The following is a 41,142-nucleotide window of genomic DNA, read 5'->3' on the forward strand; positions in this document are numbered from 1 at the left end:
ATGACGCTATCGTTGCCCGCGATGCGGCCTTGGCTCGCGCAACGATGGAACTGCACATCATCAACGCCGCCCAGCGCGTCGGCGTCTCGCTTCAAACAGGCTTGTAAACTTGCCCAAGCCATCGGGTGTCTTTGGACAGGCCAGTTTTGCCAGGGCCCTATCGCTGAAGCCACGCCGCAGTCTACGCGATGGTCGATGGTTTTTTATTTTAAAGACCTGTGCATCGACCGGACGAAAGCTGCCAAGCCAGCCCGGCGTGTGCGCGATGTTGAGGAGCGGCTGCTCAAGCGCCGAGTCCGTCCAGAGCCGCCGTTCCGGGTCTAGCCAAGCTCACCAGTCGGTGACCGACCGCCTGTTCTCTTAATGACCACTTTCAGCCGCGGCACACCATCGAGGTGACGCTCGGTATTCGCCGCGGCGGGAAAAGACGCCGCCCTTGGAACGCCGGCCGGATGCTTGGTGCCAAACGGGCGCTCTTGCCGCAGCCGGTCTGGGCCGTTCCCCTCCGCCTTAATCACGAAGGCAGGCTGCGCAGCCGGGCCATGTTCGATCAGGCGATCGCCAGCAAGCTGCGACCTCGCGGTCAGTGCTCGCCTTCGATGACTGAGTTGCTCGGCCGTCGCCGCGCTATCGCCTCGCCGACCGGCAGCGTGAAATTCAGCCTGTCGAGTACGATACGGCGTATCGGCCCGCGCGTCATGCCGAGGGCCTGGCCGGCCATGACTTGGCTGGGGTTGCTGCCGAGCATGCCAGCCCTGCCAATGTCGCCAAGGAACGGCGCTATCCTTGCATGTTGAGAATGCCTTGGTCTCAACGACGGGCTTTTCTGCTGAAAAGATTCGAACCTTCCGCCTGCACTACGCAGGATCGAGGGCGCGGTGCAGCGCATGGGCGACGGCTAGGCCGGTGTTCGTGACGTGTGTCTGCCAGATCGATGCGGCGGCTTCGGCATCGCGACACCTCATCGCTTCCATGAGCAACGCGTGTTCGTGCATGGCTTGATCCCAACGCGCGTCGTCGACAATGGCATTGTAGCGGCCGCGGCGGCCGCGGAGTTCGAGGCGGGCATGGGTGGCCACGAGGTCGGGGTTCCCGGACAGGGTCAGCACAGCAGCGTGGATTTCGTTGTTGACCGCGAAATACGCTTGCCTTTCACGGCGGCGGTGATGCGCCACCATCGCGGCATGCCGGCGTTCGAGTTCGTCGCAATCTTCTGCGTGCATCCTCATCGTCGCGAGCCGCGCCGCCAGGGCTTCCAAAGCCGCCATGACTTCGAAAAGGGCGAGTGCCTCGTCGGCCGTGTAGGGGAGGACGCGCGCTCCGCGGTTGGGCAGGAGTTCCACCAAGCGGTCCTCGGCCAGAATGATCAGTGCCTCGCGGACCGGCGTGGCCGATACCGCGAGCGAAGCCGCAAGGGCCGCCACCTGGACGCGCGTTCCAGGCGGCAGTGTGCCCTGCACGATCATCGCGCGCAGATGGTCGGCGACCGATGCCGCAAGCGACGAGCGGGCGATGGGGAAGGTGTCCTCGGCGGGCACGGGCGCCGATCGTTCTGCCGTCATGGTGCGGGGTCGGCTGCGGCGGCTTGGGCGAGGACGGCCTCTCCGGTTCGCCGGGCGTGCGCCAGGATGAGGGCGCCCGCTTGTGCGCCGTCACCGCGAAGGAGTGCCTCGATCCAACCTTCGTGCTCGCGCATCGAGTCCGCCCAGCGCGCCGTCGAGGTCAGCGTCGAGGATCTGTTGTGCCGCGCCTTGTTGGACAACTCCCGGTGCAACGCCTCGAGAACCGGGCTCTCGGCCAAGCGGACGATGAGCGCATGCATCTTCTGGTTGGCCTGGAAATAGGCTTGCTGGCGTCCTTCGCGGAAGCTCGCCTTCATGGTTTCCTGCAGCGCCCGCACGTCTGCGGCCGTGTGAGGCGTGATGCGTTCCGCCGCACGCTCCGCCGCATGGCGCTCCAGGGCTCCGATGACCTCGAAATGGTCGAGGATCTCGATATCCGAGAAGCGCCGGACCCGGGCCCCCCGTCCGGGCAGAAGCTCGAGCAAACCTTCGGAAGCCAGAAGCTTGACCGCTTCCCGGAGGGGCGTTCGCGACACCCCAAGCGCCCGGGCGATCGCGACCTCGTTGACCTTCTCGCCCGCTGCGATCTCGCCGCGCATCACCAAACGCCGCAAACGGTCGGCCGCCAGAGCGTGAAGCGGTTCGCGGCGCAGCGTCGGGGGCCCGCTTCGTTCCGCAAGCTCGGCGTGAGCGGATGATGCCTGATCGGTCACGATTTGCGGTTTCAAGGAACGCGGCACCCTGGCTGAGACCGTATCGCGACACGGGGCAGTGTGCACGATCTTTGGCCGCATCGCTTCCGGGAGACAAGCCTGTTCGTGAGGCAGCTCCCTTGGCGTGATCGCTTATAGAATAATCAATTTTGTATGCACTATTTGAAAATTGCGCCGAAAACAATGGTTTATAAATTGGCACAGTATGTGCACATCGGCTTCTGTGATCGCTTGTGGCCCCCGGAGGTGTTTGATGCCCAATCCGTCGTCCCGTTTCTCGCCCGCCACCGCCTGCCTTGCAGCTGCGGCCGCGCTCCTGGCCGGGACGGCCGCCCCCGTTGCCGCGGCCACCCCGCGTGACGTCCTGATCGAGGTGGCCGAGCATGGTCCCAATTCGCTCGATCCGATGACCCCGGCCGCCAACGAAACCAGTCAGCTCGTCGCTTGGCAGATCTACGACCGGCTGGTCACGCACGCCTTGAAGGCCACGCCGGATGGCAAGACCGTCTACGACGCCAGCAAGCTCGAGCCCGAGCTGGCAGAAAGCTGGACCGTCGATCCCGACGGCAAGACCATGGTGTTCCATCTGCGCAAGGATGCGGTGTTTCACGACGGCAGCCCGGTCACGGCGGCCGATGTGAAATGGTCGTTCGACCGCGCCATCGCGGCCGGTGGCTTTCCCGCCATTCAGATGGCGGCGGGCTCTTTGACCGATCCCAAGCAATTCACGGCCGTGGACGACCATACCTTCAAGATCACGCTCGACGCCGCCAACAAGCTGACGATGCCCGACCTCACGGTGCCGGTCCCCGACATCATGAATGCGAAGCTGGCCTTGTCGCACGCGACCGCCGAAGACCCTTGGGCGCTGAACTGGACGCGCGAGCATGATGCCGGGGGCGGCCCCTACAAGATCGCCAGCTGGAAGCCGGGCGATCAGATCGTGTTCGAGCGCTTCGACGCCTGGAAGTCCGGCCCGGCGCCGGCCATGAAGCGGGTCGTTTACCGCGAGATCGCATCGCCGGGAACGCGCCGCGCCCTGCTCGAAAAGGGTGACGTCGATGTTTCGATCGGCCTGCCGCCGAAGGATTACGCCGAACTGGCCTCGGCCGGAAAGGTCAACGTCATCGGTACGCTGATGCAGAACGAGATGTTCTACGTCGATTTGAGCACCACCACGAAGCCCTTCGACAACAAGCTGGTGCGCCAGGCGGTAGCCTATGCGGTGCCCTACGCCGCCATCATGAGCCAGGCGCTTTACGGGCGCGGCGAGCCGATGTTCGGCGCCGATCCGAAGGCGCCCTATGCGCCGAAGTGGCCCGTGGCGTCGCCCTACCAGACCGATCTCGCCAAGGCCAAGGATCTGCTGAAGCAGGCCGGCTACCCCGACGGCTTCAAAACCGAGATGTTCATCGACATGAGCCAGTCGACCGTCCAGGAGCCGATGGCGCTGCTGATCCAGGAACAGCTGAAGAAGATCGGCATCGACATGGCGATCACCAAGGTGCCGGGCTCGGAGTGGTTCGCCCGCATGGGGTCCAAGAAGCTGCCGATGGACATCAACTATTTCTACGGTTGGCTCGACTACCCGGAATACTTCTACTTTTGGACCTATGACGGCAAGAACAACAGCGTGTTCAATACGCCGAACTACGTCAATCCGGCGCTCGACGAGCTCACCAATGCGGCCCGGTTCGAAAAGGAGCCGGCCAAATACGACGCGCTCATCTCCAAGATGAACACCATCGCCATGGACGACGTGCCACGCATCCCGATCGCGCATCTGTTCTCGGATATCGCGCTGCAAAAGGATGTGAAGGGGTACGTCTACTGGTTCCACACCAACCTCGACTACCGCTTCATCACCAAGAACTGAGGCGCCTATCCCGTGACGCCGCCGTCTCCAACCCGGGGAAGGTGGTGTCGCGCCCTGGAAAGCAATCGCCATCCATGTCGTCCCTCATCACGGTCGCCAAACGCGTTTCCTCCGCGGTGCCGAGCCTTATCGGAGTCGTAATCGTCACCTTTCTGCTGGCGCGCGCGCTGCCGGGTGACCCGGCGGCCTATTATGCCGGCGCCTCGGCGACGCCTGAAAGCATCGCGCAGATCCGCGCCAAGCTCGGCCTCGACCGCTCGTGGCTGGTTCAGTTCGGCGACTACGTGAACCACCTCGTCCATGGCGATCTCGGACAATCGGTGTCGAGCGGCGCGCCCGTGCTGACCGATCTTGCGACGCGGCTGCCCGCTTCGATCGAACTCACCGGCGCGGCGCTGTTGTTCGCCCTGCTGCTGGGCCTGCCACTCGGCATCCTGGCCGCAACCCGCCCCGGGTCGCCGGTCGACCACCTGTGCCGGGTACTGGTCACCGTGGGGGCGGCGTTCCCGACCTTTTTCGTCGCGCTGCTGCTCGTCTTCGTCTTCTACTTCAAGCTCGGCATCGCGCCGGAGCCGCTCGGCCGGCTCAACGAGATCTACCAGACCGCGCCCCCGACCGTGACGGGCTTGCTGCTGGTCGACACGCTGTTGGCAGGCGACGGCGAAGCGTTCCGGGCGGCCTTCGGGCAGCTGGTTCTGCCCGCCGTCTCGCTTGGCCTGTTCGCGCTCGCCCCCATCGCGCGCATCACCCGGGCCGCCATGCTGGAAGCACTCGCGAGCGACTATGCCCGCACGGCGCGGGCCATGGGGCTTGCCCGGGGCCGCATTGTCTTCGTTTACGCTCTGCGCAATGCCGCGCTGCCCATCGTCAACATCCTCGGCATGGTGTTCTCGTTCCTGCTCGGCGCCAACGTGCTGGTCGAACAGGTCTTCGCCTGGCCCGGCATCGGCGCTTATGCGGTCAAGGCCGTGATCGCGTCCGACTATGCTGCCGTCCAGGGCTTCGTGCTGATGATGGCCGTGGTGTTCATCCTTCTCAACCTCGGCGTCGACCTGCTGGCGGCCGCCATGGACCCGCGGGTGCGCTACGATGGCTGACGCGACCGCGACGGCGGCATTCTGGAGCGAGGCGCGCCACCTCGCTGTCGAGAACAAGCTGACCCTGGTGGCGGGCTTGATCCTCGTCGGCCTCTGCGTTCTGGCGATCGGCGGCGCCGCGATGGCGCCCTACGACCCGCTGACCACCGACGTGTCCGCCACCCTCAAGGGCCCCTCGCTGGCGCATTGGTTCGGCACCGACGCGCTTGGCCGCGACCTGCTCAGCCGCGTCATCGTGGCGACGCGGCTCGATCTCGGCATGGCGGTCGGGGCCGTGGCGCTGTCCTTCCTGTGCGGCACCACGCTTGGCGCCGTCGGAGGTTACCTCGGCGGCTGGGCCGACGGGCTGATCGGGCGGGTGATGGACACCATCATGGCCTTTCCGCTCTTCGTGCTGGCCATGGGCATCGTGGCGGCGCTCGGCAACAGCGTCGCCAACATCGTGCTGGCCACCGCCATCATCAACCTGCCGTTCTATGCCCGCTTCGCCCGGGCCGAGGTGAACGTGCGGCGTGAACTCACCTATGTGGATGCGGCCCGCATGGGCGGCAACGCGCCGGCCCGCGTGCTGGCGCGCCACATCGTGCCCAACATCCTGCCCACCATGGCGGTGCAGGCTTCGCTCAACCTCGGCTGGGCGATCCTCAATGCGGCGGGCCTGTCCTTCATCGGGCTCGGGGTTCGGCCGCCGATGCCGGAATGGGGCATCATGGTGTCGGAGGGGGCCTCCTACATCATCTCGGGCGAGTGGTGGACCTTCGCGTTCCCCGGCTTCGCGCTCGTGCTGGCGGTGTTCTGCTTCAACCTGATCGGCGACGGCTTGCGCGACCTGATCGATCCGAGGCGACGCACATGAGCGAACCCCTTCTTTCGGTGCAAGGGCTGACACTCGACTTTGAAACCCGCAAGGGCCGCGTCAAGGCGCTCGAAGACATCAGCTTCAGCCTCGCGCGTGGCGAGATCCTCGGCATCGTGGGCGAAAGCGGCTCGGGCAAGTCCGTGCTGTCCTTTGCCATCATGGGCCTGCTCGACGCCGCCGCCCGGATGCGAAGCGGCGCCATCCGATTCGAGGGCATGGACCTGGCGCAAAAGGGCGCGGTCGCGGCGCTGCGCGGGCGCGAACTGTCGATGATCTTCCAGAGCCCGCGCACGGCCCTCAACCCGATCCGCCGCGTCGGCCAGCAGATCGAGGACGTGCTGGTGCGCCATGGGCCGATGCCGCGCGCAAAGGCCCGCGAGGCCGCGGTCGCGGCCATCGCCCGCGTGCGCATCCCCGATGCCGAGCGCCGCGCCCGCGCCTTCCCGTTCGAACTGTCGGGCGGCATGTGCCAGCGCATCATGATCGCCATGGCGCTCGCCTGCTCACCCTCGTTGTTGATCGCCGACGAGCCCACCACCGGCCTCGATGTCACCACCCAGGCCGTGGTGATGGACCTCATCCGCGATCTCGTGAAGGAAACCCGCATGGGCGCGATCCTGATCACCCACGACCTCGCGCTGGCGGGCGAATATTGCGACCGGCTGATGGTCATGCATGCCGGCCACGTGGTCGAGACGGCCCCGACCGAGAGCCTGTTCGGCGCCCTGCGCCACCCTTATACGCGGCGCCTGTTCGCCGCGACGCCGACCGCTGCCGCCACACTCGACGACCTGGCCGTCATCCCCGGGGCGCTGCCGGACCTGCGTGGCACGCTGCCGTTCTGCCGCTACCGCGACCGCTGCGAGCGCTGCGAGCCCGATTGCGACTCGGGACCCGTGCCGTTCGACGTCATCGCCCCCGATCACGCGGTCCGCTGCAGGCATCCCGCATGAGCGTGCTGCTCGACGCCCGAAACCTTTCGAAACGCTATCCCGTGCGCCACGGCGGACGCACCGGGCAACTCCATGCCGTCGATGACGTCGACCTGGCGATCGCCGAAGGCGAATGCGTCGGCCTCGTGGGCGAGTCCGGCTGCGGCAAGTCCACCATCGCCCGCCTCGCGGCACGGCTGCTCGAACCGAGTGCCGGTCGGCTCCTGTTTGCCGGCACCGACATCGGCGCGGTGCCGTTGCGCCGCTTCACCACGAGGCCGGAGCGCGCCGCCATCCAGGTGGTGTTCCAGGACCCGACCGAAAGCCTCAACCCCGGCTTCACGGTCTTCGCCGCTGTGGCGGACCCGGTGCGACACCTGCTCGGCACGGGGAATGCTGCAGCCGTCGAGGCGCGGGTCTGGCGGGCGATCGACGACGTCGGCCTGCCGCGCGCGCTGGCGCAGCGCTATCCGCACCAGCTTTCGGGCGGCCAGAAGGCGCGGGTCGGCATCGCCCGCGCCATCGCGGTCGAGCCGCGCCTGCTGATCCTCGACGAGCCGACCTCGGCGCTCGATGTGTCGGTGCAATCCGTGGTGCTCAAGCTCCTCGGTGAGCTCCGGACCCGGCGGCGCATGAGCTACCTGTTCGTTTCGCACGACCTCGACGTGGTGCGTCTCATCTGCGACCGCATCGCGGTGATGTATCTCGGCAAGATCATCGAGATCGGCACCACCGAGTCGCTGCTGCGAGTACCGGCCCATCCCTACACGCGGGCGCTGCTCGCCGCGACCCCCGACCCCAAGCGGCGCGGCTTGCAGATCGCGCGTCTCGCCGGCACGGCGACAAGCCCCATCGATCCCGATCCGAACAGCTGCCGCTTCGCCGGTCGATGCCCGCTCGAATTCTCCCGCTGTTCGGTCGAGATGCCTGCGCTGCGCCCACTCGCGACGGATCAGGCCGCCGCGTGCCATCTGGCCGGAGTTCTGCCGTGACCCGCATCCTGGTGCTCAACCCCAACACCTCGACGGCTGTGACGGAGCGGCTCGCCGCCGCGGCCCGCACGGTCGCGGCGCCGGACACCACCATCGTGGCCGTCACGGCGACGCGCGGCGTGCCTTATATCGCCACCCGGGCCGAGGCCGCGATCGGCGGCGCGGTCGTGCTCGAGATGCTGGCGGAGCACATCGGACGTTTCGATGCCGCAATCGTGGCGGCCTTCGGCGACCCCGGCCTCGGCGGCGCGCGGGAACTGATGGATGTGCCGGTGATCGGCCTCGCCGAAGCGGCCATGCTGAGCGCCTGCATGCTCGGGCGGCGCTTCTCGGTCGTGTCCTTCGCCCGGGCGCTCGGGCCCTGGTACCGTGAATGCGTGGAGGCGCACGGCCTGACGGGTCGTCTCGCCAGCATCCGCCTGCTCGACGGCCCCTTCGCGTCCCTGGCGGACGTCGGCACAGAGAAGGCCGACCTGCTGGTGGCCCTGGCCAACCAAGCCGTCACGGAGGACGAGGCGGATGTCATCGTCCTGGCCGGCGCGCCGCTGGCCGGACTCGCGCCGATCGTCAAGCACCGCATCGCCGTGCCGGTGATCGAGGGCATCGCGGCAGCCGTCAAACAGGCCGAGTTGCTGGTCGCGCTCGATGTCCGCAAGGCCGTCGCCGGCACTTACCGCCGACCCGACCCCAAGCCCTCCGATGGCCTCGCGCCCGCCCTCGCGGCGCTGCTGGCCGGCACTCCTGTCCCCAACGGTTTCCGCCCATGACGCCCGATCACTACAGCACCCTTTCGGCCGGCGAGATCGCGGCCCTCGTCAAGGCCGGTCGATGCTCCGCCGTCGCGGTGGCCGAGGCGGCCTTCGCGGTGATCGTCCGCGTCGAGCCGCACATCCACGCCTTTGCGACCCTGGCCAAGGAGCAAGCGTTGGCGGCCGCGGCGGCCGTCGATGCCCGCATCGCGCGTGGTGAGCCCGGTGGCGCGCTCGCCGGCGTGCCGGTCGCCATCAAGGACCTGGTGCTCACCAAGGGCATCCGCACCACCTTCGGCTCGGCGCTTTATGCCGATTACGTGCCCGACCACGACGACATCGTGGTGCAGCGCCTCAAGGCGGCCGGCGCGATCGTGCTCGGCAAGACCAACGCATCGGAATTCGGCTTCGGGGCGCATGGCTGCAACCTCGTCTTCCCCGTGACCCGCAATCCGTGGGACCTCAGCCGGTCGCCGGGCGGATCGAGCGCCGGTTCGGCGGCGGCGGTCGCGGCCGGCGTGTGCCCGATCGCCATCGGCAGCGACGGCGGCGGGTCGATCCGCATTCCGGCAGCCTTCAGCGGCCTTTACGGCCTCAAGGCCTCGATGGGGCGCGTGCCCCTGTGGCCCGGCTGCCGCGACGAAACGCTGCCCGGGGCTTCGGGCTGGGAGTCCATCGAGCATGTCGGCCCGATCACCCGCACGGTCGCCGATGCGGCGCTGATGTTGTCGGTGATCGCCGGGCCGGACGGGCGCGACCGCCTGTCGCTGCCGGCCGGCGACATCGATTGGACCGCCACGCCGGCGCCGCTCCCCCGGCGCCTGCGCGTCGCTTATTGGCCGCAATGGCACAACCAGCCCATCGACCCGCGCGTCAAGGCGCTGGTCGACGAGGCCGTGGCGGCCTTTGCAACAGCCTGCGACTTCGACCTCGTGGTGCAGCAGCCGCCGATGGACGACCTGTTCGCCATGTTCGGCGCCCTGGTGGCGCTCGAGACCGACCTCACCGGCATGCGGCGGCTGATCGCTGGAAAAAACGTGCCCGTCACGGCGGCCGTGTCGGGCCTGCTGGCGCAGCGGCTGCCGATCGAGGCCGCCACCGATGCGATCACCACCCGCAAGGCCTGGACCGGTGCGATGGCCCGGTTGATGGCCGACACCGACCTTGTGCTCACCCCCACGGCGCCCATCGTGGCCTTTGCGGCCGAGGCCGCCGACGGCCCCGGCGAGATCGCCGGCACCCCGGTCGGCCCGGAAGGTTGGGCGCCCTTCACCTTTCCGTTCAACCTTACGGGCCAGCCAGCCGCCAGCATTCCTTGCGGGCTCGTCGAAGGGCGCTGGCCGGTCGGCCTGCAGATCGTCGGCCGCCACTTGGCCGATGCGGACGTGCTGGCCGCGTCAGTAACGTTCGAGCGCCTGCGGCCGCCACCCCGCTGCCCGAGGCTCGGCGCATGAACGCGCCGTCGGAGGGTCGGTCCCGGCTGCGCATCGGCATGCTCACGCCGTCGTCGAACACGGTGCTCGAGCCGGTGACCACCGCTATGCTCGAGCAGGTCCCGGAGGTCAGCGTGCATTTTTCACGCTTCCGCGTCACCGCCATCGGGCTCGACGCCGCCGCGGTCGACCAGTTTGATGCAGCGCCCATGCTGGCCGCGGCGACGCTTCTGGCCGACGCCCGCGTCGATGTGATCGCCTGGAACGGCACCAGCGCCGGATGGCTCGGCCTGCAATCCGATCGCGACCTTTGCACCCGGATCGAGCAAACAACCGGCATCCGGGCCTCGACCTCGGTGCTTGCGCTGTTCGATCTTCTGCGTCTGCGCGGCGAGCGGCGCATCGGGCTCGTCACGCCCTACACGACCGACGTCCAGACCGCGATCGTGTCTGGCTTCGCGCGCGAGGGCATTACCGTGACGAGCGAACGGCACCTTGGCCTCCGCGACAACTTCAGTTTCGGCCGGGTCGACGGCAAGACCCTGGACCACGCCATCCGTGACGTCGCGAGGCAGCGACCCGAAGCCATCGTCGTGCTCTGCACCAATCTCGCCGCCGCGCCGCTCGTCGCACGCCTCGAGGAAGAGCTCGGCCTGCCGATCCACGACAGCATCGCCACAACGGTGTTCGGGGCCCTACACCGCATCGGCGGAGAGCCGACCCGAATCAAGAACTATGGCGCGCTGTTCCAAACCCCTCTCCCGGTCTGATCCATGGTGCCGATCAAGCTTCGCAGTTCTTGCGGTCAATAATGATGTTCGTTGATAGCGGTGTGGTCGCGCCGAGGCGTAGGCATGCGCCGCATGGGATCTCGCCCGTTGGGCTGGTCCGAAGCGGTCAGGTCAGGTCAGCATCTCGCATTTAACAGCACCGCATCGGGCCAGCCGAGCTTGGCCAGATGATAAGCAACCAAAGCTCCGACCACGCCGTCGCCGATGATCGTGAAGCGATAGTGACTTGCCATCGAGGGTGTCCTTCCTACCCGACTGGCAAACGCGCAAGGTTGTTTGCAGGCACTAACTTCTAGTGCGAGGGGTGGCTTCGGAGGTAAGGGGGACTGCCGGGAAGGCGGCGGGGATCGGAAAGGGCCGCATCGGCTCTGTTCGTGGCTGATTTTGCTTGTGTTTTCGCTGGCGTTCGGGTATTCTGATACTGGTGTGGCTTGGCAATTTGGCGGTCGATTGCTCGCCAATAACGCGGGCGGTCAACCCATTGTGTTGGCGGCCGGACGACACCAGTTCTCACTAGAGATCGAGGTTTCCTCGCGAGCAGCCATAGCGGGCGCCGCATCTGTCGATCGTCGGCAGAAGGCGTCTGAGCGGTGCGGGCAATCCGCAGCCGCCCCGCCAATTCCGCTTTGATGGTCGCCGTCATTTAAATCAGGCGAGTTCTTGAGGTGTAACAGGCGAGCGCTACGAAGGCTGACCCGCGATACGCGCCTCGACAGCTAGACCCATTTGTACTCACTCGCCCTGCCTAAACTCCTTGGCTATGACTGTTCGGGCTCGCCTGTTCCGAAATGCAGTGGGAGACCCTGCGACCGTCCCATGCTCTCGACCCGATCGGTGTTGCCCAGGACAACGTCGCGCCGCCAGTTGCGATCTACCCTCCCGTTCGCGCGTTTGCACACCTGCAACCTGCAAAGGCAGCGGACGAGTCGAGCTGGCACCAGCATCGTTGACCTTACGTTCAAAGATCCTCCGCCTCAGCCTATACCCCCGACATTTGCCGCCCTTTTCGTTGATGTACGGATTTCGAGGCGTCGCGGGCGGGGCAGGGTGGCGCCTGAGGCAAGCGCCGCCGCACGGTGGCATGCGCTTCCCGGCGGGGCTGGCCTTTGGTCGGATGAGCGGAGGGAGCGATCGGGACCGGCATGATCGGAGTAGGGTGGAACGATCCGCTCAGGTTCGGGCCGCCGGTGGCGACTTCAGTGCGAGCGGTCGGGTGCCTGGAAGCCGCTGGCGACGAAGGACACCCTGCCCACCGTATTGCGATGTTCGTCTTTCACCTCCATGAGCCACCATTCGGGAGGGGACAGCTCGACAGCGGCCAAAAGGGTTTCAGCCGCCCGCCTGACCGTGAATTCCTCGAGATCACTGGCGGAGGCGAGGTCCGTTCCGGCGAGATCCTCGTGAACGGTTCCGTCCTGTACGATCTCGAAAAAGTAGCGCGGCATCCCGACTCCACGGCGGCTTCACGAGAGTCGGGTTGTAAGCGGAGGCCTTGCCCAAGCGCAAGCGTTGCTGATCGTAAGCCGTCAGGGGAGGGTTTCGCTGCGAGATTGTAGATGGTCGAGCGCGGTCCTGCCCGCTGCTTCGGCTTGTTCGATCGTCGAGAACGACACGTCGCTTTCGGCCACGTGCTGGGCGTGGCGACCATAGCGGATCTGCCAAACGAAGCCGTCTGCGTTTCGGCGTACAAGCACGTGGTATGTGCGGAGCGCGTTAGCCTTGTTGGCCGGCACGATGGCGCCAGCCTCCTCGCGATTGGCTGTGCTTCAATGCAGGCGACGTCCAGACATCGAGGACACGCCTGCGGCGGCAAAGCTTCCGCTGGCCGCCTCTTGCATCGTTCCTTCGAACAGGAGGTGCCCCATCTCGTCGCGAAGGCGGATCATCGTTTGACGAACATCCCGGCCTTTCGCGTCCCCGCTGGCGATGGCGCGTTCGGCTCTGGCGCGGAGCTCCGCAAGCGCTTCACGAGATCCCGGCAGCCACAGGCCGCGATCGTGTGGTTCGGTTTTCATGACCACCCTGCGATTCCTCAGGCGGCTCGCCGGACGGGGGTCGTTTCCGCAGTGCGCGGCAGGCTTGGGACGCCGTAGCGGTCCATGGTCGGGAAGACGTGGCTCTCGACATCCATCACGGCCGCGATGACCGTCTTGTTATCGACAGGATGGGGGAAGCCCAAAGGACGGGGATCGAAACCCAGCTGGCTTGCCCGACTGACCCAGCTCGGATGCGCCTGCCACACGAGCGACGCTATGCCGAGGTCCATCGCGACATGCGACACGCACCGGAAAAGCAGACCGATCGGTCCGGACCAGCCTCTGCCATCCGTGCGGGCATGCTTTGCCGTGCCCATCCGGCTCCATTCCCAGACCAGATCCTCGCAAGGGATCGGCTGCGCGGCCAGATGCGGATAAATGCTCGACAGCACATAGGGTCGGGTGGTCGGATTGAGCCTGCTGTAAACGCGGACCGCCCCCTGATCGATGGCGACGATGTGGATCGTGTCATCCGTATCGAACTGATCGATCTCCCGCGCATCGGCGCGCCGCAGGCTGTTCCAGCCAGCTTCCTCGACAAAGGCATCGTGGCGGAAACGGAATGCGAGATCGAGCTCGGCTGCGAAACGAGGATCGAAGCCACGAATGGCATAAAGCGTCAGCATCATAAGGCTCCGTCGGAAAACGGAGCCTTTGGAGCCGAGTTGGAAGCCTGCTGGTAATCCCCCGATCGGGGGGATTGTCAGTGAATGAGGCCGAGGCGGTGGGCCCTTGCCACCAGGTGGGCCTGGGACCGGGTGTCGAGCTTGCGGGCTGCGGCTTTCAGGTAAGTGCGAACCGTCGCTTCCGAGACGCCGAGAATAGCGCCGATCTCCCAAGCTGTCTTGCCTTCGGCGAGCCAGCGGATGCAGTCAGCTTCACGCGGCGACAGCCTCACAATGGCGGCCGGCGATTGCGGACGCTTGATCCGCCTTACGGCCTCATAGGCATACAGCCCGACCAGATGCATTGCCGCCTGTTCTTGTTCGGACAGCGACCATGCCGCGTCTTCCGTTGCAAGGGACACCAGCCCTGCAACGCCCTCCAGGCCATGGACCGGAATGCAGAACCCGTCGTGCATCCTGAACTCGGCGCGTGCTTCCTGCATCACGTTGGCAGCAGGCGCATTCCGGGTGGTCGGCACGATCAGATCGCGCCAGAAATACGGCTCGTTGTGGCTGTTGACGCTGTTCGGCACCGGATCGACTTCGGCGTATCGCCGTTCCAGGTACTTGCGCTCCCAGTCCGGATGCCACCCCGAGCTATGGATCTCTCGAGCCCCAGGCGCACAGCCCGGGGGGATGTCGCAGATGATGAAGGCGCAGGCTCCGCTGTCGGCCGCGATGCCGGCGAAGGTCGTTTCGACTTCGGCGACGGTCGAGGACTGCCGTAGCTTCTCGACGAGATCGAAGGCCTGGGTCACCAGCTTCAGCATGGGATCCGCGCGTTGGGAGCCGTTCCCGGGCGCTCGGTCGGTTACGCTCGGGTGTTAAGCAAGATTTGTAACACCTGCCGGAGGATCATACACGTCCATCGGGTGCGATATTTCGTGCGGGGTCGTTCAAGCTCAGCCCTGAAACGGCTTCGCAAGGCTGCGATCGGGGCTGGCGGGGCCAATCGGCTTCACGAACGCGATCACCGCCAGGACGCCGAGCGCCGCGATGCCACCGGCCAGGACGAAGGCGGACGTGTAGGTGCCGGTTTTCTGCACCAGCAATCCCGTTACGGCCGGGCCGATGATGCCGGCGCAATTGGCCAGCGCGTGCACAAAGCCGCTGACGCTGCCGATGCGGCCGCCCGCCACGGTGTCCTGGATGATGGCCCAATAGGTGCCGCCGGTGAGATACAGGAAGAACACCGCGCACGACATCAGCGCGAGCGCGCCCGCGGTGGTTTCGACAAGGCCCGCCAGGGCCACCGAAAGGCCGGCGACGCCGAGACAGACCGTGAGCACGAGCTTGCGGGCCTGCAGCGCCTGGCCGGTGCGTCGGAAAATCGCGTCCGACAGGATGCCGCTCGACGCAAGGCCCACGAAACCAAGCATCCAGGGCAGCACGGTCGCAAGGCTCATGTCCTTGATGCTGAGGTGGCGAGCCTGCGTCAGATAGGTCGGGAACCAGGTCAGGAAGAAGAACAGGATGTAGTTGTAGCCGAAGAAGGCGAGCGCCGTGGCGAGGACGGTCGGCTGCCGCAGGTAGAAGCCGAGCGGGGCATCGCGCCCCGCGGCTTCGGCATCATCGCGTCCCTCGGCGATGGCGCCGAGCTCTGCCGGACTGATGCCGGCGTGTTGCGCTGGCGTCTCGGTCACGACGAATTGCCACACGGCCAGCCAGGCGACGCCGAGGAGGCCTGCCGCCACGAAGGCCACCTGCCAGCCATAGGCGAGCGCGACGAAACCCACGATCGGCCCCGCGATGGCGCCCCCGAGCGGAGTGCCGCAATTGGCGATGCCGACCGCGCTCGCGGCCTCGCGGCGCGGAAACCACGTGTGGACGACCTTGTTGTTGGTGGCCGACAGAGGGCCCTCGCCCATGCCGAACAGAACCCGGATCACCAGGAGCGACACAAATCCCGTGGCGGTCGCCGTGAGTGCGCAGAACAGCGACCAGGCCGTCATCGACAGGGCGTAGACGCGCTTGCCGCCGATGCGGTCCGCGGCCCAGCCGCCCACGAAGTTGAACAGCGCATAGCCGACGAAGAACGACGAAAACACAAAGCCGAGATCGGCCGGCCCAAGGCCGAGGTCCTTTGAAATCAACGGGGCCGCGACCGACAGGGCCGAACGGTCGAGGTAGTTGATGATGCCGGCCAGGAACAGCAGAAGCAGGACGTGGTGGCGTTTCTTCACGAGCTTGGTTCCTCCCATGCGTGAACGGAGCGGCGGCCCGGGGTCCTCTTTGCGGGACCGTTCAGACGGGACGCGGCACGAAGGCGATGGCGCGCAAGGGCGAACCCGAGCCGTCGATGATGGGGAGCGGCAGCGCCGCGAGCGAACAAACGGGCGGCAGATCGCCGAGGCGGGCGAAATTCTCGCCGATCAGGATGCCGGCGCCCAGCAGGGCGCGGTGGGCCGCGAAATCGGTGCTGTCGAAAGGGTCGAGCGACAGGCAGTCGCTGCCGACCACCCGGACCCCGCGTGCAACCAGCAGGGCGGCGGCGGCCCCCGACAGGCCGGGCCAGTCCCGAAGGAAAGCGGCGGGGTCGGCGTCCCAAAAACGATCCCAGCCGAAATGCAGGAACACGGCGTCGTTCTGGCGGAGGGGGCCGTGCCGCTCCTCCCAGGCCAGGATCGTGTCGGCCCCGACAGCGGTCGAGGCGGCGAGCCCCGTCGCGCCAATCGTCGCCATGCGGCCGAAGAAGCGCTCCGGCGGCACCTGGGCGATGGTGGCACCGCCGAGGATGAAGTGGGACGGGGCGTCGAAATGGGTGCCGGTGTGCTCGCCGAGCGCAAGGGCGTGCGTGCAGCTCGCGTCGCCGCCCTCCAGGGATTCGAGCGCCGTCTGGCAAAACTCCGGGTGGCCGGGCCAGACCGGCATCCCGGGCTTTAGCGGGTGGGTGAGGTCGACGAGCTCGGACCGCGACACGGCATCGAACAGGATGTCGACGGCGTTGGGCGTTGCGCTCATCGCCGCCTCATGCCGTGCGGGGCCGCGGCACGACCGCGACGATCAGGATGATGAGCGTGCCGGTGAGCAGGAAGCGGACGCCGGCCTGGAAGTGGAACGTGTTCAGCATCGTGGCCATCAGGTTGAAGAACAGGGCCGCGCCCCAGATGCCCAACGCATTGGCTTGGCCCCCCGCGACGCTGGTGCCGCCGAGCACCACCACGGCGATGCTTTCCATCAGATAGGCGTCGCCCATGTTCAGGGCCGCGCCGCCCGAAAAGCCGGACAGCAGGAAGCCCGTGAGGCCCGCGGCCGTGCCGCAGGCCATATAGGCGCCGAGGCGTACGCGCCGGACCGGCACGCCCGCGAGATCGGCGGCGCGCTCGCTTTGGCCGGTGGCGAGCAGGCGGCGGCCGAACAAAGTCCGCCGCAGCATGATGGCGGCCAGCACGGTCAACGCCATGACGACGACCGGCATCACGGGCAGGCCGCCGAGCCGGAGGGAGGCGAAGGCCGACAGCGCCGCCGGGGGCTTCAAGGTCGCGTCGCCCCCATAGGTGAAGGCCACCGACTGGAACACGAAGCTCCAGGCCAGGGTGGCGATGATCGGCGGCAAGCGCAGGGCCAGGATGGCCGCATAATTGAGGGCCCCCGCGAGCGCACCGATGGCCAGCGCGATGCCGAGACCCGGCAGGATCATCGAGGCCTGTCCATGCATGGTGGCCATGGAGGCATAGGCCGCAAGCGTCAGTACGGCCGGCACCGACAGGTCGATGTTGCCGGGACCGGACGCGATCACCAGCATCTGGCCGGTGCCGACCACGACGCTGAAGGCCCCGAACGCCAGGGCCGCGCCCGCGGTCGCGCCGGCGCTGCCGAGCCCGCCGTAGAGCGTCGTGGTGATCCACATGACGAGCGCCACGATGAAGCCGTAGGTCCAGGGCGCGGGAAGGAGGCGGAGGCTGCGCATCAGGATTTCTCCGTCACGAGGATGCGGCCGGCCAGCACGCCGAACAGGATCACGCCCTGGGCGCCGATCTGCCAGGTGGGCGGCACCTGCAGGAAGCTCAGGAGCGACCCCGCGAGCGACAGCGTGAGGGCGCCCACCACGGTGCCGACCGGGGACACGACGCCGCCCGTGAAGGCACCGCCGCCGAGGATCACGGCGCCGACGCCGAGAAGCGTATAGGCGGGCGCCACATTGGCGTCGCCCGATGTGGTCAGGCCCGTCAGGGTCAGGCCGCTGAGCAGCGCCAACACCCCGGCGGCCGCGTAAACGGCGGCCCGGATGCCGACCAGCGACCAGCCGGCACGCTCGATCGCGCGTGGGTTGGCGCCGGCGCCCCGCAGCACCGCCCCGAAGGACGAGCGCGTGATCGCCATGTGGCCGAGAACGGCCGCCGCGATCGCGATCCAGATCGGCAGCGGCAGGATCGGCGGACGCCAGCCCATGAAGCCCGACAGCCAGGCCGGCGCCGTGCCGCCCGGGGCCGGCAGCAGGATCACGGCCGTGCCGAGCCAGATGAACGACATGCCGAGCGTCACGATGATCGAGGGGAGCTGCCGGAGATAGATGAGCAGACCGAAGCCCGCATAGGCCGCGATCATCAGCGCGAAGATCACCATGGCCACGACGGGCGACGGCTGGAGGAACAGCGCCGTCACGCAGGTGACAAGCCCGACGAAGCTGCCGTTCGACAGGTCGATGTCGCCCAGCATGACCACGAGCATCTGCGACAAGGCCGCGAAGACGAGCGGCGTCGCGAGCTTGAACAACAGCGTGAAGCCGAAATAGCTCATGGCGCTCGGCCGGATGTGGAGGATGACGGCCAGCATGGCCGCGAGCGCCAGTGTCGGCAGCCCCACCGCGACGGCGTCGCGCAGCCAGGCCGGGCGGCCCGCACGGGGGCGGGCCGGAAGCGTCGCGTCAGTCATGGCCGCCCCCGAACGAGGCTTCGAGCACGCGCGCGGGCTCGATGGCGGCGCCGGACAGCATCGTCGCGGCGCGACCTTCGCGAAACACGTACAAGCGTTCGCAATTGGTGAGTTCCTCGAGTTCGGTCGTGTACCAGACGAAGCAGCGGCCCCGGTCGGCTTCGCTGCGGATCAGGCGGTAGACGTCCTGCTTGGTGTTGACGTCGACGCCCCGCATGGGGTCGTCGAGGAAGATCACCTCCGCGTCGGAGGCAAGCGCGCGGGCGAACAGCACCTTCTGCTGGTTGCCGCCGCTGAGGCTGAGGATCGGGGCATCGACGCTCGGCGCCTTGACCTTGAGGCGTTCGGCCCAGCTTCGGGCCAGGGCGCGTTCGGCCGCGACCGAAATGAGGCCGCGCCGGCGCAGCGCGTCGAGGCTGCGGATCGTCAGGTTGTCGGCGATGGACCAGAGCGCGAAGACACCCTCGGTGCCGCGATCGCCCGCCACATAGGCCACCGGATGGGCGCCGCGTCGTCCGGCCGCGTAGAGCGCCCGCAGGCGCTCGCGTTGCCCGTGGCCGTCGAGCCCCGCGAAGCCGATGATGTCGCCCGCCGCGGCGCGGATCGGCAGATCGCCCGCAACCCGGCCCGGATGGTCGACCACGAGGGCGGCCTCCGCGGTCGGTGCGGGCCGGGCCTTGCGCTCACGCTCGCGCGGGGCCTCGACCGTGCCCATGAGGCCCACGAGCTCGGCCCGGGACAGGCCCGCGATCGGTCGCTCGGCCACGACGGCGCCATCCACCATGACGACCGCGCGGTCGCACACGGCCATGATCTCGTCGAGCCGGTGGGTGATCAGGATGGCCGAGATGCCGCGAACCGCCGCGGCACGCACATAGGCCAGCAACTGGTTCGCGGCTTCGTGTCCCAGCGCCGACGTCGGCTCGTCGAGGATGACGCAGCGGACCGGCACGTCGGTTTCGCTGAACGCGCGGGCGATCTCGGCCATCTGACGGGCTCCGATCGGCAGGTCCGACACCCGCGCGCCGGGCGCGATGCCGTGGCCGGGGAAGATGGCGTCGAGCGTGCGCCCGATGGCGGCGGCGGCGCGGCGGCGCCAGCCGAAGCCTTTCAGGGCCCGGTGCATCACGCGGGTGTTCTCGGCGAGCGTGAGGTTGGCGCAAAGCGACAGTTCCTGGAACACGCAGCGCAGGCCGTGGGCCTGAGCCCGGTGCGGGCTCCAGCTGTCCACCTCCGTGTCGCCGATGCGGAACGTGCCGCTGCTGCGCTGCACGGTGCCGGCCAGCACGTTCATCAGCGTCGACTTGCCGGCGCCGTTGTGGCCGACGAGCCCCACCACCTCGCCGGGCCGGATCGCGAAATCGACGCCGTTCAGCGCCTTGACGGCCCCATAATGCTTGCGCGCGTCCCGCACGGCCAGGAACGGCTGCCCGGCCATGGCCGGCCGGGCTTCCGCGGGCGCCATCGTGCTGGCGATGACGCTCATTTCGGGGCCGGCACGCCGGGCAACGGCTTGTGGTCGATATTGGCGTCGATGATGTCGGCCACGAGTTGCTGACCATAGGTGGCGTTGACGACGCCGCCGTCGGGCACATGGGCCAGCCAGGCGTCGAGATCCGCCTGATCGATGCGCAGGAGCGGCACCTCGACGAATTTCGGCACCTTCTTGCCGGCCAGGATCTGCTGGGCCACCCAGAAGGCCACCTGGGACACGCTCGGGGTCGCGCCGAGCGAGAAGGTCTCGTAGCCGTTGGCGGCGTGCTCCTGCTTCCACAGCGCGAGCTCGTCCTGCCGGTTGCCCATGACGATGACGGGCAGCGGCCGGTTGGCGCTCTTGAACGCCATGGCGGCCCCGTAGCCGTCGCCGCCCTGGGTCAGCACACCGTCGATCTTGGGCAGCGAGGGGAGGACGCCCGACACCTCCTTCTGGGCCACCGTCGCGGTCCAGTTGCCGTAGACCTCGTTGGCGATCTTGTAGGCGGGGTGGTCCTTGAGGGCCTTCAACACGCCTTCGTGGAGCCGCTTGTCGAAGCCGTCGCCCGCCTGGCCGCGGATCTCGAGCAGGGTCGCGTCCTTGGTGCCGAGGCGACCCGCCAGATAGTCGAGTTCGGCCTTGCCGTAGCTGTCGAGATCATAATCGACCCGGTAGGCGCAGGGCTCGGTGACGCCGCTGGCGAAGGCCACCACCACGATGCCGGCGTCGCAGGCATCCTTGACGACGCCGTTGAGCGCGGTGTCGGAGCCGGCCAATACCGCGATGGCGCTATAACCTTGCAGGATAAGATTCTGGATCTGCGAGGCCTGTTCGGTGACCGAGTTGTTGGCGCTCACCACCGTGGTGCCCTTGACGATCTTGTCCTTGACGGCCTGGGCCGCGGTTTCCTCGAAACTCTTGATCATCACCTGGCGGAAGGAATTGCCTGCGTAGGAATTCGAAAACGCAATGGTCTTGTCGCTCGTGTCCCCCTTGGCGAGTTCGCCGGCCCGCACGGGCGTCGCGGCGGCGCCGCAAAGCAGAAGGGCCGCGAGGGCGGTTCGTTTGGTTCGGGCATGCGTGGTCACGGTTGCTTCCTCCTGGTGATGGTTGTGTTCCACCGCTCTTTCGGCGGCTTGGCGTGCGCCCTTGCGCCCGCTCAGAGCGGCAGGTCGCGCAGTCGCGAGATGGCCCGCATGACGCCGCGCAATTCGGCCAGACCCTTGAGGCGGCCCGTGGCGGAATAGCCGGGGAAATGGCCGGTCCGGCCGATGTCGCCCAGAAGCTCGTGGCCGTGATCGGGGCGCATCGGAAGGCGCCAGCGCGGGTCGCCCGCCGCCTTGCGGCGTCCCTGCTCGGCCAGCAGCGCCTCCACCAGCGCCACCATGTCGGTGTCGCCGTCGAGGTGGTCGGCCTCCATGAAGGAGCCGTCAGGCTCGACCCTGACGTTGCGCAGATGGGCGAAGTGGATGCGGGACGCGAAGCGCCGCGCGATCCCGACCACGTCGTTGTCGACGCTCGAGCCGAGCGAGCCGCTGCAGAGCGTGATGCCGTTCGACGGCGAGTCCACGGCTTCGGTGATGAAGGCGAGGTCGTCGGCGCTCGACACGATGCGGGGAAGCCCGAGCAGCGGGCGTGGCGGATCGTCGGGGTGGATCGCCATGCGCAGCCCCACGGCCTCGGCCGTCGGGATCACGGCTTCGAGGAAGCGCTTCAGGGTCTGCCGCAGCCGTTCGGGCGTCACGTCGCGGTAGCGGTCGAGCATGCCGCGCAGACCCACGATGTCGTAGCGATCGAAGGCGCCCGGCAGGCCGGCCATGACGGTCGCCAGCAAGGCGTCGCGGTCACTTGGCCGGCTGGCCGCGAACCAGGCGCGGGCGCGTTCCATCACCACCGGTTGGTAGTCCGCCTCGGCGCCCGGGCGCTCCAGCATCAGCACGTCGAAGGCCGCCCATTCGTGGGCGTTGAAGCGCAGCGCCCGGCCCCCGTTGGCGAGGCGGTGGTGCAGTTCGGTCCGGGCCCAGTCGAGCACCGGCATAAAGTTGTAGCAGATCGTCGTCACCCCGCAGGCCGCGAGGTTGCGGATGGAGGTGCGATAGGTTTCGAACAGCGGCTCGAGGTCGCCCTCACCGATCTTGATGGATTCATGCACCGGCAGGCTTTCGGCCACGCTCCAGCGCAGTTCGAGCGCCGGATCGGCGCCGATGGCGGCCTGCCGCTCGCGGATCGCGTCTTCGGTCCACACGGCCCCATAGGGGATGTCATGCAACGCCGTGACGATGCCGGTGGCGCCGGCCTGGCGCGCCTCGGCCAAGGTCACGCCGTCGTTCGGCCCGAACCAGCGCCATGTTTCCTGCATCTCGGCTCCTCGGCTGCGATCGGTTCAGAACAGGGCGGGGTGGCGGGCCGGCAGGTCGCTGACGATCTTCAGCACCTCGGCCATGTGGGCCCGCATGGCGGCTTCCGCCGCGGCGGGGTCGCGGTCGAGCACCGCCGCCAGGATGGCGCGATGTTGTTCGAGCAGCAGCGCGATGGGGGTTGCGGCCGGCAGGCTGAGGAAGCGGATGCGGTCGAACTGCACTTTCTCGCGCTCGACGATGCCCCAAACGCTGCCGAGCCCGATGGCCTCGGCGAAGCCCGCATGGAAGGCGTCGTCGAAGTCGATGAAATGCTCGGCGTCGAGGCCGGCTTCGGCCTGGGCGGCCAGCGCCGCCTCGATGTGGCGGCGCTGGCCGTCCGACAGGCCTTCGGTTGCGGCGCGGCGCACCACGGCGATCTCGAGCGCTTCGCGCACGAAGCGGGCCCTCTCGATGGCGGGCAACGACAGTCGCCCCACGAAGCTGCCGCGCTGCGGCAGCACGTCGATGAGCCCGTCCTCGCCGAGCCGGATCAACGCTTCGCGCACCGGACCGCGACTGGTGCCGAACCGCAGCGCCAGCTCGTTCTCGGACAGTTTCGCACCCGGCAGGAGCGCGAGCGTAACGATCTCGCGCCGCAGGGCGGCATAGATGGCGCGCGTCGTCGGCGGGTGGGACGAGGCAGGATCGCGGAGCGGCTCGGGGCGCATGCCGCCTAATCCGCGAAGTCGAGCTGCACCTTCACGGTGCGCTCCGGATGGCGTTCGATGAGGTCGAAGGCGTCCCGGGCGTCGCGGGCCGCAAAGGTCTGAGTAATCATCGCGGCGGGCTTGAGCTGGCCTGAGGCCAGCCAGTCCATGACCTGGGGCAGCAGCGCCCGGTTGAGGCGCGAACCGAACAGCGCGAGTTCCTTCTTGACGATCTCCTGCTGGCTCACCGCGCAGGGCGCGGGCGAGAACCCCAGAATGCCGATGCGCCCCGCCGGGCTCGCAACCCGACAGGCTTCGGCCAGCAGCGCCGGGACGCCGGCGCCGTCGATCACCAGCGACGGTCCGAGCCCGTCGTGCTCGGCTGCGACGCGGGACGGCACATCGTCGTTCGACGAGTCGATCGTCGCGTCAGCCCCGAAAGCCCGCGCGCGCTCGAGACGCGCCGGATCGATGTCGGCCACGAGGCAGCGCGCGCCGTGGAGCTTCGCCACCTGCAGCACCGTCAGCCCCACCGTTCCGGCGCCGTAGATCAGCACGGAATCGTTCGCCTCGATGCCGGTCCTGGCGAGCACGTTGGCGGCGATCGACAATGGCTCCGCCAGGGCGGCGACGTCGATCGGCACGCCGTCCGGCACGGGAACGCAGTTGCGGGCCGGCACGACGAGACGATCACGGAAGCCGCCATCGCGATGGACGCCGAAGACTTCCAGGGTGCCGCAGACATTGGAGCGGCCGATGCGGCACGGGTAGCAATGCCCGCAGGCCACCACGGGATCGACCACCACGCGCTGGCCGACCGCAAGCGCCGATGCGCCGGCCCCGAGTGCCTCGACCACGCCCGCGAACTCGTGGCCGATGACCCGCGGGTAGCGCGCAAAGGGGTTGGAGCCGTGCAGGATATGCAGATCCGAGCCGCAGATGCCGGCCCGCTGCACCCGGATCAAAACCTCGCCCGGCGCGGCTGCGCCGCTCGAGGCAGCCTCGGAAATCCGGAGCCGGTGTGGCTCATCGACGAAAATCGCGACCATGCTGTGCCAACTTGTTAACTAGTTAAAACCTAGCAGGATGTTCGGCGCCGAACAAGTCGGCAATGCGATACATTCCGCCCGGGAGCCTGTGTCGGCCGCAGCGGATGACCCATGTGGCGATCCAGGTTTAATGTGCGGAGTGGGTTTTGCCTGGGCGATGATCCCGGTAGCGTCGAGGCAACGCAGCGTCAGGCGGGGCCGGCGAGCGTCACATCGCCTGACAAAGGCGAAGCACCCCTGGACCAACGGTCAGGTCGAGTGGACGAACGGGACCATCAAGGGCGCCACCGTCAAATGCTTTCACTACGACGACTACGCGCAGCTACGGCAGCATCTGGTCGACTACATTGACGCCTTGAACGGCGGACAGCGACTGAAGACCCTCACAAGCCTCGCGCCCTACGAAACCTCCTGGAAACAATGAACATCAAAGCTGGAACGCTTCAGGCTTGATCAAATTCAGCAAATGCCAGGACTGAACACCTAATCTCCTTGAGGTTGGCGCAAGGCGCAGCCCCGAGGAATGCATGCCCGCACTGCCTTCCAAGTTGCAAGAGCGCATACTGAAGTGGCGCTAGCTTGGATTGCAAGCAAGCCTGCGGTCAGCAATCTCTGAAGCTGGACGCTATCTATGCTGTTATAAAACTTCCATCTGGAATTGCGGCGCTGGTCAGCGGTGTGACCAGTAATCAGTGAGCTTCGGTTCGCCGCAAGTGTCCTGGAACGTCACTTTCAATTCGTCGGCGCCTGTCCTACCGTAACGGAATGGCCCATCGTGATGCTCCTCGACAAGCAGATCTCGAATTCAGCGATTACGTCAACGCGCCCCAACTCGATACCCAATCTGACGGTGACAAGGGTGATACTCCGGAACGGCAGACTCCAGCCGTAAGAAAAGCCATCGCGGCCGGTCTCCGACAGGCCAGAAGGGGGGAGTTCGCAGACCCCGCCGCCATCAAGGCCATCTTTCGGCGTGCCAGCGTGTGAAGCTCATGTACTCAGCCGGCGCTGAGTACGATCTGAACGCCATTTTCGCTTATCTCCGGCTGAAGGCGCACTCGACGACGGTTCGAAACCGGCTCCTCGATATCGAACACGCCTTGGAGCGCATCAGGGACATGCCCCTCAGCGGTCGATTGCAGCAGGGTGGGAGAATACGCAAAGTTCTTAGCTCGCGGCACCGCTACCGCATCTTTTATTACATGCGTAATGCCAAGACGGTCGTCATCATCACGATCCAGGATCCTGCGCGCAATACGGACTTCGAAGATGCGTGACGAGTTGATCTGTTGGGCTGAGGGGACACTGAGCATAATCCGGACGCCGATGCCGTGGCCCGCCGGAACAATGCAGCATGGCTGCCCGAAGAGGGTTGTTGCAAACTTTGTATCAAGATCAGGCGCCATCATCGTGAGCATAGCTTAAGATATTATTTTGTGATTGATAGCTGTACGTGATCTGCAAGGCCATGTTTTGCGTATGCAGTAAAAACGCGTGAACGCAGGACCTCGTCACATCAACGTACGCTGGACAGAACGCCTGGCCCAGTCGCGCAATCTGATTTTGAGGTGACGTCGGTTTTCTGGTCCGGAGGCTAACCTATCCCGATCACAAGGGATGGCACGGAAATGAAGACGACGCGGAAGCGGTACACGGGTGAGTTCAGGGTCAGGGTGGTGCTGGATGCGATCCTGGTCGAGTTGACTCTGGCGGGATGGACGGCCGAGGATACGGTGCCACTCGGTTGAGCCCAAAGGTTTATTCTGACAGCCCTGTTTTGCCCCATGGGCGCCCAGAAGCGAAGCCGGCACCCGATGACGATCAGCGCTCAAGCGCCGTGTTCGAACTGCGCGATCAGGTGTTGGGCGTCGTCCTGAAGCCAGTCCGAGACGCCAGCGATGTAGCCGGCGATCTGCCCGTCCGGCGTCACCAGGTAGGTGACCGGCAGGCCTGTCGCGGCCGCAAAGGGGTGCGCGGCGCTTGTTGGCGCAGCCGTCAGGCTCCCCTCGGGATCGAGGAAGATCGGAAGACTCGAGACCCCGTTCGACGCCAGATAGGCGGCGATCATGCCTTGCCGTGGGTGGGGGTCCATCGATACGGCCGCTACCGTGACCCGATCTCCCATCACGCGATGGAACCGCTCCAGAAGCGGGAGATCCAGCCGGCAGGCGGCGCACCAGCTTGCCCAGAAATTGACGAGCATGACCCGCCCTTTGGGAGCGCTCAGGCGGGCCGGACGGCCGGCGGCGTCGCTCAACAGCACGCTCGGCATCGGCCAGGCCGGTTCCAGAAACACGAATTGATGTCGCACTGTGCGAAAGGACGGAACCTCGCCCGCGTCCGCCGCCGCGGCGGTGCCCGGAAGACGCGTGCCGGCCACAAACCCGGCCATAGCCTTCATGGCACCGCGGCGGTCCATGATCCGGCCGCTTGTCGCTCCGCGGTCGCTTGGCTCAGCCATGGACGTAGCTCCAGCCTGCTTCCTCCAGATCGATGACCCGGGCGATACCGAACGGAACCAGCCGAGCGCCATCGATCAGGGGGATCGAATGGCCTTCCTTTTGTTCTGCGATGCGGCGCGACGAGGCGCACATGCTCAAAACGAGATGCGGCAAGGCCGAATGCAACGCTTCGAGAGGCTGTCGCAGCGGAGATGTGTCGCCCCGCAGCAGCTTGATACCGGCGCCGTTGGCCACGACCTCGATCTCCGCAAGGTCGTGCCGCTCCGCGTAAGCATGGGTGAGGTTCACGGCATAACTGATCGCGTGCCGCATGATCGCATCGTCGTCCGAGTCGATCAGGATGACGATGCGGTGCGTGGCGGCTGTCGGCTGAGCAGAAGCTCCTGCGGCTGCCCATGGCAGGACGAGCGCCGCGACTGTCCCGGCCACGGCTGCCAGAATCCTGCATCGTTTGACGGGAAGAGTGAACGACACGCGTGGACCCTTTTATAAGCGGAGCTTGCTGGCACTCGGGGCGCCTCGTCCGGGCGCCTGCACGACGCGCCTCAAGGGCGCGCGGCGATCCGCACCTTCGTGCCGCGACCCCAGGCGATAAAGGCGCACAAGGCCAACAGAACGAAGTTCAAGGGCGTCACGAAGGCTTCGTCGCGCGACACATGAAACGTGATCGCGGCCATCTGCAGGACGGTGCAGCAGATCGCCGCCACGACCGTCAGGCGCGGTTGGATCCTGGTCAGGGCAGGCAGCAGAACGCCGATGCCGCCGGCCACATCCAGCACTCCCATCCCGTGCAGGAACCATGGCGGCACCTGGCCGGGCCAGACCCACATGGCGGCAAGCCGATCGATCGGCAGGAACAGCTTCATGCCGCCGAACGCCACGAAGGCCAGGCAGATCAGGCCCTGTGCAATCCAGAGGCTGATGGTGAGGCCGCGGCCGGGTAGGTGGGAGGAAGGCGAAGCGACATGCAGCGTCATGGGAATGGCCTGATGTTGAAAACCACGAGGTTGACAGGTCGGCACGCTGCGGCGGCCAGTCGAAGCTGGTGCTTTGCAAAGCCGCATGGCACGATAACGTGTCATATCGTTCTAACGATAAGATGCGTTATCCTATCGATTGGTGTCAAGTGTGATGAAGGATTGGGCCGACGATCACCCGAAAGCCAAGCTCATGGGGCGCAACCGGGCAGCCATCCTGGAAGCGGCGCGCTCGGCCTTCCTGAGCGTCGGTTACGAAGGGGCGAGCATGGATGCGATCGCCCAAGGCGCGGGCGTGTCGATCATGACGCTTTACAGGCATGCGCCTTCCAAGGATGATCTGTTTGAAACCGTCATCCTCAACGCCTGCAACCATGCCCAGCATGACGATGGCGAACGTACGGCGGCCCTCCTCGAACAGCCTTTGTCGGATCTGCTCGTCACGATCGGCGATCTGTTCCAGGCCAAGATGAGCAGCGATGACACGCTCGCGTTGTTCAGAGCCGTCATCGTGGAGATGCGGCGCTTTCCCCACCTCGCCCAGGCCGCATGTTCCGGTCTCGTCGAAGCCTGGAGCGTCAACCTCGACGCGTTGCTGGCCGCGAAGCCGGAACTCTCCGCTGTCGCGGGCGATGCCCGCCGTGAGATGCTTGCCGAGTTCTTCGACGGGCTCGTTGGAACCGATATCCTACGCACCCTGCTCGGGACACCGAAGCTGCCCGTCGAGCAACAGAAGATCCGATCCCGAACTGCTGCAGACAAGTTCGTCATGGCGGCGACGAGGTGCGGCTTGGTGCAGGGGTAGAGGCTTTGCTGGAAGGGGCCGGCCCATGATCACGGTCACCGCGCAAGCGTGCTTGAGCAAGCCAGCCGACACTCATGATGTGTCATGTGCCTCGCACGTATGATGGGGTTTGTGGCGAAGCCTATGTTTACGCTCGCGCTCTACGCAATTGCGGATCGCCGAACCCACTGGTCGGACATCTGGAGCACCCCTGGAATCCGGCTGGTCATCGCTTGCCAATGGGCTGCGACGGCGGTGTTTTCGTCGCAGGCATTCTCAAGCGTGCGGCAGTGTTCTGCGAAATCTTTGAAGCCTAAGATCCCGGCGAGGCTGACCAGCTTATGGGCGGCCTCGCCGATGGTGATCCGGTCGGCGGGACAGTGTTTACCGATTTCGATGAGCCTCGTGCGGAGATCCTCGAAATAGCCTGTGACCTTCTCGATCCCGAGGAGTGAAACGAGTTCGTCGACCGTTTCGATCTCGATCGCTTCGCATGTCGTCGTCTCAATGGCGTGATCGACGCCGCCCGATGCGACGGCCGGATCGGAGGACTGGACGGCTGCGATCAATTCGCGTCGCGACACCGGTTTGCCGATGTGGCCCGACATGCCGGCATTCCGGTAGACTCGGATCTGCTCGGCCATGACGTTCGCGGTCAGGGCCAGGATGGGGGTTCGGGCGTTGGGGCCTGCGGCGCGGATCGCCTGCGTGGCTGCGACACCATCCATTCCGGGCATCTGGATGTCCATCAGAATGACGTCGAAGGGCGCCCCACTTGCCGCTTCGATCCCGGCGGCGCCATCGGCCCGCACGGTTACGCTGTGTCCTTCGCCCATCAGCATCGAGGCGATGATCTCCTGATTCGTGGGAAGATCCTCGACCAACAGGATGCGGAGCGCACGGCCTTTGCCCGGACGTGGTTGAGGGAGGTGCGTGGGCCGGTGTACTGCCTCGGGCAGGGGCAGGCTGAACGCGAAGGTCGAGCCGTGGCCGACCTGGCTTTCGACCGTGATGCGGCTGCCCATCAGTTCGATGAGCCGCTGGGAGATGCTGAGGCCGAGCCCGCTGCCACCGAACTCGCGCTGGATGGAACTGTCGAGCTGGGTGAAGCGGTTGAACAGCCGCGTCAGCTTGTCGGGCGCCATCCCGATGCCCGTATCGGTGACGCTAAAGGCGATCCCGCCTGAACAGGCGTCGACCCGCAGCGTGACAGCGCCGCAACGCGTGAACTTGACCGCATTGCTGAGGAGATTGATCAGGACCTGGCGCAGGCGCATCTCGTCGCCCGTCACGCAGGCAGGCACGTCCGTGCCGATCCGCGCTTCAAGGCGGATGTTTTTCGCGTCCGCCTGTTGGGCCAGGATACTGGCGCAGCCTTGCACCAGGGAGCGGATGTCGAAGTCTCCCTCGACGAGTTCGATGTGGCCGGCCTCGATCTTGGAGAAGTCCAGGATGTCGTCGATTACGGTGCTGAGGAAGCGGCCGGCATCCTGGATGATCTCCAGGCGCCGCCGCTGCGGCGCCGACAGCCCGTCATCCTCGAGCAGCAGATCCGCAAAACCGATGATGCTGCCGAGCGGGGTCCGGACTTCGTGGCTCATCGTGGCGAGAAAATCGGCTTTCACCCGCGTGGCGTCCTCAGCGACGTTTTTGGCTTTGACCAGATCCGCCGTGCGGCGCGACACCTCGCCCTCCAGGCTCTCGTTGACGGCGCTCAATGCGTGCTTCTGCCGCGTCAGGCTGGCAACCGAATGGCGCAAGGCTTCCGACAGGGTCATCACCTCGCGGTAGCTCTTCAGGACCGGAATGTCGGTCTGCGGACTGGACGCCACGGTCTTGGCCGCCGCGGCGAGCTCCTTCAGCGGCAGCGCGATGGCGCGGGCAAGCCGGGTGCCGATGAGCACGAAACAGGCCCCGAAGACGGCGATGCCGACAAGCCCGATGCACCGCAACCGGTGGATCGGCGCGAGCGCCGTATCGATGGATTCGCGGGCGATCGTGATCCACCCCAAGCCGTGATAATCCTCCAGCCCGTTCGAGTGGGCGATACTCGTCACATAGCCGTCGACCCCATCCACGCCGCCCCGAACACGCGCCGCTTCGATTGCCGCGATGTCGATGGGGGTTCCGATCAGGGCGTGCGGGCCCAGCGTCACGACGCCTTGCGCATCAGTGACCAGCAACTCGACGCCATGCAGTTCTGGATTGTTGTCGTGGATCGATTGCTTGACGTCGCTCGCCCAGGACCAGTTCAGGTTTCCGGCCAGCACGCCCAAAACCTCACCATTGCGCATGATCGGGGCCGCAACATCGACGACGCGGACTGGCTCGGCATGGGGGGCGTTAAAACTCTTTCCGGGCAGCAGCGCAGGATGCTGGTCGAGGATCACGGGCCCGCGCTGCCCGGCCTTGAACCAGGGCTGATCGGCGACGCTTGCCGCTTCGCTGGTCCCGCTGACTGAAGCAACAATTGTTCCTGCTTGATCGGCGACACCCAACCAAGCGAAATTCGAGAACTGAGCCTGAATCCGTTGCAGCAGGAGCCGCTTGTCGTCCGGGCTCGCCGATTTCGATGTCAGGGTCGCGCTTCCGGCCGCGATTTCGACCGCGCGCAGCCGCGCCAGCATGTCGCCATCCAACCGGCTGCCGAACCGCAGCGCGATCTGGTCGAGCTGTCGCCTTTCCGCAGCTGCAAGCTCGCCGGAAGCGATGTTGTCAACAAAGAGCCCGAACGCGACAAGAAGGACTGTCGAAAAGCTGCAGAATGCGACCGTCAAAAATGTCGAGATGGAATAAGGAGGTTTCCACATGCCTCAGAACGTTGCGGAAATTCCCTAACGTTTTATTTTGCGATTGTCATAGGTTAGAAAAGTTGGCCGTGAACTGACTTGTCTGACAGTTCAGGGCTTAGCGCCGTTTGACACATCAGGATGATGGTGGTTCGACTTCCTTTCGCGCCGCACAGTGACGCGTCCAAAGCTCCTGCAGATCTTGGGAGATCGTCATCGGCCGGAACGGTTTCGCGATGACCTCGAGCGCCCCGAGCTGCTTCAAACGATCGGTTTCGCTCGCTCGGTTCTTCGCCGTCACGAAAACAACCGGAACATCGGCGAGGTGGGGGATGGCCCGCATCTTCTCGAGCGTCGCGGGTCCGTCGAGTTCGGGCATCATCACATCCAGCAGAACCATCTGGGGCGTAAGTTCGGATGCAGCGGCCAGAAAGCTGACGCCCGAGTCGAACGTCGTGGTCTCGAGGCCGCCGACCCGCGTCAGACAGGTTTCCGCCAGCAGGCGAATGTGGGGTTCGTCGTCCACATAGACGACCCGCTTCAAAGGAAAGGCGGTCACGATCCAGGGCTTTCCGGACGCGCGGACCGGGCCGCCGTCATGCTGCGGATCTCGGCAGATCGACGTGGAACGTCGTACCTGATCCCAAGGTCGACTCGAAGGATAAACGCCCACGCAAACGCCCGACCAGCTGCTTGACGATGGTCAGCCCGAGGCCGGTACCGTTCACCTTTCGGCGGTCGGACGCATCGGCCTGCGTAAATTTATCAAACATCTTGGGCCTGAAGCTTTCCGGAATGCCGGAGCCCTGATCGGCCACCGAAATCCTGATGCCATCCTGGAAGGAGCGTGCCTCGACCACCACGCGAGAGCCCGGCGGCGAGAACTTGATCGCATTGGACAGGAGATGCCGGATCACCTGGCCCAGGCGTGCCGCATCGGTGCAGGCGATGAGATCGTGTGAGCCGGTCAGCGCGATCGCGACCTGCTGCGCGCGCGCCGTCTCATCCAGCACCGCCAGGGCATCGGCGGCCGGCCCGCCGACCGCAATCAGGTCGAACGCGATCGGGATCGACGCATTCTCGATCGCATCGAGGTCCAGGATGTCATTGACGAGGTTGCCCAGCCGTCGCCCGTTCGCGGCCATCATCCCGATCGCTGCCGCGATCTCCGGCGATAGCGGACCGTAGATTCCGGCTTGCAGCAATTCGAGGCCGCCGTTGATCACGGTCAACGGGGTCCGCATCTCGTGGTTCATGGTGGAGATGAACTCGTCCTTGAAGGTTTGCAGGCGCTCCCGCTCCGCGACACGGCTCAGGTGGTGCGCGAGAGAGGTGGCGATCTGTTCAAACCAAAGATCCCGGAGATCCCACGCGCCGCCGAAGCAAACCAGGACATAGACAGTGTCGATGACGGGAACCGGTATGGCGACGCCACGCCGCTCGTCGTGACGCGGCTCGGCCTCTTCCAGAGCAAAGCCGGTGCTGACGAACCCGCCCACGATCTGGGCCCGGCGCGCCAGGAGCTGAGCGGGAGAACGCGTTGCCGCCAGGTCGGGATCGCCATAGTGGATCCCCGTGTCCTGCAGCACGGCTTCGCTTCCCTGTTCCCGATACGCTCTTCCGTCCTGGAAGCCGAGAATCCCGCAGATCGCATCCAGGGCATTGGCGAGTGCGGCTTCCAATTCCGACCCTTCGTTTGCGATCGCCGCGATGGTGCTTTCGAGCTCGAACCGCTTGGCGGCCGCGCGCAGGCTCGCCGCCTTGTGACGCTCCTTCGTCACATCCGTATGGGTCGCCACGAAGCCGCCCATCGGCATCGGCGTGATGCGGAGCTCCACGATCTGGCCGTCCGGGAAGGCGAATTCCTTGGTATGGGGACGCGCATTGCGGAGGTCCGCCTCCCGGTTCCGGGCGATGGTGGCAGGATCTCCCTTTCCGTAGGCGCCCTTCTGGGCGAGGACCAACGCGTAAGTCTCGAACGGCAGGCCCTTGCGCAAGAAATCCGGAGGCAATTGCATGAGCTGGCTCATCCTGGCGTTCCAGGTGATCAGCTTCATGTTGCCGTCGAAAGCGCTGACACCCTCGCGGATGCCGTCGAGCGTGATTTGCAGCAGAGCCGATTGCTCGCCGATGGCTTCGAGGTGATCGGCCACCTCGATGGCGCAAATCGACGCCTCCGCCAGCAACTTGAGGCTGGCGAGCTGCTCGGCGCCGGGCGCCGGCATCGGCTGCTTCGCAGCGCCGCACAGCGCCCCAACCACCGCGCCGCTGCTCGTCCTCAGGGCCAAACCGACAAAGAACCGAATGCCGCAGTCGCGAGCGACGTAAGGATTAGCCTTGAACCTCGGATCGGTCGCGGCGTCTTCCACGACCAGGGGACCATCGGCGGCCACGACCTGATCGAAGAAACACGAATGCTCGGGCTTGGGCATGGAAATCAACCCGGCCTGCGTGCGCATCCAAAGCCGATCTCCGGCCATCATGGTGATGCCGGCGAGCGACAGACCGAGATGGGCCCGCATCGTCTCGATCAGGGCGCGGAACACCGGCGCTCGCAACGCATGGAGCTGGGCTTCGAGGTCCGGCGGAATGATCGTGGCCGCGGCCCCGTCCATGATCCGATCGAGATCGTAGTCGCTCGACGTCGTCGGTTCACCGTTCATGCAGCGCCTCCGCGCGGATCTTGACGATCGGCTTCAGCAGATAGGCCAGAACGCTCTTCTCCCCGGTCTTGATGTCGGCCGTCACCGTCATCCCCGGGATGATCATGTTGCGTCCTGCGTCATCGCCGACGTGGTCGGCCGCCAGCCGGATGCGGGCGCGGTAATAGGCAATCCCCTTGCTGTCTTCGAAGGTGGTCGCCGACACGGTTTCGATCTTTCCTTCAACGCCACCGAAATGTGTGTAGTCATAAGCGCTTATCTTTACGACGACTTTTTGACCACGCGCGACGAAGCCGATGTCCTTGGGCAGGACGCGCGCCTCGACGATCAGCGGAACGTCGCTGGGGACCACCTCGAGCACCGTCGATCCCGGCGGGATGACGCCGCCGATGGTTTCGGTCTGCAGGCCTTTGACCGTGCCGCGGACGGGTGAGCGGATGACGAGGCGTTTCACCCTGTCTTCCGCGCGCGACACGTTCTCCCGCGTTTCTTCGATCTCCGTTTCGAGCTTGGCATCGTCTTCGGCGGCCTCGCGGAGGTTTCGGCTTTCGAGTTCGGGGAGCCTGGCCTGCGCCTCGGCGAGCGCCCCCTGCGTGCGTGAAATTTGGCCCTCGAGTTCGGCGATCTGCGCCTGGAGCCGCGTGGCATCGCGTTGCAGGTCGATCAGGCCCATCAAAGGAGCCGCGCCTTTATCGACCAACACCTGCCGGGCATCGACTTGTTGAGCCAGAAGGCCGGCTTCCTGCTTTACGGTGTCCCGCTGCACCGCCAGGGACGCGAGTTCGGCGCGGCGTTGCGCCACCTGCTGTTCGAGCACGGCCCGCTGATCGTCCAGGGCACGGCGCTTGCTGGCCAGCAGGTCGTTCTGTGCGGCGGCGAGCGGCGAGCTGGTCGACAGTTGCGCCGGAACGAGGGTGCCGCTCCCGCTCTTGAAGGCCGCGAGCTGCCGCTGTTGCATCAGCAACCCGTCCAGTCGGGCGCGAAATTGGTCGAGTTCGGGCCTGGCGAGGCCAGGGTCGAGTTCGATGATCGGCTGACCGGCTTCGACGAGGTCGCCTTCGCGCGCGTCGATCGTCGCCACGATGCCCCCTTCGAGATGCTGCAGCTTGCGCACCGTGCCGACGGGGCTGATCTCCCCCGAGGCGCTGGCGATCTCGTCGACTCGGGTCAGCGAGGCCCAGCCCAGGAAGGCCGCGATGCCAATCAGAAGGATCGCCACGGCCGCCAGCAAGGTGAGCGGCGGTGTACGCTCTTCGAGTTCGATCGCCTGCACCAGCCGTCCGCGGCCGGAAATCCAGGGAACCGTCTCGACCTGCCAGAAGGTCGGCGTGGGGGCGTCGATGATGTCACTCATTTCGGTTGTCCCGACAGGCGTCGCATGAGCTCTTGGGGGGTCCCATCGTGGATGATCGTGCCGCTGCGCAGCACGATGGCGCGATCGGCCGCCTGCACATGGGCCGGGTTGTTCGTGACCAGCAGGATGGTGGCGCGCCCGCGCAGCACTGCGATCTGCTCGAGCACGATGTCGTCGCCATGGGGATCGAGCAGCACGTTGAGGTCGTCGAGGAGTACGATCGGGGCCTCAACCAGCAGCGTGCGAGCCAAGGCCAAGCGTTTCACGAAATTTTCCGAGAACCGGCCGTCGACGCGCGTTTCGAGCCCGGCGGGAAGCGCCCGAACCTCGTCGACGAGGCCCACCCGCGCCAAGCTGTCCCACAGGGCGTCGTCGCTCGCCTGAAGATTGGCGAGGCGGAGGTTGGTCCGCAGCGTGCCGTCAAACAGGCAGGCGCGCTGCGGCAGCAAGGTGACCTGTTCCCGCACGACGTCGGTCGGGATGTGCCGAAGGTCGATGCCGTCGATCTGGATGGACCCCATCTGCGGGCGGATCAGCGCCGCGACGAGCTTGAGCAGCGTGGATTTGCCCGAACCGTTGCCGCCCGCGATCGCCACCACCTCGCCGGCTTCGACCGTGAGCGACACGCCCGCGATCGCCGCCTCCTGGTGGTTCTCGTGACGGAAGAAGACGCGGTCCAATGCGATCCGTCCCGCGAAGCGCCGGGCTCGGTTCGACGCGTCCGGGCCGGACATCGCCTGCATTTCGGGAGACGCTTGCATGAAATGCGACAGCCGGATCCCCGACTGACGGATCTGCTCCAGCCTGGATAAGGCCACAAAGGTCGCCTGGACGGGCGCCAGCAGGCGCCAAACGATCGTCATGCTGGCGATCAGGGTGCCGACGCTCAGGCTCCCGGTCAGCGCCACCGTGGCGCCGCCCGCCAGGGTCGCGGCACCGGACAGCACGTTGATCAGATAAGCGAGCGTTTCCGTGAGGGTCGCGGTTCGCATCTCGGTCGCGACCTGCATGGCGCTCGCGGCCGAACGTTCGCGGAAGCGCTCGCGCCATAGGGCTTCGGTGCCGCTTGCCTTGATGGCCGTGATGTTGGTCAGCATTTCCATCAAAAGGGCTTGATGGTCGGCGGCGCGCACCGCCTGCCGCCGTGCGGTGGCCCGCATGTAGCGGATCACCAGAAGCCCGGTGCCTGCGGCGAGCATCACCGTCACAACCGGGATGAGCGCCAGCCAGCCGCCGAGATACGCGAGCGCCGCGACGAAGATGGCGATGAACGGCAGCTCGAAGAGCGAAAGCGCCAACTGACCCGACAAGGCGTGACGGACGATCTCGCCTTCACGCAGCTGCGCGAGTTTCGTGCCGGCGCTCGTGCTTTCGAGGAGGCCGAGCGGAAACGACAACAATTTATCGAGGAGCGAAGCGCCGACGAGAAAATCGAGACGGGCCCCGAACTGCGCCAGCAGTGCGCCCCGGACGATCCGCAAGCCGGCATCGGCGCAGATCACGATCGAGACGCCGCCGGCGAAGGCCCACAGGGTCGCCACATTGCGGGCCGGGATGATGGCGTCGTAGACCGCCTGCACGAAGAAGACCGGCACCAGCGCCAGCAGATTCAGCGTCAGGGTCAGTCCGAACAACAGCAGGAACGTGCCCTGGAAACGGTTGAGCAGCAGCTTCAGCCACGACACCGGTTTTCCACCGCCCTGCATGGATGCGCGATGCGGATTCAGCTCGAAGGCGCAAAGGAGGCCGGCTTCCTGGCTCGGCCGGACCACGATTTCCTGCTGTCGCGCGCAGTCGAAGCAGCGGAGCCGCCCGTGCTGGTCGGCGGCCAGCACCACGAGAACCCGGCTCCGCGACACGAAAAGGCATGGCAGCAGCCTCGCGTCCACCGCGGCGAGCCGCGCCCGGCGCAGCTGGCTGCTGAAGCCGAGGCGTGCCAGCACGTTGCGGAAGGCACCGAGCCCCTTCAGCGGGCCCGTACCGGTCGCCTCGGCGATGTCGCGCTCGGACCCGCGCCACCGCAGGTGATCGAGAAGCGGACGCAGGCCCGCGTCGAGCATCTCCGGGATGCCGCGCGACAGGCTGGGTCGGATCGACATGTCCGTCATCACGCGGCTCGCACGAGGGCGCGTCCATCGGCGGCGCCGAGGGAGATCAGGCGTCCCTGGCTCAGCCGGTAACGACGGTCGGCCTGGGCCAGAACATCCGCATGGGGGCTGATGAGCAGCACGCTCGCGGTCGCACCGAGGTCCTTCAGCAGCGCGAGGAGGCGGGTACGGCTGTCGTGATCGAGCCCATGGTCGGCATCATCGAAGAGAATGACCTTGGGGCTGGTGGCGAGCCCCCGGACGAGCGCCAGGCGCTGCCGGAGCCCGGCCGAAACGGTGCTGCCGGCCTCCATGAAATGGTCGAACCCGGCCGGCAGCCGACGGATCGGCTCGTCGGCGCCGAGCAGAAAGCTCACATACATGGCTTCGTTGACGCATTCGCCTTCCCGGAAATGCGTCAGATTATCGATGACCGTGCCGCGGTAGACGGGCGCGTCGCGCGTCAGGAGCGTCATCTGGCGGCGCAGACCGTCGAGCGCCAGGGTGCGCACGTCCTCGCCATCCACCAGCACCCGCCCGGCCTGGGGTTGCAGCAGGCCGAGGGCAAGGTGCAGCAGCGTGGTCTTGCCGGCGCCCGGCGCGCCCTCGATGCCCACCACGCAGCCCGGCTCAAGCACGAGATTGACATCGCGCAGCAGCGGTTCGGAGGCGCCCGGGGGCGTGTAGGTCACGTCCACGAACTCGACCCGGCCGCTGATGGCGAAGCGCCGGCCGACCGCGTTCCGCTCCGCCGGCAGCCCCAGCACGTCGGCGACATCCTGCTTGGCGATGCGGACGCTCTGGTAGCTCGTCCACAAACCGATTGCGGTTTGGATGGGCTGGAGCGCGCGGCTGGACAACAGCGTGCAGGCCGCGACCGCCCCGAGGGTCATCTCGCCGTCGATCACCCGCATGGCTCCAAAGGTCAGCAGGGCGACGGTGTTGGTTTGCGCGAAGGCGGTGGTGACGGTCTGGACGAGCGCCGTGCGATGCATGACGCGCTGCACCGCGATCGCGCTTTCTTCCTGAAGTGGCTCGTGTTGCCGCAGCATGACGCGCCCGAGCGCCAGGGCCTTGATGGTTTCGACACCCTGCAGGAGCTTGAGCAACGCGTCCTGCCGGCTGTGGTCGGCGCGGCTCCGAGCCTCGAAGCTGCGGTGAAGGGCACGGCCCAGCACCGCGGCCACGATGCTGAAGGCGGCCATCAAGACGAGGGGCACGAGCACGAGCGCCCCGCCCAGATAGGCGATCAGCCCGAGGTAGACGGCGGCGAACCACAGGTCGACGCGGATCTCGATTTTCTTGGAGGCTTCGAAGTCCCGCAAGGTCGACACCGCCCCGACACGCTCGGCCAAACGCGTGGCGGACAGGTCGTGAAACACCTGCAGCGGCGCCGCGAGAAGGCGGTCGACCGCGGCGAGCCGCATCGCGTGGTCGAGCCGCGCCGTGGCGGCACTTGCCAGGGCCCCGCGGATGAGGCGAAGGCACAGATCGACCGAAACCGCGATCGCGAGGCCGAGAACCAGCACCAGCAGAGTGCTGCCGGTCTGGTTCGGCAGCACCCTGTCGTAGATCTGCAAAATGAAGATCGGCAGGGCCAGCACGGCGAAATCGATGCCGACCGTCGTCGCGGCGATCGCGGCGTGGCTGACCCGAATGGACCTTCGCACCTGGCTCCAGGCAGTGCTGCGGCGCAGTCCTGATCGGAGGGAAGTCGTGGCGCTCATGACCCGGAACCGCTCCCATGGCTGGCCTCCCGCATGGGCAGACCTGAATGAGCTCGACCCTGGCAGTCACCTCATACGAGGACGTTGAGAAGTTCAGGCAATTTGTTGTAAATTGTTTCGGCCCGCGGGGAGCCGACGGGCCGAGCCTTGTGCCGCTATGCGGCGTGGGCCTCACCGGTTGGGCAGAACAGGTAACCCGTACCGCGAACCGCGCGAATAGGGTCCTGGCCCGGAGCTGCCACGTCGAGCTTGCGTCGCAGCCGCGCCACCAGAACGTCGATGCTGCGATCGAAATAGGTCCAGCAGCGGTCGTAGATCGTGCTCAGCAAAGCGTCGCGGCTCAGGGCTGCGCCCGGCTGCTGCATCAACACGTGCAGCAGCTTGGATTCGGCGTCGGTCAGCCGGATGCGCCGGTTGTCGGTGGTCACGATGGTGCGGGTTTGGCTGTCCAGCCGCCAGGACAGGCCGGGTTCGGGGCGGTTTCGCGGATCGAGGGCGATGCGACGCAGCACGGCGCGGATGCGGGCCAGCAGTTCCCGCGGCTCGTGCGGTTTGCAAAGGTAATCGTCGGCGCCGCCTTCGAGCGCCGCGACGCGCCGGGAGGGCTGCGCGTCGGCGGTCAGCATGATGATCCCACAGGATGTGGTGGCCCGCAGGAAACGCATCAGGCTCAGGCCGTCATCCCCCGGCAGCTTGAGGTCGAGGATAACCAAGTCGGCGGGTGCCTCGGCCCACAGTCTGCGCAAGGCGGTCCCGTCCTCGGCGACACGCACCTGGAAGCCCGCGCGGGTCAGATAAGCCTGCACGGTATCCCGAACGATCGCGCTGTCGTCGACGACGATGATGCTGCCGGTCACGGTAAATACACTCTTGAAAACGACGTCGTAGCGATCACAGGCGCCGCTTAACAAACACGATCGGGTGCCGACACGGCGGCAAACTATTGTAACAATTCGCCGCCCATCGATAAGCTTTGCAAAACACCCGCTCGCTAGCCTTGCCCGACGTGCCGCTTGCGATGGTGACGACGTGACCGAGACCGCGACATCGACCCTGACGGCCGACGGATTGACCGAACACGCGCGTGACTCGGCCGTCGCCGCGCAGCCATGGTCCGCCCAGAACGCAACACAGCAGCGCGACCCGGCCAACAATGATCCGCAGGCCCTCGTTCATCAGGGGAGCCGTTCGGATTACACGCCCGACTCCGTGGGCGATGCGCGGGACGGCTCGGCGGCCAGCCGAAGCACGACCTTCGATCAGGCCGGGGGTGAATTGCAGCCCGGCTCCGGCACGCAAGCCGATGTGCGACAGTCGGGCGCCGAAGCGATCGCCGACTCAGGCGACATGGCTTCAGCCGCCGCGCCTGGCAGCGCCTCAACCAGTGCCGTGACGGAAGGGGTGTCCGAGACCAACGCGCCGCCGTCGGGCGACTCGCATGCGATGGGCGTGTCGGTTCCGGCGGGAACCGAAGGGGCAAACTCGTCATCGGGCCTGCCTGTTGCTGCCGCGATCGGAACCGAAGCGACCCTCGAAGGAGGCCGCTCCGATGCCGCGGCCAATGAGATCACCCCCGGTCCGGCTGTCGAGGCGTCGACCGCCGATCGTACCGTTGCGTCGGGCGGCGCTGCCCTCGCAAGCAGCGTGGACCACAGTGCCGACACGAGCACCGACAGCGTAACAACGGCTGGACCTGCGACACCCGGCTCGACCAGCACGGAGCCGGGCACGCATCCGAGCGATCCGGGCACAAGCTCGGCTGCTTCGGGCACCGGGACGACGCCGACGAGCGGCAGCGATCCGACCGGCTCGACCGGCACGGACCCGGGCACGCATCCGAGCGACCCCGGCACGACCCCATCGGACCCGGGCACCGGCACCACGCCGACTGGCGGCAGCGATCCGACCGGTTCGACGGGCACGGACCCGGGCACGCATCCGAGCGATCCCGGCACGAACCCCTCTGACCCTGGCAACGGCACCACGCCGACTGGCGGCGGCGATCCGACCGGTTCCACGGGCACGGACCCTGGTACGCATCCGAGCGACCCCGGCACGAGCCCCTCTGACCCGGGCACCGGCACGACGCCGACGAGCGGCGGCGATCCGACCGGCTCGACGGGCACGGACCCGGGCACGCATCCGAGTGA

At 66.5% G+C, this 41,142-nt stretch carries 38 protein-coding genes and 2 pseudogenes (1 of these 40 cut by a window edge); 13 read left to right on the forward strand and 27 right to left on the reverse strand.

Annotated features, from left to right (window positions below; genetic code table 11):
- Positions 1–107 carry the final stretch of a FadR/GntR family transcriptional regulator gene (locus P7D22_RS06520; protein WP_319933411.1) on the forward strand. Its footprint begins 613 nt before the window's first position, so the window shows 107 of its 720 coding nt (coding positions 614–720); its start codon lies beyond the left edge, outside the window; the stop codon is at positions 105–107.
- Between the two features lie 476 nt (positions 108–583).
- On the opposite strand, the gene P7D22_RS06525 is transcribed toward P7D22_RS06520, so the two are convergent.
- The 3 genes from P7D22_RS06525 to P7D22_RS06535 all read right to left on the reverse strand — a co-directional run bounded on the left by P7D22_RS06525 (position 584) and on the right by P7D22_RS06535 (position 2,290).
- Positions 584–748: a hypothetical protein gene (locus P7D22_RS06525; protein ID WP_319933412.1), complete on the reverse strand. Its 165-nt coding sequence runs from the start codon at positions 746–748 to the stop codon at positions 584–586.
- Between the two features lie 109 nt (positions 749–857).
- On the reverse strand, positions 858–1,562 hold the full coding sequence (locus tag P7D22_RS06530) for a GntR family transcriptional regulator (protein ID WP_319933413.1): 705 nt from the start codon (positions 1,560–1,562) through the stop codon (positions 858–860).
- Positions 1,559–2,290, reverse strand: coding sequence for a GntR family transcriptional regulator (locus P7D22_RS06535; protein ID WP_319933414.1), 732 nt, complete (start codon positions 2,288–2,290; stop codon positions 1,559–1,561). The genes P7D22_RS06530 and P7D22_RS06535 overlap by 4 nt, the downstream gene beginning before the upstream one ends.
- 238 nt (positions 2,291–2,528) lie before the next feature.
- On the opposite strand from P7D22_RS06535, the gene P7D22_RS06540 reads away from it, so the two are divergent.
- From P7D22_RS06540 to P7D22_RS06575, 8 genes are all read left to right on the forward strand, one after another.
- Complete coding sequence (locus P7D22_RS06540) at positions 2,529–4,151, forward strand: ABC transporter substrate-binding protein (protein WP_319933415.1); 1,623 nt, start codon at positions 2,529–2,531, stop codon at positions 4,149–4,151.
- 74 nt (positions 4,152–4,225) lie between these two features.
- Positions 4,226–5,248 (forward strand): ABC transporter permease, encoded by a 1,023-nt coding sequence (locus P7D22_RS06545; protein ID WP_319933416.1) that lies wholly within the window; start codon positions 4,226–4,228, stop codon positions 5,246–5,248.
- Positions 5,241–6,104, forward strand: coding sequence for an ABC transporter permease (locus tag P7D22_RS06550; RefSeq protein ID WP_319933417.1), 864 nt, complete (start codon positions 5,241–5,243; stop codon positions 6,102–6,104). The genes P7D22_RS06545 and P7D22_RS06550 overlap by 8 nt, the downstream gene beginning before the upstream one ends.
- Positions 6,101–7,060 carry an ABC transporter ATP-binding protein gene (locus P7D22_RS06555; protein WP_319933418.1) on the forward strand — a complete coding sequence of 320 codons (960 nt, stop codon included), beginning with the start codon at positions 6,101–6,103 and terminating at the stop codon, positions 7,058–7,060. Before P7D22_RS06550 ends, P7D22_RS06555 begins: the two co-directional genes overlap by 4 nt.
- A complete protein-coding gene (locus P7D22_RS06560; RefSeq protein ID WP_319933419.1) occupies positions 7,057–8,031 on the forward strand; it encodes an ABC transporter ATP-binding protein in 975 nt (324 codons plus the stop codon). The genes P7D22_RS06555 and P7D22_RS06560 overlap by 4 nt, the downstream gene beginning before the upstream one ends.
- The gene (locus P7D22_RS06565; protein ID WP_319933420.1) at positions 8,028–8,798 is read left to right on the forward strand and encodes an aspartate/glutamate racemase family protein; all 771 of its coding nucleotides are present in this window, start codon (positions 8,028–8,030) and stop codon (positions 8,796–8,798) included. Before P7D22_RS06560 ends, P7D22_RS06565 begins: the two co-directional genes overlap by 4 nt.
- Positions 8,795–10,234, forward strand: a complete 1,440-nt coding sequence (locus tag P7D22_RS06570; protein ID WP_319933421.1) for an amidase — start codon at positions 8,795–8,797, stop codon at positions 10,232–10,234. Before P7D22_RS06565 ends, P7D22_RS06570 begins: the two co-directional genes overlap by 4 nt.
- On the forward strand, positions 10,231–10,983 hold the full coding sequence (locus P7D22_RS06575; protein ID WP_319933422.1) for a maleate cis-trans isomerase family protein: 753 nt from the start codon (positions 10,231–10,233) through the stop codon (positions 10,981–10,983). Before P7D22_RS06570 ends, P7D22_RS06575 begins: the two co-directional genes overlap by 4 nt.
- Positions 10,984–12,200: 1,217 nt before the next feature.
- On the opposite strand, the gene P7D22_RS06580 is transcribed toward P7D22_RS06575, so the two are convergent.
- The 14 genes from P7D22_RS06580 to P7D22_RS06645 all read right to left on the reverse strand — a co-directional run bounded on the left by P7D22_RS06580 (position 12,201) and on the right by P7D22_RS06645 (position 24,149).
- Entirely contained in the window at positions 12,201–12,449 is a 249-nt protein-coding gene (locus P7D22_RS06580) for a DUF6894 family protein (protein WP_319933423.1), read from the reverse strand.
- A gap of 81 nt (positions 12,450–12,530) precedes the next feature.
- The gene (locus tag P7D22_RS06585; RefSeq protein ID WP_319933424.1) at positions 12,531–12,737 is read right to left on the reverse strand and encodes a hypothetical protein; all 207 of its coding nucleotides are present in this window, start codon (positions 12,735–12,737) and stop codon (positions 12,531–12,533) included.
- A 33-nt stretch (positions 12,738–12,770) separates the two neighbouring features.
- Positions 12,771–13,025: a hypothetical protein gene (locus P7D22_RS06590; RefSeq protein WP_319933425.1), complete on the reverse strand. Its 255-nt coding sequence runs from the start codon at positions 13,023–13,025 to the stop codon at positions 12,771–12,773.
- A gap of 11 nt (positions 13,026–13,036) precedes the next feature.
- Entirely contained in the window at positions 13,037–13,666 is a 630-nt protein-coding gene (locus P7D22_RS06595) for an acyl-homoserine-lactone synthase (RefSeq protein ID WP_319933426.1), read from the reverse strand.
- A gap of 77 nt (positions 13,667–13,743) precedes the next feature.
- Positions 13,744–14,475, reverse strand: coding sequence for a helix-turn-helix transcriptional regulator (locus P7D22_RS06600; protein WP_319933427.1), 732 nt, complete (start codon positions 14,473–14,475; stop codon positions 13,744–13,746).
- Between the two features lie 132 nt (positions 14,476–14,607).
- Positions 14,608–15,888, reverse strand: a complete 1,281-nt coding sequence (locus P7D22_RS06605) for an MFS transporter (protein WP_319933428.1) — start codon at positions 15,886–15,888, stop codon at positions 14,608–14,610.
- Positions 15,889–15,949: 61 nt separating this feature from the next.
- A complete protein-coding gene (locus tag P7D22_RS06610) occupies positions 15,950–16,666 on the reverse strand; it encodes a cyclase family protein (RefSeq protein WP_319933429.1) in 717 nt (238 codons plus the stop codon).
- A gap of 7 nt (positions 16,667–16,673) precedes the next feature.
- A complete protein-coding gene (locus tag P7D22_RS06615; RefSeq protein WP_319933430.1) occupies positions 16,674–17,615 on the reverse strand; it encodes an ABC transporter permease in 942 nt (313 codons plus the stop codon).
- Entirely contained in the window at positions 17,615–18,580 is a 966-nt protein-coding gene (locus P7D22_RS06620) for an ABC transporter permease (protein WP_319933431.1), read from the reverse strand. Before P7D22_RS06620 ends, P7D22_RS06615 begins: the two co-directional genes overlap by 1 nt.
- Positions 18,573–20,066 (reverse strand): sugar ABC transporter ATP-binding protein, encoded by a 1,494-nt coding sequence (locus P7D22_RS06625; RefSeq protein ID WP_319933432.1) that lies wholly within the window; start codon positions 20,064–20,066, stop codon positions 18,573–18,575. The genes P7D22_RS06620 and P7D22_RS06625 overlap by 8 nt, the downstream gene beginning before the upstream one ends.
- Positions 20,063–21,142 carry an ABC transporter substrate-binding protein gene (locus tag P7D22_RS06630; RefSeq protein WP_319933433.1) on the reverse strand — a complete coding sequence of 360 codons (1,080 nt, stop codon included), beginning with the start codon at positions 21,140–21,142 and terminating at the stop codon, positions 20,063–20,065. Before P7D22_RS06630 ends, P7D22_RS06625 begins: the two co-directional genes overlap by 4 nt.
- A 71-nt stretch (positions 21,143–21,213) precedes the next feature.
- Positions 21,214–22,413, reverse strand: coding sequence for a mannonate dehydratase (gene uxuA / locus P7D22_RS06635; RefSeq protein WP_319933434.1), 1,200 nt, complete (start codon positions 22,411–22,413; stop codon positions 21,214–21,216).
- 24 nt (positions 22,414–22,437) lie between these two features.
- Positions 22,438–23,121, reverse strand: coding sequence for a GntR family transcriptional regulator (locus tag P7D22_RS06640; RefSeq protein WP_319933435.1), 684 nt, complete (start codon positions 23,119–23,121; stop codon positions 22,438–22,440).
- 5 nt (positions 23,122–23,126) lie between these two features.
- Positions 23,127–24,149 (reverse strand): Zn-dependent oxidoreductase, encoded by a 1,023-nt coding sequence (locus tag P7D22_RS06645; RefSeq protein WP_319933436.1) that lies wholly within the window; start codon positions 24,147–24,149, stop codon positions 23,127–23,129.
- Positions 24,150–24,360: 211 nt separating this feature from the next.
- Between P7D22_RS06645 and P7D22_RS06650 the strand changes: the two are divergent.
- A pseudogene (locus tag P7D22_RS06650) lies at positions 24,361–24,636 on the forward strand (IS481 family transposase); the annotation flags it as partial.
- Positions 24,637–25,141: 505 nt separating this feature from the next.
- A complete protein-coding gene (locus tag P7D22_RS23420) occupies positions 25,142–25,426 on the forward strand; it encodes a type II toxin-antitoxin system RelE/ParE family toxin (protein WP_442916038.1) in 285 nt (94 codons plus the stop codon).
- A gap of 551 nt (positions 25,427–25,977) precedes the next feature.
- Here the strand turns inward: P7D22_RS23420 and P7D22_RS06660 are convergent.
- The 3 genes from P7D22_RS06660 to P7D22_RS06670 form a co-directional block, all read right to left on the reverse strand.
- Entirely contained in the window at positions 25,978–26,529 is a 552-nt protein-coding gene (locus tag P7D22_RS06660; protein ID WP_319933438.1) for a TlpA family protein disulfide reductase, read from the reverse strand.
- A gap of 73 nt (positions 26,530–26,602) precedes the next feature.
- Positions 26,603–27,040: a DsrE family protein gene (locus P7D22_RS06665; RefSeq protein ID WP_319933439.1), complete on the reverse strand. Its 438-nt coding sequence runs from the start codon at positions 27,038–27,040 to the stop codon at positions 26,603–26,605.
- Positions 27,041–27,156: 116 nt separating this feature from the next.
- Positions 27,157–27,588 (reverse strand): DoxX family protein, encoded by a 432-nt coding sequence (locus P7D22_RS06670; RefSeq protein ID WP_319933440.1) that lies wholly within the window; start codon positions 27,586–27,588, stop codon positions 27,157–27,159.
- Positions 27,589–27,742: 154 nt separating this feature from the next.
- Here P7D22_RS06670 and P7D22_RS06675 point away from each other — a divergent pair, with 154 nt between their 5' ends.
- Complete coding sequence (locus P7D22_RS06675) at positions 27,743–28,393, forward strand: TetR/AcrR family transcriptional regulator (protein WP_319933441.1); 651 nt, start codon at positions 27,743–27,745, stop codon at positions 28,391–28,393.
- A 140-nt stretch (positions 28,394–28,533) separates the two neighbouring features.
- Here P7D22_RS06675 and P7D22_RS06680 read toward each other — a convergent pair whose 3' ends face one another.
- From P7D22_RS06680 to P7D22_RS06710, 7 genes are all read right to left on the reverse strand, one after another.
- A complete protein-coding gene (locus P7D22_RS06680; RefSeq protein WP_319933442.1) occupies positions 28,534–31,182 on the reverse strand; it encodes a hybrid sensor histidine kinase/response regulator in 2,649 nt (882 codons plus the stop codon).
- 115 nt (positions 31,183–31,297) lie between these two features.
- The gene (locus P7D22_RS06685; protein ID WP_319933443.1) at positions 31,298–31,720 is read right to left on the reverse strand and encodes a response regulator; all 423 of its coding nucleotides are present in this window, start codon (positions 31,718–31,720) and stop codon (positions 31,298–31,300) included.
- Between the two features lie 37 nt (positions 31,721–31,757).
- Positions 31,758–33,707, reverse strand: coding sequence for a PAS-domain containing protein (locus tag P7D22_RS06690; protein WP_319933444.1), 1,950 nt, complete (start codon positions 33,705–33,707; stop codon positions 31,758–31,760).
- A 106-nt stretch (positions 33,708–33,813) separates the two neighbouring features.
- Positions 33,814–35,055, reverse strand: coding sequence for an HlyD family type I secretion periplasmic adaptor subunit (locus tag P7D22_RS06695; protein WP_319933445.1), 1,242 nt, complete (start codon positions 35,053–35,055; stop codon positions 33,814–33,816).
- A gap of 119 nt (positions 35,056–35,174) precedes the next feature.
- Positions 35,175–37,286 carry a peptidase domain-containing ABC transporter gene (locus P7D22_RS06700; RefSeq protein ID WP_319933446.1) on the reverse strand — a complete coding sequence of 704 codons (2,112 nt, stop codon included), beginning with the start codon at positions 37,284–37,286 and terminating at the stop codon, positions 35,175–35,177.
- Positions 37,286–38,935 carry a peptidase domain-containing ABC transporter gene (locus P7D22_RS06705; protein ID WP_319933447.1) on the reverse strand — a complete coding sequence of 550 codons (1,650 nt, stop codon included), beginning with the start codon at positions 38,933–38,935 and terminating at the stop codon, positions 37,286–37,288. Before P7D22_RS06705 ends, P7D22_RS06700 begins: the two co-directional genes overlap by 1 nt.
- A gap of 212 nt (positions 38,936–39,147) precedes the next feature.
- Entirely contained in the window at positions 39,148–39,849 is a 702-nt protein-coding gene (locus P7D22_RS06710; RefSeq protein WP_319933448.1) for a response regulator transcription factor, read from the reverse strand.
- A 172-nt stretch (positions 39,850–40,021) separates the two neighbouring features.
- Here P7D22_RS06710 and P7D22_RS06715 point away from each other — a divergent pair.
- Positions 40,022–41,142: pseudogene (locus P7D22_RS06715) on the forward strand (hypothetical protein); the annotation flags it as partial.

This window comes from Lichenihabitans sp. Uapishka_5 (assembly GCF_033947565.1).
Classification (GTDB): Bacteria; Pseudomonadota; Alphaproteobacteria; order Rhizobiales; family Beijerinckiaceae; genus Lichenihabitans.

What these genes read in the sequence shown, in the direction of transcription:
- P7D22_RS06595 (WP_319933426.1), bottom strand. Translation starts at nt 13,666, where the DNA reads ATGCTGACGCTTTATGCCATTCGTGGCTTCGATCCTCGTTTCGCAGCC.
- P7D22_RS06570 (WP_319933421.1), top strand. Translation starts at nt 8,795, where the DNA reads ATGACGCCCGATCACTACAGCACCCTTTCGGCCGGCGAGATCGCGGCC.
- P7D22_RS06560 (WP_319933419.1), top strand. Translation starts at nt 7,057, where the DNA reads ATGAGCGTGCTGCTCGACGCCCGAAACCTTTCGAAACGCTATCCCGTG.
- P7D22_RS06700 (WP_319933446.1), bottom strand. Translation starts at nt 37,286, where the DNA reads ATGACGGACATGTCGATCCGACCCAGCCTGTCGCGCGGCATCCCGGAG.
- P7D22_RS06670 (WP_319933440.1), bottom strand. Translation starts at nt 27,588, where the DNA reads ATGACGCTGCATGTCGCTTCGCCTTCCTCCCACCTACCCGGCCGCGGC.
- P7D22_RS06550 (WP_319933417.1), top strand. Translation starts at nt 5,241, where the DNA reads ATGGCTGACGCGACCGCGACGGCGGCATTCTGGAGCGAGGCGCGCCAC.
- P7D22_RS06600 (WP_319933427.1), bottom strand. Translation starts at nt 14,475, where the DNA reads ATGCTGAAGCTGGTGACCCAGGCCTTCGATCTCGTCGAGAAGCTACGG.
- P7D22_RS06610 (WP_319933429.1), bottom strand. Translation starts at nt 16,666, where the DNA reads ATGAGCGCAACGCCCAACGCCGTCGACATCCTGTTCGATGCCGTGTCG.
- P7D22_RS06620 (WP_319933431.1), bottom strand. Translation starts at nt 18,580, where the DNA reads ATGACTGACGCGACGCTTCCGGCCCGCCCCCGTGCGGGCCGCCCGGCC.
- P7D22_RS06640 (WP_319933435.1), bottom strand. Translation starts at nt 23,121, where the DNA reads ATGCGCCCCGAGCCGCTCCGCGATCCTGCCTCGTCCCACCCGCCGACG.
- P7D22_RS06675 (WP_319933441.1), top strand. Translation starts at nt 27,743, where the DNA reads ATGAAGGATTGGGCCGACGATCACCCGAAAGCCAAGCTCATGGGGCGC.
- P7D22_RS06555 (WP_319933418.1), top strand. Translation starts at nt 6,101, where the DNA reads ATGAGCGAACCCCTTCTTTCGGTGCAAGGGCTGACACTCGACTTTGAA.
- P7D22_RS06580 (WP_319933423.1), bottom strand. Translation starts at nt 12,449, where the DNA reads ATGCCGCGCTACTTTTTCGAGATCGTACAGGACGGAACCGTTCACGAG.
- P7D22_RS06525 (WP_319933412.1), bottom strand. Translation starts at nt 748, where the DNA reads ATGCTCGGCAGCAACCCCAGCCAAGTCATGGCCGGCCAGGCCCTCGGC.
- P7D22_RS06540 (WP_319933415.1), top strand. Translation starts at nt 2,529, where the DNA reads ATGCCCAATCCGTCGTCCCGTTTCTCGCCCGCCACCGCCTGCCTTGCA.
- P7D22_RS06575 (WP_319933422.1), top strand. Translation starts at nt 10,231, where the DNA reads ATGAACGCGCCGTCGGAGGGTCGGTCCCGGCTGCGCATCGGCATGCTC.
- P7D22_RS06545 (WP_319933416.1), top strand. Translation starts at nt 4,226, where the DNA reads ATGTCGTCCCTCATCACGGTCGCCAAACGCGTTTCCTCCGCGGTGCCG.
- P7D22_RS06625 (WP_319933432.1), bottom strand. Translation starts at nt 20,066, where the DNA reads ATGAGCGTCATCGCCAGCACGATGGCGCCCGCGGAAGCCCGGCCGGCC.
- P7D22_RS06645 (WP_319933436.1), bottom strand. Translation starts at nt 24,149, where the DNA reads ATGGTCGCGATTTTCGTCGATGAGCCACACCGGCTCCGGATTTCCGAG.
- P7D22_RS06530 (WP_319933413.1), bottom strand. Translation starts at nt 1,562, where the DNA reads ATGACGGCAGAACGATCGGCGCCCGTGCCCGCCGAGGACACCTTCCCC.
- uxuA (WP_319933434.1), bottom strand. Translation starts at nt 22,413, where the DNA reads ATGCAGGAAACATGGCGCTGGTTCGGGCCGAACGACGGCGTGACCTTG.
- P7D22_RS06680 (WP_319933442.1), bottom strand. Translation starts at nt 31,182, where the DNA reads ATGTGGAAACCTCCTTATTCCATCTCGACATTTTTGACGGTCGCATTC.
- P7D22_RS23420 (WP_442916038.1), top strand. Translation starts at nt 25,142, where the DNA reads ATGTACTCAGCCGGCGCTGAGTACGATCTGAACGCCATTTTCGCTTAT.
- P7D22_RS06615 (WP_319933430.1), bottom strand. Translation starts at nt 17,615, where the DNA reads ATGCGCAGCCTCCGCCTCCTTCCCGCGCCCTGGACCTACGGCTTCATC.